This is a genomic window from Sphingomonas aerolata, assembly GCF_023935825.1.
Classification (GTDB): Bacteria; Pseudomonadota; Alphaproteobacteria; order Sphingomonadales; family Sphingomonadaceae; genus Sphingomonas; species Sphingomonas aerolata.
In genome coordinates, this window is the sequence record NZ_CP098762.1 from 3,281,472 (window position 1) to 3,338,258 (window position 56,787).

The 56,787-nt window shown below is 66.6% G+C and carries 52 protein-coding genes and 1 other RNA gene (2 of these 53 running past the window's edge); 31 read left to right on the forward strand and 22 right to left on the reverse strand.

Annotated features, from left to right (window positions below):
* From atpD to NEF64_RS15050, 4 genes are all read right to left on the reverse strand, one after another.
* Window positions 1-1,100 carry the 5' portion of a F0F1 ATP synthase subunit beta gene (gene atpD, locus NEF64_RS15035; protein WP_037530472.1) on the reverse strand. Its footprint begins 373 nt before the window's first position, so only the first 1,100 of its 1,473 coding nucleotides appear in the window; it begins with the start codon at window positions 1,098-1,100; its stop codon lies beyond the left edge, outside the window.
* Between the two features lie 17 nt (window positions 1,101-1,117).
* Window positions 1,118-2,011: a F0F1 ATP synthase subunit gamma gene (locus tag NEF64_RS15040; protein ID WP_056405313.1), complete on the reverse strand. Its 894-nt coding sequence runs from the start codon at window positions 2,009-2,011 to the stop codon at window positions 1,118-1,120.
* Window positions 2,012-2,081: 70 nt separating this feature from the next.
* The gene (atpA, locus tag NEF64_RS15045) at window positions 2,082-3,611 is read right to left on the reverse strand and encodes a F0F1 ATP synthase subunit alpha (protein ID WP_031394432.1); all 1,530 of its coding nucleotides are present in this window, start codon (window positions 3,609-3,611) and stop codon (window positions 2,082-2,084) included.
* Between the two features lie 2 nt (window positions 3,612-3,613).
* Window positions 3,614-4,183 (reverse strand): F0F1 ATP synthase subunit delta, encoded by a 570-nt coding sequence (locus NEF64_RS15050; RefSeq protein WP_056405311.1) that lies wholly within the window; start codon window positions 4,181-4,183, stop codon window positions 3,614-3,616.
* A gap of 327 nt (window positions 4,184-4,510) precedes the next feature.
* On the opposite strand from NEF64_RS15050, the gene NEF64_RS15055 reads away from it, so the two are divergent.
* Both NEF64_RS15055 and NEF64_RS15060 read left to right on the forward strand, forming a co-directional pair.
* Window positions 4,511-5,188 carry a dienelactone hydrolase family protein gene (locus NEF64_RS15055; RefSeq protein WP_056405309.1) on the forward strand — a complete coding sequence of 226 codons (678 nt, stop codon included), beginning with the start codon at window positions 4,511-4,513 and terminating at the stop codon, window positions 5,186-5,188.
* A 78-nt stretch (window positions 5,189-5,266) separates the two neighbouring features.
* A complete protein-coding gene (locus NEF64_RS15060; protein WP_051916678.1) occupies window positions 5,267-6,352 on the forward strand; it encodes a bifunctional transcriptional activator/DNA repair enzyme AdaA in 1,086 nt (361 codons plus the stop codon).
* 27 nt (window positions 6,353-6,379) lie between these two features.
* Here NEF64_RS15060 and NEF64_RS15065 read toward each other — a convergent pair whose 3' ends face one another.
* Entirely contained in the window at window positions 6,380-7,966 is a 1,587-nt protein-coding gene (locus NEF64_RS15065; protein WP_235516270.1) for a hypothetical protein, read from the reverse strand.
* Between the two features lie 79 nt (window positions 7,967-8,045).
* A complete protein-coding gene (locus tag NEF64_RS15070) occupies window positions 8,046-9,563 on the reverse strand; it encodes a S1C family serine protease (protein ID WP_056405306.1) in 1,518 nt (505 codons plus the stop codon).
* A gap of 131 nt (window positions 9,564-9,694) precedes the next feature.
* Between NEF64_RS15070 and NEF64_RS15075 the strand changes: the two genes are divergently transcribed.
* The 4 genes from NEF64_RS15075 to NEF64_RS15090 all read left to right on the forward strand — a co-directional run bounded on the left by NEF64_RS15075 (window position 9,695) and on the right by NEF64_RS15090 (window position 15,663).
* A complete protein-coding gene (locus NEF64_RS15075; protein WP_166746812.1) occupies window positions 9,695-11,221 on the forward strand; it encodes a TadA family conjugal transfer-associated ATPase in 1,527 nt (508 codons plus the stop codon).
* 686 nt (window positions 11,222-11,907) lie between these two features.
* Window positions 11,908-12,621, forward strand: coding sequence for a hypothetical protein (locus tag NEF64_RS15080; protein ID WP_252574100.1), 714 nt, complete (start codon window positions 11,908-11,910; stop codon window positions 12,619-12,621).
* A gap of 268 nt (window positions 12,622-12,889) precedes the next feature.
* Entirely contained in the window at window positions 12,890-14,137 is a 1,248-nt protein-coding gene (locus tag NEF64_RS15085) for a PDZ domain-containing protein (protein ID WP_235516269.1), read from the forward strand.
* A complete protein-coding gene (locus tag NEF64_RS15090; protein WP_056405304.1) occupies window positions 14,137-15,663 on the forward strand; it encodes a hypothetical protein in 1,527 nt (508 codons plus the stop codon). Before NEF64_RS15085 ends, NEF64_RS15090 begins: the two co-directional genes overlap by 1 nt.
* Here NEF64_RS15090 and NEF64_RS15095 read toward each other — a convergent pair.
* Window positions 15,615-17,198 (reverse strand): amidase, encoded by a 1,584-nt coding sequence (locus tag NEF64_RS15095; RefSeq protein ID WP_056405302.1) that lies wholly within the window; start codon window positions 17,196-17,198, stop codon window positions 15,615-15,617. The genes NEF64_RS15090 and NEF64_RS15095 overlap by 49 nt on opposite strands.
* 64 nt (window positions 17,199-17,262) lie before the next feature.
* Entirely contained in the window at window positions 17,263-18,090 is an 828-nt protein-coding gene (locus NEF64_RS15100) for a ferredoxin--NADP reductase (RefSeq protein ID WP_037530558.1), read from the reverse strand.
* A gap of 305 nt (window positions 18,091-18,395) precedes the next feature.
* On the opposite strand from NEF64_RS15100, the gene uvrB reads away from it, so the two are divergent.
* Entirely contained in the window at window positions 18,396-20,594 is a 2,199-nt protein-coding gene (gene uvrB / locus NEF64_RS15105; RefSeq protein WP_031395810.1) for an excinuclease ABC subunit UvrB, read from the forward strand.
* 123 nt (window positions 20,595-20,717) lie between these two features.
* On the opposite strand, the gene NEF64_RS15110 is transcribed toward uvrB, so the two are convergent.
* On the reverse strand, window positions 20,718-21,095 hold the full coding sequence (locus tag NEF64_RS15110) for a PRC-barrel domain-containing protein (protein WP_056405300.1): 378 nt from the start codon (window positions 21,093-21,095) through the stop codon (window positions 20,718-20,720).
* Window positions 21,096-21,212: 117 nt separating this feature from the next.
* Here NEF64_RS15110 and NEF64_RS15115 point away from each other — a divergent pair, with 117 nt between their 5' ends.
* Window positions 21,213-21,761, forward strand: coding sequence for a hypothetical protein (locus NEF64_RS15115; protein ID WP_056405299.1), 549 nt, complete (start codon window positions 21,213-21,215; stop codon window positions 21,759-21,761).
* A gap of 561 nt (window positions 21,762-22,322) precedes the next feature.
* Here the strand turns inward: NEF64_RS15115 and NEF64_RS19280 are convergent.
* The 3 genes from NEF64_RS19280 to NEF64_RS15135 all read right to left on the reverse strand — a co-directional run bounded on the left by NEF64_RS19280 (window position 22,323) and on the right by NEF64_RS15135 (window position 25,399).
* Window positions 22,323-22,853: a DUF2501 domain-containing protein gene (locus tag NEF64_RS19280; RefSeq protein ID WP_052149325.1), complete on the reverse strand. Its 531-nt coding sequence runs from the start codon at window positions 22,851-22,853 to the stop codon at window positions 22,323-22,325.
* 71 nt (window positions 22,854-22,924) lie between these two features.
* Window positions 22,925-24,442 (reverse strand): fumarate hydratase, encoded by a 1,518-nt coding sequence (locus NEF64_RS15130; RefSeq protein WP_037531977.1) that lies wholly within the window; start codon window positions 24,440-24,442, stop codon window positions 22,925-22,927.
* Between the two features lie 207 nt (window positions 24,443-24,649).
* Window positions 24,650-25,399, reverse strand: coding sequence for a hypothetical protein (locus tag NEF64_RS15135; protein ID WP_056405647.1), 750 nt, complete (start codon window positions 25,397-25,399; stop codon window positions 24,650-24,652).
* A gap of 204 nt (window positions 25,400-25,603) precedes the next feature.
* On the opposite strand from NEF64_RS15135, the gene NEF64_RS15140 reads away from it, so the two are divergent.
* Window positions 25,604-26,305, forward strand: a complete 702-nt coding sequence (locus NEF64_RS15140; RefSeq protein WP_056405297.1) for an NAD-dependent deacylase — start codon at window positions 25,604-25,606, stop codon at window positions 26,303-26,305.
* Here the strand turns inward: NEF64_RS15140 and lgt are convergent, their stop codons facing one another.
* The 4 genes from lgt to lepB all read right to left on the reverse strand — a co-directional run bounded on the left by lgt (window position 26,306) and on the right by lepB (window position 30,045).
* Window positions 26,306-27,148: a prolipoprotein diacylglyceryl transferase gene (lgt, locus tag NEF64_RS15145; RefSeq protein ID WP_056405295.1), complete on the reverse strand. Its 843-nt coding sequence runs from the start codon at window positions 27,146-27,148 to the stop codon at window positions 26,306-26,308.
* A 267-nt stretch (window positions 27,149-27,415) separates the two neighbouring features.
* Entirely contained in the window at window positions 27,416-28,333 is a 918-nt protein-coding gene (gene era, locus NEF64_RS15150) for a GTPase Era (protein WP_031395173.1), read from the reverse strand.
* A 243-nt stretch (window positions 28,334-28,576) separates the two neighbouring features.
* Window positions 28,577-29,239, reverse strand: a complete 663-nt coding sequence (gene rnc / locus NEF64_RS15155; protein ID WP_031440039.1) for a ribonuclease III — start codon at window positions 29,237-29,239, stop codon at window positions 28,577-28,579.
* Window positions 29,236-30,045 (reverse strand): signal peptidase I, encoded by an 810-nt coding sequence (gene lepB, locus NEF64_RS15160; RefSeq protein WP_031395171.1) that lies wholly within the window; start codon window positions 30,043-30,045, stop codon window positions 29,236-29,238. Before lepB ends, rnc begins: the two co-directional genes overlap by 4 nt.
* A gap of 167 nt (window positions 30,046-30,212) precedes the next feature.
* Between lepB and pgi the strand changes: the two genes are divergently transcribed.
* The 3 genes from pgi to gorA all read left to right on the forward strand — a co-directional run bounded on the left by pgi (window position 30,213) and on the right by gorA (window position 33,645).
* Window positions 30,213-31,703: a glucose-6-phosphate isomerase gene (gene pgi, locus NEF64_RS15165; protein ID WP_056405293.1), complete on the forward strand. Its 1,491-nt coding sequence runs from the start codon at window positions 30,213-30,215 to the stop codon at window positions 31,701-31,703.
* 109 nt (window positions 31,704-31,812) lie between these two features.
* Complete coding sequence (locus NEF64_RS15170; RefSeq protein ID WP_031395169.1) at window positions 31,813-32,190, forward strand: DUF4174 domain-containing protein; 378 nt, start codon at window positions 31,813-31,815, stop codon at window positions 32,188-32,190.
* A 99-nt stretch (window positions 32,191-32,289) separates the two neighbouring features.
* The gene (gene gorA, locus NEF64_RS15175) at window positions 32,290-33,645 is read left to right on the forward strand and encodes a glutathione-disulfide reductase (protein ID WP_107045966.1); all 1,356 of its coding nucleotides are present in this window, start codon (window positions 32,290-32,292) and stop codon (window positions 33,643-33,645) included.
* 3 nt (window positions 33,646-33,648) lie between these two features.
* Here the strand turns inward: gorA and NEF64_RS15180 are convergent, their stop codons facing one another.
* Entirely contained in the window at window positions 33,649-34,431 is a 783-nt protein-coding gene (locus NEF64_RS15180) for a crotonase/enoyl-CoA hydratase family protein (protein ID WP_056405289.1), read from the reverse strand.
* A 98-nt stretch (window positions 34,432-34,529) separates the two neighbouring features.
* Between NEF64_RS15180 and NEF64_RS15185 the strand changes: the two genes are divergently transcribed.
* Together NEF64_RS15185 and NEF64_RS15190 are read left to right on the forward strand one after the other, a co-directional pair.
* Window positions 34,530-34,952 (forward strand): PaaI family thioesterase, encoded by a 423-nt coding sequence (locus NEF64_RS15185; RefSeq protein WP_031440034.1) that lies wholly within the window; start codon window positions 34,530-34,532, stop codon window positions 34,950-34,952.
* Window positions 34,946-35,347, forward strand: coding sequence for a PaaI family thioesterase (locus tag NEF64_RS15190; protein WP_056405287.1), 402 nt, complete (start codon window positions 34,946-34,948; stop codon window positions 35,345-35,347). Before NEF64_RS15185 ends, NEF64_RS15190 begins: the two co-directional genes overlap by 7 nt.
* A 37-nt stretch (window positions 35,348-35,384) precedes the next feature.
* Here the strand turns inward: NEF64_RS15190 and NEF64_RS15195 are convergent, their stop codons facing one another.
* Complete coding sequence (locus NEF64_RS15195; RefSeq protein ID WP_031392995.1) at window positions 35,385-36,509, reverse strand: PQQ-dependent sugar dehydrogenase; 1,125 nt, start codon at window positions 36,507-36,509, stop codon at window positions 35,385-35,387.
* Between the two features lie 179 nt (window positions 36,510-36,688).
* Between NEF64_RS15195 and rimP the strand changes: the two genes are divergently transcribed.
* The 11 genes from rimP to NEF64_RS15250 all read left to right on the forward strand — a co-directional run bounded on the left by rimP (window position 36,689) and on the right by NEF64_RS15250 (window position 48,979).
* Entirely contained in the window at window positions 36,689-37,282 is a 594-nt protein-coding gene (gene rimP, locus NEF64_RS15200) for a ribosome maturation protein RimP (RefSeq protein ID WP_031392996.1), read from the forward strand.
* On the forward strand, window positions 37,282-39,021 hold the full coding sequence (nusA, locus tag NEF64_RS15205) for a transcription termination factor NusA (protein ID WP_081877399.1): 1,740 nt from the start codon (window positions 37,282-37,284) through the stop codon (window positions 39,019-39,021). Before rimP ends, nusA begins: the two co-directional genes overlap by 1 nt.
* Window positions 39,021-39,260: a tautomerase family protein gene (locus NEF64_RS15210; RefSeq protein ID WP_056405285.1), complete on the forward strand. Its 240-nt coding sequence runs from the start codon at window positions 39,021-39,023 to the stop codon at window positions 39,258-39,260. Before nusA ends, NEF64_RS15210 begins: the two co-directional genes overlap by 1 nt.
* A gap of 196 nt (window positions 39,261-39,456) precedes the next feature.
* Window positions 39,457-40,143, forward strand: a complete 687-nt coding sequence (locus tag NEF64_RS15215) for a DUF448 domain-containing protein (RefSeq protein ID WP_042466764.1) — start codon at window positions 39,457-39,459, stop codon at window positions 40,141-40,143.
* On the forward strand, window positions 40,140-42,989 hold the full coding sequence (infB, locus tag NEF64_RS15220) for a translation initiation factor IF-2 (RefSeq protein ID WP_056405283.1): 2,850 nt from the start codon (window positions 40,140-40,142) through the stop codon (window positions 42,987-42,989). Before NEF64_RS15215 ends, infB begins: the two co-directional genes overlap by 4 nt.
* 116 nt (window positions 42,990-43,105) lie before the next feature.
* A complete protein-coding gene (gene rbfA, locus NEF64_RS15225; protein WP_031396110.1) occupies window positions 43,106-43,495 on the forward strand; it encodes a 30S ribosome-binding factor RbfA in 390 nt (129 codons plus the stop codon).
* 33 nt (window positions 43,496-43,528) lie between these two features.
* A complete protein-coding gene (locus tag NEF64_RS15230; RefSeq protein ID WP_056405281.1) occupies window positions 43,529-44,104 on the forward strand; it encodes a thymidine kinase in 576 nt (191 codons plus the stop codon).
* A 130-nt stretch (window positions 44,105-44,234) separates the two neighbouring features.
* On the forward strand, window positions 44,235-45,143 hold the full coding sequence (gene truB, locus NEF64_RS15235; protein WP_056405278.1) for a tRNA pseudouridine(55) synthase TruB: 909 nt from the start codon (window positions 44,235-44,237) through the stop codon (window positions 45,141-45,143).
* 20 nt (window positions 45,144-45,163) lie between these two features.
* Complete coding sequence (rpsO, locus tag NEF64_RS15240) at window positions 45,164-45,433, forward strand: 30S ribosomal protein S15 (protein WP_031394369.1); 270 nt, start codon at window positions 45,164-45,166, stop codon at window positions 45,431-45,433.
* A gap of 194 nt (window positions 45,434-45,627) precedes the next feature.
* Complete coding sequence (gene pnp, locus NEF64_RS15245; protein WP_056405276.1) at window positions 45,628-48,048, forward strand: polyribonucleotide nucleotidyltransferase; 2,421 nt, start codon at window positions 45,628-45,630, stop codon at window positions 48,046-48,048.
* A 214-nt stretch (window positions 48,049-48,262) separates the two neighbouring features.
* Window positions 48,263-48,979 carry a hypothetical protein gene (locus NEF64_RS15250; RefSeq protein ID WP_056405275.1) on the forward strand — a complete coding sequence of 239 codons (717 nt, stop codon included), beginning with the start codon at window positions 48,263-48,265 and terminating at the stop codon, window positions 48,977-48,979.
* Window positions 48,980-49,046: 67 nt separating this feature from the next.
* On the opposite strand, the gene ssrA is transcribed toward NEF64_RS15250, so the two are convergent.
* Window positions 49,047-49,402: a transfer-messenger RNA gene (gene ssrA / locus NEF64_RS15255) on the reverse strand.
* Window positions 49,403-49,462: 60 nt separating this feature from the next.
* Here ssrA and NEF64_RS15260 point away from each other — a divergent pair.
* Window positions 49,463-49,894 (forward strand): RrF2 family transcriptional regulator, encoded by a 432-nt coding sequence (locus NEF64_RS15260; RefSeq protein WP_031394858.1) that lies wholly within the window; start codon window positions 49,463-49,465, stop codon window positions 49,892-49,894.
* A gap of 36 nt (window positions 49,895-49,930) precedes the next feature.
* On the opposite strand, the gene mscL is transcribed toward NEF64_RS15260, so the two are convergent.
* Complete coding sequence (gene mscL / locus NEF64_RS15265; RefSeq protein WP_031394859.1) at window positions 49,931-50,401, reverse strand: large conductance mechanosensitive channel protein MscL; 471 nt, start codon at window positions 50,399-50,401, stop codon at window positions 49,931-49,933.
* Window positions 50,402-50,505: 104 nt separating this feature from the next.
* Between mscL and NEF64_RS15270 the strand changes: the two genes are divergently transcribed.
* From NEF64_RS15270 to NEF64_RS15285, 4 genes are read left to right on the forward strand one after another with little or no spacing between them, the layout of a single operon-like run.
* Complete coding sequence (locus NEF64_RS15270) at window positions 50,506-51,105, forward strand: LemA family protein (protein ID WP_031394860.1); 600 nt, start codon at window positions 50,506-50,508, stop codon at window positions 51,103-51,105.
* A 16-nt stretch (window positions 51,106-51,121) separates the two neighbouring features.
* Window positions 51,122-51,973 (forward strand): TPM domain-containing protein, encoded by an 852-nt coding sequence (locus tag NEF64_RS15275; RefSeq protein ID WP_056405273.1) that lies wholly within the window; start codon window positions 51,122-51,124, stop codon window positions 51,971-51,973.
* Between the two features lies 1 nt (window position 51,974).
* On the forward strand, window positions 51,975-52,646 hold the full coding sequence (locus NEF64_RS15280; protein ID WP_031394831.1) for a TPM domain-containing protein: 672 nt from the start codon (window positions 51,975-51,977) through the stop codon (window positions 52,644-52,646).
* Window positions 52,643-53,146 (forward strand): NUDIX hydrolase, encoded by a 504-nt coding sequence (locus NEF64_RS15285; RefSeq protein WP_414711857.1) that lies wholly within the window; start codon window positions 52,643-52,645, stop codon window positions 53,144-53,146. Before NEF64_RS15280 ends, NEF64_RS15285 begins: the two co-directional genes overlap by 4 nt.
* Window positions 53,147-53,203: 57 nt before the next feature.
* On the opposite strand, the gene NEF64_RS15290 is transcribed toward NEF64_RS15285, so the two are convergent.
* The gene (locus NEF64_RS15290; protein ID WP_031440756.1) at window positions 53,204-53,485 is read right to left on the reverse strand and encodes an ETC complex I subunit; all 282 of its coding nucleotides are present in this window, start codon (window positions 53,483-53,485) and stop codon (window positions 53,204-53,206) included.
* Between the two features lie 9 nt (window positions 53,486-53,494).
* Window positions 53,495-55,951 (reverse strand): ATP-dependent helicase HrpB, encoded by a 2,457-nt coding sequence (hrpB, locus tag NEF64_RS15295; RefSeq protein WP_056405645.1) that lies wholly within the window; start codon window positions 55,949-55,951, stop codon window positions 53,495-53,497.
* Between the two features lie 140 nt (window positions 55,952-56,091).
* Here hrpB and NEF64_RS15300 point away from each other — a divergent pair, with 140 nt between their 5' ends.
* Window positions 56,092-56,787, forward strand: the start of a protein-coding gene (locus NEF64_RS15300) for a penicillin-binding protein 1A (RefSeq protein WP_056405271.1). Its footprint extends 1,824 nt past the window's final position; 696 of the gene's 2,520 nt are visible here — the first part of the coding sequence; its start codon is at window positions 56,092-56,094; its stop codon lies off the right edge, out of view.

A 56,787-nucleotide genomic window follows, 5' to 3' on the forward strand; every position in this document is an offset into this window, starting at 1 on the left:
GTCGAGTCGAGAGGATCGACTGCCGGATAAATGCCTAGCTCCGAGATCGCACGGTTGAGGTTGGTCGTCGCATCGAGATGCGCGAACGACGTTGCCGGTGCCGGATCGGTAAGATCGTCCGCGGGAACGTACACGGCCTGCACCGAGGTGATCGACCCCTTGTTGGTCGAGGTGATCCGCTCCTGCAGCGCGCCCATGTCGGTCGACAGCGTCGGCTGATAGCCCACGGCCGACGGAATGCGGCCGAGCAGTGCCGAAACCTCTGCGCCCGCCTGCGTGAAGCGGAAGATGTTGTCGACGAAGAACAGCACGTCCTGGCCTTCGACGTCGCGGAAATATTCGGCGATCGTCAGACCCGAGAGAGCGACGCGTGCGCGTGCGCCCGGCGGCTCGTTCATCTGGCCGAATACGAGCGCGACCTTCGAGCCTTCCGACTGCGGATTGCCGTCGGCATCCTTGGCAATGACGCCTGCGTCGAGGAACTCGTGGTACAGATCGTTACCCTCGCGGGTACGCTCGCCGACGCCCGCAAACACCGAGGTGCCGCCGTGGCCCTTGGCGATGTTGTTGATCAGTTCCTGGATCAGCACGGTCTTGCCGACGCCGGCGCCGCCGAACAGGCCGATCTTGCCGCCCTTTGCATAGGGTGCGAGCAGATCGATGACCTTGATGCCCGTGACCAGGATCGCACTCTCGGTCGACTGGTCGACGAACAGCGGTGCCGATGCGTGGATCGGGGCAGTCTGCTCTGCGCCGACGGGGCCACGCTCGTCGATCGGCTCGCCGATAACGTTGAGGATGCGGCCGAGCGTCTTCGGGCCGACGGGCACGCGGATCTGCGAGCCGGTGTCGGTGACGGTCTGGCCGCGGGTCAGACCCTCGGTCGCGTCCATCGCGATCGTGCGGACGGTGTTCTCGCCGAGATGCTGCGCGACTTCGAGGACGAGCCGGTTGCCGTTATTGTCGGTTTCGAGCGCCGACAGAATCGCGGGCAGGTTGTCGGGGAAATGCACGTCGACGACCGCGCCGATCACCTGCGAGATGCGACCCGTGTTGTTCGTTGCCGCCACTGGGGCGATGGTCTCTGGGGCGGTTGCCATTATCTGCTTCCTTGGGCTTACTTGAGCGCTTCGGCGCCCGAGATGATTTCGACCAGCTCGGTCGTGATCGCGGCTTGGCGTGTACGGTTATACTGGATCGAGAGGCGCGTGATCATGTCGCCCGCGTTGCGCGTGGCGTTGTCCATCGCGTTCATGCGGCTGCCCTGCTCCGACGCTGCGTTTTCAAGCAGCGCGCGGAAGATCTGGATCGCGACGTTGCGCGGCAGCAGATCGGCGAGGATCGCTTCCTCGTCGGGCTCATACTCGACCACGGCTTCCGCCGGTGCGTTGGGTTTTGCCTCTGCGCCGGGGATGGTCGAAAGCGGCACGGGAACGATCTGGATGCCGGTCGGCACCTGCACCAGCGCCGAGACGAACTTGGCGTAGAACAGATGCGCGACGTCGAACTGACCCTCGCCGAAGCGCTTGATCAGGTCTTCGGAGATCGCCTGCGCGTCGCTGAACGCGAGCTTCTTGATCCCGCCCATCTCGTGATCGGCGAGAATGTCGTTCGGGAAGAAACGCTTGATCACGCGCCCCTTCTTGCCGGCGACATAGAACTTCACGGTCTTGCCAGCTGCGATCAGCTCTTCGGCCTTGCGGCGTGCCGCACGGACGATGTTGGTGTTGAACGCACCCGCCAGACCACGCTCCGACGTCGCGATGACGATCAGATGGACCTGGTCCTTGCCGGTCCCGGCCAGCAGCGGCGATGCGCCCGGCGCGATGCCGACGCGCCCGGCAAGGCTCGCCATCACCGCTTCGAGCCGCTCGGCATAGGGCCGGCCGGCAACCGCCGCGTCCTGCGCACGGCGCAGTTTCGCAGCGGCGACCATCTTCATCGCCTTGGTGATCTTCTGCGTCGACTTCACCGAGCCGATACGGATCTTGAGTGCCTTGAGGCTCGCCATCTACGTCCCTTTGTTCCCCCGCGACGGCGGAGGCCCAGTCTGCCCCCGCATCAGCGGGGGCATGTTCTACTTATGCAAACGTCTTGGCGAATGCCTCGAGCGCTGCCTTCAGCTTGTCCTTCGCCTCGTTACCCAGATCGCGGGTATCGCGGATCAGCTTGAGCACATCGGCATGGTTCGCGCGCATGTCGGCCAGCAGTGCCTGCTCGTAACGGGTCACGTCGGCGACGGGCACCTTGTCGAGGAAACCGCTGGTGCCGGCGAAGATCGACACGGTCTGCTCCTCGAACGGCAGCGGCGAGAACTGCGCCTGCTTGAGCAGCTCGGTCAGACGCGCACCCCGGTTCAGCAGCTTCTGCGTCGACGCATCGAGATCCGACCCGAACTGCGCGAACGCCGCCATCTCGCGATACTGCGCCAGCTCGAGCTTGATCGAGCCCGACACCTTCTTCATCGCCTTGGTCTGCGCGGCCGAGCCGACGCGGCTGACCGAGAGACCGACGTTGATCGCCGGGCGCACGCCCGAGAAGAACAGGTCGGTTTCGAGGAAGATCTGGCCGTCGGTGATCGAGATCACGTTGGTCGGGATGTACGCCGAAACGTCGCCCGCCTGCGTCTCGATGATCGGCAGCGCGGTCAGCGAGCCGCCGCCATTCGCGTCCGACATCTTGGCCGCACGCTCGAGCAGACGGCTGTGGAGATAGAACACGTCGCCCGGATAGGCTTCACGGCCCGGCGGACGACGCAGCAGCAGCGACATCTGGCGGTAGGCGACGGCCTGCTTCGACAGATCGTCGTAGCAGATGAGTGCGTGCATGCCGCGATCGCGGAAATACTCGCCCATCGCGACGCCGGTATAGGGCGCGAGATACTGGAGCGGTGCGGGGTCCGACGCGGTGGCTGCGACGACGATGGAATATTCCATCGCGCCATTCTCTTCGAGCGTCTTGACGAGCTGCGCGACGGTCGAGCGCTTCTGGCCGATCGCGACATAGACGCAATACAGCTTCTTCGACTCGTCGTCGCCCGCGTTCGCGGTCTTCTGGTTGATGAACGCGTCGATCGCGACGGCCGACTTGCCGGTCTGGCGATCGCCGATGATCAGCTCGCGCTGGCCACGGCCGACGGGAACGAGTGCGTCGATCGCCTTGAGACCGGTCTGGACCGGCTCGCTAACCGACTGGCGCGGAATGATGCCCGGTGCCTTGACCTCGACGCGGCTGCGCTCGGTCGTGTGGATCGGGCCCTTGCCGTCGATCGGGTTGCCGAGGCCATCGACCACGCGGCCGAGCAGCTCCTTGCCGATCGGCACGTCGACGATCGTGCCGGTGCGCTTGACGATGTCGCCTTCCTTGATCTCCGAGTCAGACCCGAAGATCACGACGCCGACATTGTCGGCCTCGAGGTTAAGCGCCATGCCCTGCACGCCGTTCGAGAATTCGACCATCTCGCCGGCCTGGACGTTGTCGAGGCCGAAGATGCGCGCGATGCCGTCGCCGACGCTCAGCACCTGGCCGGTCTCGCTGACCTGGGCCTCGGTGCCGAAATTGGCGATCTGATCCTTGATGATCTTCGAGATTTCTGCGGCGCGGATATCCATGGTCAGCCTTTCATCGCCTGCGCGAGCGTGTTCAAACGGGTGCGGATCGACGAATCGATCATCTGGCTGCCGACGCGGACAACAAGTCCGCCCAGCAGCGATGGGTCGACGTTGAGGTCGACGGAAACTTCACGGCCGACCCGCTGGCGGAGCTGATGCTTCAGCTCGATCACCTGCTCTTCGGACAGCGGATGCGCGGAGGTCACTTCGGCTGCGATCTCGCCGCGATGCTGCGCAGCAAGCGTGCGATACGCCTTGATGATCTTGGCCAGCACGCCGAGCCGGTGGTTCTCGGCCAGCACGCCCAGGAAATTCTTCGTGGTCGCATCGACGCCGAGTTCGTCGGCGACGGCGGAGATCGCCTTCACCGCCGCGCCGCGCGATACCATCGGGCTCGTCGTGAGGTCGCGGAGCGTGTCGGACTGCGCCAGCGCGTCGCGCACGGTCGACAGACTCTGCTCGACCGCGTCGATCGTCTTGGCGTCACGCGCCAGTTCGAACAGGGCGAGCGCATAACGCCCACCTAAGCTCGCCTGGATAGCGCCGCCGCCGTTACCGGGAAGTGTCTCCACGGACCTGTCAATCCTCGTCTGAAACCGAATGTCGCCGTCCCACAAGGGAAGAGGGCGCGAAAGCACCTCTACCGGGACGCGGCGCGGGTAGCATCGGGTTCCACCATTGGCAAGCCGGGCGGGCGGCCGAGACGACTGGTTTGTGACTGTTTTGTCATCGGCAGATGGTTGGAAGGCCCCACCTCGCCCTCTTCATCATACCCGCGCAGGCGGGGATCCATATCCTCCGGACCCAGCGTATTCATCGCAGGGCCTGCCACTATGGGCTCCCGCCTCCGCGGGAATGACGATAATGGCCCGAACAGGATCACACGACAAGGAATCGGAATGACCGGCACGATGGAAACGATGACCATGTCCGACGGCGCGACGATCGCGGTCTATCATGCGCAGCCGACGGGAGACCGTCGCGGCGGTCTCGTCCTCGTGCAAGAGATCTTCGGCGTCACCGACCATATCCGCGATCTGTGCGACGACTATGCGGCCGATGGCTATGAAGTGCTGGCACCCGCCCTGTTCGACCGCGAGCATCCGGGCTTCGAGGCGGACTATTCGGGTGACGGCCTCGCCCGCGGGATCGAGCTTGCGCGGCAGCTCCATCCGTTCGAACTGTCGCTGACCGACGTTCAGACCTGCATCGACTCGCTCGCCCCCGCCGGGCCCGTGTTCGTCGTCGGCTATTGCTATGGGGGGTCGGTCGCGTGGTTCGCCGCTACCCGCCTCACCGGCGTGGCCGCCGCGAGCGGCTATTATGGCAGCATGATCCCGGCGGCGGCCGACGAAGAGCCCAAGGTCCCCGTCATCCTCCATTTCGGCCGCCGCGATCACGGCATTCCGATGGAGGGCGTCGAGCAGGTGATCGCCAAGGACTGGCCGAACGCGACGGTCCATGTCTACGAGGCGGGCCACGGCTTCAACTCGGATCGCCGCAAGGATTATCACGAGCCGAGCGCCGATCTTGCGAAGGCACGCACGCTTGCGCTGTTCCACGCGAACGGCGGCTGAGAAGCGCGGGCGTCTGCTCCCCGGTTTGACCGCAAGCCGCGGGATGCAGCGCCCTGACCGACGCGCTACACCCTGTCCATGACACACACCGCCCCAGATCCGGACACCGCCTGGACCGCCTTTGCCAACCGGGACCGGGCGTGGGACGGTCGGTTCATCGTCGCGGTGAAGACCACCGGTATCTATTGCAAGCCGAGCTGTCCGGCTCGCCATCCCAGACGCGAGAATGTCGTCTTCCATGATGACCCGGCCAGCGCCCGAGCGGCCGGGTTCCGGGCCTGCCTTCGCTGTACCCCGGACACGGTGGGGCGCGACCGGATCGCGGTCGCCGCCGCCGTCGCGTTGCTCGAAGCCACGGACGACCGCCTTTCGCTCGACCGACTCGCGGCGCAGGCGGGCTATGCGCCGCATCATTTCCACCGACTGTTCAAGCGCGCGACCGGGGTCACGCCAGCCGCCTACGCCCGCGGCCTGCGCAGCGCACGCGCCGCCGACGCGCTGACCCGGGAGGCCCACGTCGCAGCCGCGATCTACGATGCGGGCTATGCCGCTCCGAGTCGCTTCTATGCCGGCGCCGCGTCGCGCATGGGGATGCCGCCAAGTGTCTGGGCGCGCGGCGGCGACGGGGTCCGGATCCGCTGGACGGTCGTCGCGACCAGCCTCGGGCCGCTGCTGATCGCCGCGACCGATACGGGGCTGTGCCGCGTGGCGTTCGACGAGGACGCGGCCGCCCTCGTCGAACGCTTTCCCCGCGCGATCGTCACGCCCGGCGATACGGCACTCGCCGATCTCGCGGCGCGCGTCGTCGCCAGCGTCGAATCACCCGAGCGCCAGCACGACCTCCCGCTCGACGTCCGCGGTACCGCGTTCCAGGAGGCGGTCTGGCAGGCACTCGCCCGCATCCCCGCGGGTGAGACGCGCACCTATACGCAACTCGCCGCTGCCGCCGGCACCCCGGCCGCGGTCCGTGCGGTGGGCAGTGCGTGCGGTGCCAATCCGATCGCCATCCTCATCCCCTGCCACCGCGCGCTTCGCACCGACGGGACACTCGGCGGCTACGCCTATGGCCTCGACCGCAAACGCGCGCTGCTGGCGAAAGAGGCGCCGCGCGAACCCGCCCTGTCGCCAGCACATTCGGGCGATCCCCGACCGTCGACATCGTGACGACGGTCGTGGCCCGCGCCCTCGCCGCTAATTCGCCGGTGTCGGCCCAGACGGCGTCGCCGCCACCGTCTCCCCCCGTGCCTTCGCAAGCGCGAGCATCGCCGCGGGCCCCGTCACGCCGGTATCGAGGATCGTGATCAGCCGCGCCGCCGGGTTGTCTGCCGACTGGTGCGGGTCATAGGCGAGCGGGCGCAGTGCGCGTCGGGCAGCATCGGTCTGACCATCCAGGATCGCCTGCGCCGCGACCTTGAAGCGCAGCGCCGGGTCCTGCGGCACCAGCTCGAGCGCGCGACCGATCCCCAGGATCGCAGCCGCGCTGGGAGCCTCGCCCGCCGCGGCGAAGCTGTCATAATAGAGCGACAGCGCCTCGGCATCGTCGGGCGCCTGGCGATTGGCCGTGACGATCCAGCGCCGCGCCGCACCCCATGCTGAAGCGTCGCGCGGTGTCGCCGCATCGGCGCGCCGCATCATCACCTGCGCCTTGTACAGCATCGCCTGGCGCGACGTCGGATCGGCGGCGAGCGCACGATCGGCAGCAGCCAGTGCCGCATCGTCCTGCCCCGCATCATACGCCATCTCGGCAAGCCAGCCCTGCGCGAGCGCATCGTCGGGATAGGCCGCCGCGATCCGGGCGGCGCGCGCGAAGATCGGTGCAGCGGTGGCACGGTTGACGCCGCGCTCTGACTGCATCCGCAGCTCGACCATTGCAGCGGCGCCCGGCGACAACGGCGTCACGGCCACCGGCGCGACGGGCAGCTTATCATACGCGATCCGCAGCCCCGGGATGCGCGACTGGCGCAGATACGCATCGAGCGCCTTGTCGAGCGCGCGCAAGTCGCCGAACGCCGCAGTGGCCGCAGCAACGCTCGGCGTTCCCGCGTTCAGCGCGGTCAGATACTGCTGGAACTGCCGGCCGCGCGCCGCATCGAACATGAGATAGTGCGTCAGCAACCAGCCGCGCCCGTACATCACCCCGCGCTGCTCGTCGGTCAGCTTCTGCCCGGTCGCGAACAAGGTCGCCGCAGGCACCGGCTTCGCCGCGAGCAGGCTGTACGCCCGGTGCTGCGCCGCGCCGCCGAGCTGGACATACTCCTTCTCGAATGCGGCGGTCGAGACGAACTCTGCATAGCCCTCGGAAAACCACGCCGGATAGGCGGCGGCGTAATTGCCCAGCAGGAAGTGATGCGCATATTCGTGGAACAGGACGATCTGCGGAATCCCGCCGCCGCGCGTCGAACGGCTGCCGTCCCCGCCCTCGTCGATCCGCGGGGTGAAGGCGACCGACCCGCTCGCGCGCGGAAGGTAGAATCCGGCGATGCCGCGATCGCCGGACAATCGGCGGATCGCCGCGACGTCGTTCGCGACATAGACGGTGACGCGGTTCGCGCCCTTCGCGCCGGTGCCCTCCGGCGTACGATGGAGATGCCGGATCGCCCCGTCGAACTGCTCGAGCCGCGTCGCCATCGTCGTGAGCGCGGCGGGCGGCATGTCGGCATAGATCTCAAAATGATCGGAGGTCGCGCGCGCCCATTTCGCCGCTGCCGGCGTCCAGGCGCCGACCAGTCCCGCCATGATCGTGACGCTCCACGCCACCCCATGCCTAACTCTGTGCATTACCCGCATCGCCATCCCCCTCAACACCGCCATCCTGCCATGCGGATCGACGCGTGCCGAGGGAGTAAACGAGATTCAATCAGTCTGCCGACGTGCAGGAATAGACGAGCTTCTCATTGGGCAGCGGCGGCAGCGTGGCCCGGACCGCGGACTGCTGGCCGACCAGCCGCGTGATCGCCGCCGGATCGGTCGTGCACTGCCCCGGCGTCTCACCACGCGCCGCCCGCGCCGCGGTCATCCCCGCCGCCGACATCAGATAGCGCGTATTGGCATAGGTCCGCGTCGCCGGGTCGAACGACAGCAGCGACACCGTCTGTTCGGCCTCGGGCACCAGCACGCGCTCCCACCGGCCATTGCCCGCGACATATTGGGTCTTGCCGTTGACGCAGCCGCCCGCACCCCAGCGGAGCGGCACGTCTTCGCTCGACGAGATCGTGATCCGGCTCCGCTCGGGGATCAGCCGGCACATGAGCCGGCCGAGCGCCTTGTCCTCGACCACCGGCCCCGATCGCGCGACCGACGCCGTGGGAAGGTCGACCGCGCCCGACGGCCTGGCCACGAACACGACGACCGCCGCGACCACCGCGACGCCACCGCCCGCGACCGTCCAGATCGCCGCGCGCCGCCGGCCGCGCGATTCGAGCAGCCCCGCCGCACCGATCCCGAGCGCGCCTGCGACCAGCAGCAGCCCCGCGATCGCCATGACGTTCTCGCGCCGGCGCTCCGCCTCGATACGCGCCTGTTCCAGCGCGCGTTCACGCGACAGCGCCGCCTGCGTCGCCACATCACGCCGCGCCGCCGCCGCATCGGCCGCAGCGCGCACGTCTGCGTCGCTGTCCTGCCGCAACCGCTCCTCGATCGAGGTGCACGGCGTTCCGACCGCGGTATAGGGCTGCTTCGCCTCGCGCAGGAACGCGGCGAGTTCGGTATCCGCAATCGCGAAACCGAACGTCGAATCGCCCTCCTCGCCGCGGGTGATCGCGGAATTGACGCCGATCACCCGCCCGCACCGGTCGAGCAGCGGGCCACCCGAATTCCCGCGTGCGATATTGGCGGTGTGCAACAGCACCTCAACATCGCTCAGACTGCGCCGGCCCGAGAACACGCCCTCCGACCGCACCGGGCTGGTCGGGCGGATATAGTCCGCGGCCGAGCGCGCGGTGGCAAGGTCGACGTTGCCGGGAAAGCCCAGCGACACCACCGCCCCGCCCTCATCGATCGGTCCCGTATACAGCGCGGTCTGCGGAAGGCGCGCGCCGGTGAACTCGATCAGCGCCAGATCGCGCTGCACGTCATAGGCGATCACCTTGCCCTGATAGGATTTGTCGCCCTCGGTCGGCACGACGCCGACGACGACATTGTCGGGATAGCGTTCCGCCAGCTCGACGACATGCGCGTTGGTGACGATCCGGTTGGGCGCGACCGCGAAGCCGCTGCCATGACCGAAGCCGACGACCTGATCGTCGACCACTGCGATCGTGACGACTCGCACGACCCCGCGCCCGGTCGCGCTGATGTCATCGGCGCTGGCCGGGGTGGCGATGCCGACCAGCACGGCCAGCGGGAGAACGAACAGGGTGAGCAGGCGGATCAGCATTCGCCTCCCTTATCCGCCCGCGCGCCGCGGCAGAACCCGTTTCAGGACCGCGCCGGGTCGCCGATCGATTGGTTAGCGAATTGGCAAGGCTTCGCCGGTAACCCCGGCATTAACGATCGAGGGACTGGTGCATGAGCGCGTTCGGACGACGCAGTGGGATGAGTGGCGGGACGGCAGCGCGGCCCGCGTTCGGGGTCGCGCGACCGATGCAGGGCGGTGGCCCCGCCCCGCGACCCGATCCCGAGGGCGGCGCGCAATTCCCCGCGCTTGACACCCTACTGCCGATGCCCGGCGAGACCGAGGGCGGCGTGCCGATCGGTCAGGTCGACGCGATGCAGCGACTTGCGGATCGCCAGGCCGCGTCGGGCGATGCGGGCGCGAGCAAGGTCGAGGGCTTCGAACAGTCGATCCACAAGATCAAGGAACAGGTGCTCCCCCGCCTGCTCGAACGCGTCGATCCCGAGGCTGCGGCAACGCTCGGCAAGGACGAGCTGGCGGAGGAATTCCGCCCGATCATCGGCGAGGTGCTCGCCGAGCTGAAGCTGACGCTCAACCGCCGCGAACAGTTCGCGCTGGAAAAGGTGCTGGTCGACGAGCTGCTCGGGCTCGGGCCCTTGGAGGAACTGCTCGCGGATCCGAACATCACCGACATCATGGTGAACGGCCCTGAACAGACCTATGTCGAGCGCAAGGGCAAGCTCGAACTCGCCCCCATCCAGTTCCGCGACGAGGAGCATCTTTTCCAGATCGCGCAGCGGATCGTGAACTCGGTCGGCCGCCGCGTCGACCAGACCACGCCGCTCGCCGACGCCCGCCTCAAGGACGGCAGCCGCGTCAACGTGATCGTGCCGCCGCTCTCCTTGCGCGGCACCGCGATCTCGATTCGTAAGTTTTCGGCCAAGCCGATCACGCTCGACATGATGGCCGGGTTCGGCAGCATGAGCCCCAAGATGGCGACCGCGCTCAAGATCGCCGGCGCGTCGCGCTTCAACGTCGTCATCTCGGGCGGTACCGGCTCGGGCAAGACAACGATGCTCAACGCGCTGTCGAAGATGATCGACCCGGGCGAGCGCGTGCTGACGATCGAGGACGCGGCCGAGCTTCGCCTGCAGCAGCCGCACTGGCTGCCGCTCGAGACGCGCCCCGCCAATCTGGAGGGCCAGGGTGAGATCAGCATCCGCGATCTCGTCAAGAACGCGCTGCGTATGCGCCCCGACCGGATCATCCTGGGCGAAATTCGTGGGTCCGAGTGTTTCGACATGCTCGCGGCCATGAACACCGGTCACGACGGCTCGATGTGCACGCTCCACGCCAACTCCCCGCGCGAGGCGCTCGCGCGTATGGAGAACATGGTGATGATGTCGGACATCAAGGTGCCGAAGGAGGCGATCTCGCGTCAGATCGCCGATTCGGTCGAGCTGATCATCCAGGTGAAGCGCCTGCGCGACGGCTCGCGCCGCGTGACCAACATCACCGAGGTGATCGGCATGGAAGGCCCCGTGATCGTCACGCAGGAGCTGTTCAAGTTCGAATATCTCGACGAGAGCGCGGACGGCAAGATCCTCGGCGAATACCGCTCGATGGGCCTGCGCCCCTACACGCTCGACAAGGCCAAGCAGTTCGGCTTCGACCAGGCCTATCTGGAGGCCTGCCTCTGACCCCTGCCGGCTGCATCAAGGGCAGGTCGTCGAAACGGTGCTAAAACTTCCCATTCTGCTCACGCCTATTTGCGGACATTCGGATCAAATCTATCATCTCTGGTATGGTACGAACCAAAAGATGCGTTGCCGCGATCACCACGGCTTGGTTGTTCCTATCAAGCGTGCCCTCGGACGCCCGACTTCCAAATTTTGACCAAAGATCGGTGCCGCCTGCGCCCCCGGCTGAATACGACCCTATATCCGGTCCGTTTTTGGCTCGAATAGGCTGGAAAGGCGAGCTCGATGATCCGGGGGTGATTGCCAATGCTACAGCGTCTTGGGACGGACCGAATTTATCTGCCTTTGTATTATGCTTTCAACCGGGAGCCGATCGTGACGGCTGGCAGGTTGCGTTTGAGGCCCTTCACAACGTTTCGGTTGAGCTCAAAATGCAGGGCGCGGTGACAGTCGTTATCGACGGAAAGCGGATATGTGATGCGGCTCCTTCGCCCTCAATGGGAAGCAAGCCACACGTTGAAATCAAAGGCGTAATTCGCGGTTAGTGCCGTAGGCTTCATTTCCGCGTCCCTTTCCGTCCCGGACATTCCTGATGAAAAAATCAAAAGTTCTGCATTCAAACAGCAATGGTAAGTGAGCGAGTGACACCCTCTAGCGCACGAGCCTACGCGTGTTAGGCTACTGCGATGCTTGTTCGCGCTATACTGATAATCGTTGCCGGGCTGATCGGGGCCTCTGCGACCGCACAAACCTCCGATTCCACCACCGCGATCATGCCAAAGCCGGTGTGCTCGGGTCACCTTGGGGAATCTGTTGCGATCAACGCCGCTCCCCTAACAGTTGAGATGCTGGGGGGCAGCTATCGGGCACATCCCGGCTGGCCACATCCCGGTGAGGCACGCGTGGATCAGCTTCGCTATAGCTCGGCGGTGATGCTGCGCTCGGATGACCCACGCTTCACCGACTTTGACCTCTCTCCTGGCCCAGTGCACTCGCGAACATCGGGATGCTGGTTTTCATGGACCAGCATCCAAGGGAAGAGCGGTATTGCAGGCATTTCCAACGCTGGCATCGGAAGGAGCGGTTATGTGGATGGTTTTGTCCCGGCGCGGCCTGCCGTGACCCCCGATATCGTTGGATACAGTTTCGTCGCAGCCGATGACAACGTTCATAGGGACAGCTACACTTGGATTGGGGTATGGAACGCCAAAGGCTTGGCAGAGCGGTCGCGGGTCGTCGCCTTCGACGGCAAACGGTTCCTTATCCTTGCAACATTGCCCGTCCGGTTAGGAGCTATTTCAAAACTGTTCGACCTTCATTCTCAAGCCTATTTTCTAGCGCTGATCGGTGAAGGCAAGCTTGGTCAAAAAGTAGCTTGGATAAGACTAGTCTGGCCCTAACCCGTCGATATACGGGTGCCGCTAACGATCCTAAGCCTACCCCCCCACGTAAACGATCAAAGATTTCGCATCAGCCAAGGAATGGCAGGAAACGTAGGCGCTCACCGATGCAAAAAGTTGATGCATTGGCGGGCTCGTTCGGCGGTGGGTCTCCCACAACGCAGCCGCGAAAGCCGTGAGTCCGCTTTCCTTCCCTTTAAATCCATCTGCCCCACCGTCCGCGTGCCTAGCTTGTAAGGCCCCGCCAACGCGCTAGGGACGGTTGCACATGCGTATGCTTACCCTCGCCATCGTCCCGCTGTTGGCGGCCCTAAGCATCGCGACGCGGCAGCCGGCATCGCAGGCCGCGGCCGCGCCTATCCACGGGAGTTCTACCCCGAGCACCTCGCCCGCCGATCGCGACCAGGGCGTCGCTCGGCTCGCCGCCGATACCGAGACGCGCTGGGTGTCCTTCGACCTGACGCCGGGCAACCAAATCCGGTTCGCGATGCAGATCGACGGGCGCAGCATCACTGCGATCCTCGATACGGGGGTCAGTTATACGTTGCTCGCCGACACCTCCCCCGCGGTGGTCCGCCGCGCGCTGAAGCCCGGCGGGCGGGCGAGCGCGATCGGCGGGTCGGTTGCGCTGCGCTGGATGCCGACGCGGTCGATCACGCTCGGCGGTCTGACGCGCAGCGGCGGCGGCGTCAGTGTTGCCGCCCTCCCCGCGCTCGCGACCGGCAGCGCGACCGCGGTCGACCTGCTGGTCGGGCGCGACCTGCTCGCCGCGCACGCGCTCGACATCGATTATGCCGCGCGCCGCTTCCGGCTGATCCCGACCGGGCGGCTGCCCTTTGCGGGCGAGACCGCGCCGCTGACTATCTCGTCCGATCGGCGCGTCTATGAAAGCGCGATCCGCATAGGCACGCACGCGCTGGCGCCGATCGTCGTCGATACCGGCGACGGATCGGCGATCACCGTGACCGCGGCGGGCTGGCGCCGCGCCGCACCGCCGGGCCTGCCGACCACCACGGCGATCGCCTATGGGCTCGGCGGCTCGGTCGTCAGCGGCCTCGCGATCGCCCCCGAGATCCGCGTCGGTACGCTCGTCGCGCGCGACACCGAGGTGCGGATCGAACCCGAGGCGGGCTTTTCGCAGTCGATCGGCGCCGCCGGGCGGCTCGGCTCGGGGTTTCTCCAGCATTATCGCGTGCTGCTCGACCCGAGCGCGGCGCGGATGGTCCTGCACCGCGGTGACGTCGCCGATCCCCGCCCGATCCGGTCGACCAGCGGCCTGCTGATGGGGGTCGAAAGCAACCGGCTGAAGGTTCTGCACGTGATGCGCGGCGGCCCGGCCGAGGCGAGCGGGTGGCAGGTCGGCGACCTGATCTGTTCGATCGACGGCCAGCCCATCCCCCGCGACTATCCGACCAGCCCGCTGGCGGACTGGACCATCCGCCCGCCCGGCAGCGTCGTCCGACTCGGGCTGTGCGACGGGACGACGCGCACGCTAACGCTCAGGACTTTCTACTGATGACATCGTCCACGACTGCATCGTCCGGATCCCGCTGGACCCCCGCGCTGATCCTGCTGATGATCGCGCTGGCGATCCGCGTCTGGGATTTCGGCAATCCGGTGATCGCCGTCGACGAGCAATATTATCTGCTAGTCGGCGACCGTATGCTGCACGGCGCGATTCCCTTTGTCGACATCTGGGATCGCAAGCCGATCGGGCTGTTCCTGCTGTTCGCGGCGATCCGGCTACTCCCCGGCGACGGGATCCTCGCCTATCAGCTCGTCGCGACCGGCTGCGCCTGGCTGACTGCGGTCCTCGTTCATCACGGCGCGATGCGGATCGGCGCGACGCGGCGTGGTGCGCTGGCGGCGGGAGCGACCTATCTGGCCGGGCTGTCGCTGCTCAGCGGCGGCGGCGGGCAGGCGCCGGTCTTCTACAATCTGCCTATCGCCATCGCCGCGCTGCTGACCTTCCGCCTGCCCGCACTCGCGGCGGCGAACGACCGCCGCGCGATCGTGCGTGGCGGCGCGCTGGCCTGCCTGCTCGCAGGGATCGCGATCCAGATGAAATACACGCCCGCCTTCGAGGGCGCGTTCTTCGGGCTGGCGCATCTCTGGTTCCACCGCCGCACCGGCGCGCCGGTCTCAGCGACGCTGGGCGCGGCGCTGCTGTGGATCGCCGTCGGGCTCGCGCCGTCGTTCGCCGCGCTTGGCTGGTACACCGCGCACGACCTGTTCGCGACCTTCTGGTTCGCCAACGTCACCTCGATCTTCCTGCGCCCCGGCTATCCGCTCGCGCAGGTGGTGATGCGACTGCTCGGCATCCTCGTCCAGCTGCTGCCGCTGATCGCCGCCGCCGCGATCACCTGGCATCGCCGCGCGCATCTCGGGATCGACCGTGCGGTCGCGCGGCTCGGCTTTGGCTGGCTGATCGCGGCGTCGCTCGGCTTCCTCGCGATCGGTACCTTCTTCGATCATTACGGCCTGCCGCTGGTTGCTCCGCTGGCGATCGCCGCCGCGCCCGCGCTGTCACGCCATGCGAAGCTGCTAGCGATCGCGCTGATCGTCCCCTTTACGATCCTTGCGGTCGAACGCGTCGTCCGGCGCGACGACGCCGCCGGCGCCTATGCGCTGGCCCGCATCGTCCAGGCGAACAGCGGCGACGAATGCCCCTATGTGTTCCGCGGCGACACCGTCACCTATCTGCTCGCGCGGACCTGTGTGCCGACGCCCTACGCCTTTCCCAACCTGCTCAGCCTGTCGACCGAGCAAGGCGCGACCGGGATCGACGAGGCGGCCGAGGTCCGCCGCATCCTCGCCAACCGTCCGCCGGTGATCGTCACCTCGACGCGCCGCCTGTCGATCTGGAACGTCGGCAGCCTGCGCGCGCTGAAAGCGACGCTCGCGAGCGACTATCGCCTCGTCTTCACCACCCGCCGGCTGAAGGATCGCAGCGCCGTCTATCTGCGCAACGACCGCATGTTCGTCGCCCCCGGTCAGCGCGCCCCGTCGAGTCCGGTGCCCACCGCCGCCGACGGCAGGTAACGCGGCGCGGTCCGCGCGTTGGCCCGCTGTTCATAGGCATAGCCCGCGTTCAGCACGGTGCCGTCGCCGTAGCGCGTCGCGATGAACGACAGCCCGACCGGCAGCCCGCGGACAAGCCCCATCGGCACGGTCAGGTTGGGATAGCCGGCGACCGCGGGCAGTTCGCTCGCGCTCGGTCCGCCATATTGGTCGCCGTACACCGGCTCGCTGAGCCAGGCGGGACCATAGGTCGGCTCGACGAGCACCGTCGCCCGCGCGGTCGTCAGCATCGCGTCGATCCCCTCTGCGCCCGCCAGCCGCAGCGATTTCGCACGGGCCGCCTTGTACGCCGGGTCGTCGAGCCCCTTGGTCTTGGCCGCCGCCTCGAACGTCTCCTGCGCGAAGAACGGCATCTCCGCTGCTTCATTGGCGCGATTGAACGCGATCACCTGGTCGAGCGTCCGGGTCCGCACCGCCGCCGGGGTGGTCGCCAGATAGGTGTCGAGATCGGCCTTCAGCTCGGTCTGGAGTACCAGCAGCTCCGCCTCGCCGATCCCGTCGAGCTTGGGCTGCTTGACCTCGACGAGCACCGCGCCCGCGGCCTTTAGAATGCCCAGCGCGACTTCGTACCGCGCCGCGACGTCCGCGGTCATCTCGGGCCGGACGACCCCGATCCGCAACCCCGACAGCGCGCTCGTCGACAAGGCGGCGGCATAGTCGCGCTTGTACGCGCCTGCCCCCGCGGTCGCCGCATCCGCCGGGTCCGCCGCGATCATCGCCGAGAACATCGTCGCCACGTCGCGCACGCTGCGCGCCATCGGCCCTGGCGTGTCCTGGCTATGGCTGATCGGCACGACATGCGTGCGGCTGACCAGCCCGATCGTCGGCTTCAGCCCGACCAGCCCGTTGATCGATGACGGGCACACGACCGAGCCATCGGTTTCGGTGCCGATCGCGGCCGCAGCAAAGCTCGCCGCGATCGCCGCGCCCGACCCGCTCGACGATCCGCATGCGGTCCGATCGAGCGCATAGGGATTGCGGACCAGCCCACCGACCGCGCTCCACCCGCTCATCGACCGGGTCGAGCGGATGTTCGCCCATTCGCTGAGGTTGGTCTTGCCGAGGATCACCGCCCCCGCCGCGCGCAGCTGCGCGACCACGGGCGCGTCGCGGCGCGTCATATTGTCCTTGAGCGCCAGGCTGCCCGCGGTGGTCGGCATCGCGTCGGCGGTCTCGACATTGTCCTTGATCAGCACCGGCACGCCGTGCAGCGGCCCGCGCACCCGCCCTGCCCGACGCTCCGCGTCGAGCGCCTTGGCCTGGGCCAGCGCATCGGGATTGAGCGCGATCACGCTGCGCAGCGTCGGCCCCTTGCGGTCCATTGCCGCGATCCGCGCGAGATACGCCCGGACCAGATCGACGCTGCTCGCCGTCCCCGCCGTCATGCTCGCCTGAAGCTGATCGATCGAGCGTTCCTCGACCGCGACGGTCTTTGCCACCGCCGCCAATGGCATGGCGGCGGTGGCGAGCAGGATCCCCGTGATAATCTGGCGCATTTTCAGTCCCCCTTTGGCCTGGACGCTATCGGGGATCGGGCGGCGCGCCAAGCGCCCTGGCGGGTCAGCCGACGAAGGCGCGCTCGATCACGAACGTACCGGGCTTGGAATTCGCGCCCTCCTCGAAGCCCTGCGCCTCGAGCATCACCGCGAACTCCTTGATCATCTCGGTCGATCCACACAGCATTGCGCGATCGGTCTCGGGGTTCAGCTTCTGGTCGCCGCGCACCGGATGGCCGAACAGCGACGCGTCCTCGATCAGCGCACCGATCCGCCGCGTGGTGCGGAACGGCTCGCGCGTGACGGTCGGGATGTAGTGGAACTGCGTAGCCGCCTCCTCGGCGATTAGCGGATCCTCGGCGAGCAAGGCGACCATCTCGTCGTGATAGGCAAGGTCGCTGACGCGGCGCACGCTGTGCACGACGATCACCTGCTCATAGGCCGAATAGACATCGGGATCGCGCATCAGGCTGAGGAACGGGGCAAGGCCGGTGCCCGTCGAGAACATGAACAGCCGCTTGCCCGGGAGCAGCGCGTCGAGCACCAAAGTGCCCGTCGGCTTCTTGCCCAGATACACCTCGTCGCCCGGCTGGATCAGCTGGAGCTTCGAGGTCAGCGGACCGTCCTCGACCTTGATCGACAGGAATTCGAGCTCTTCCGAATAATGCGGGCTCGCGATCGAATAGGCGCGCATGATCGGCTTGCCGCCCTCTTGCGGAAGGCCGATCATCACGAATTCGCCCGAGCGGAAGCGGAAGGTCGACGGGCGCTCGATCGCGAAACTGAACAGATGCTCGTTCCAGTGGCGCACCCACAGAACCTTGGCGTTGAGGAACGCGGGGGTCTCCGGGATGAGCACGGGCGCGCGGGTTTCGAGGGTTTCGGCGGTCATGCGTCTATTCCTTGGCCGCGCGGAGTCGCGCCGGCGGGTCGATGGCTTGCGAAACGGTCGCATTATGGATGCGCGTGCAGTGGGTCAACATTAGCAAAGCTTGGGGCCGCACAATGGCCGCCGCATTAGAACGTCCGTCATTCCCGCGCAGGCGGGAGCCCATACCGGCAGCGCTCTCCCTTAAAATGCTGACGGCGTAGGCTATGGATCCCCGCCTTCGCGGGGATGACGGGTGTTTGCGGATTGACGAATGCCGGCAATGGCGGCGTTGTCGTCGTGCCACCTGTTCCCCATATTCCCCCTCGATGGCCATCCAGATCCGCACCAGCCTCGCCGAACCCGAAACCGGCGACACCTTCGTCCCGCACCGCCCGACCGCGCGCCCTGCAAAGGTCGAGGGTGGCAAGCGGTTCAAGCTCGTCAGCGACTATGCGCCTGCGGGCGACCAGCCGACCGCGATCGCCGAACTCGTCTCGGCGATCGGCGAGGGCGAGAAGGATCAGGTGCTGCTGGGCGTCACCGGATCGGGCAAGACCTTCACGATGGCGAGTGTGATCGAACGCGTGCAGCGGCCTGCGCTGATCCTCGCGCCGAACAAGATCCTCGCGGCGCAGCTCTACGGCGAGATGAAGTCGTTCTTTCCCGACAACGCGGTCGAATATTTCGTCAGCTATTACGATTATTACCAGCCCGAGGCATATGTCGCGCGGTCGGACACGTATATTGAGAAGGAGTCCTCGACCAACGAGTCGATCGACCGGATGCGGCATTCGGCGACGCGCGCGTTGCTCGAACGCGACGACGTGATCATCGTCGCGTCGGTCTCGTGCCTGTACGGCATCGGCTCGGTCGAAACCTATTCGGCGATGATCTTCGACCTGAAAAAGGGCACGACGGTCGACCAGCGCGAGATCGTGCGCAAGCTCGTCGCGCTCCAGTACAAGCGCAACGACGCGGCGTTCCAGCGCGGCAATTTCCGCGTGAAGGGCGACACGCTCGAGATCTTCCCGTCGCATTACGAGGACAGCGCGTGGCGCATCTCGTTCTTCGGCGACGATATCGAGGAGATTACCGAGTTCGACCCGCTGACCGGCAAGAAGGTCGCGTCGCTCAACTCGGTGCGCGTCTATGCGAACTCGCATTACGTGACGCCCGGCCCGACGCTGAAACAGGCGGGCGAGGCGATCAAGCACGAGCTGGCCGAACGGCTGAAGGAACTGGTGCTCGAGGGCAAGTTGCTCGAGGCGCAGCGGCTGGAGCAGCGCACAAACTTTGATCTGGAGATGATCGCGGCGACCGGGTCTTGCGCGGGGATCGAGAATTACTCACGCTTCCTCACTGGCCGCATGCCGGGCGAGCCGCCACCCACCTTGTTCGAATATCTGCCCGACAATGCGCTGCTGTTCGTCGACGAGAGCCATGTCACGATCGGCCAGATCAACGGCATGTCGCGCGGCGATCACCGTCGCAAGCTGACGCTTGCCGAATATGGCTTCCGCCTTCCCTCAGCGATCGACAACCGGCCGCTGCGCTTCAACGAGTGGGACGCGATGCGCCCGCCGACGACCTATGTCTCGGCGACTCCGGGCAGCTGGGAGATGGAGCAGACCGGCGGCGTGTTCGCCGAGCAGGTCATCCGCCCGACCGGGCTGATCGATCCGCCCGTCGAGATCAAGCCGGTCGAGGAGCAGGTGCAGGACCTGATCGTCGAGGTCGGGAAGACCACCGCGCTCGGCTATCGCACGCTCGTCACGACGCTGACCAAGCGGATGGCGGAGGATCTTACCGAATATATGCACGAGGCGGGGATCAAGGTCCGCTACATGCACAGCGACGTCGAGACGCTCGAGCGTATCGAGCTGATCCGGGACCTACGGCTCGGCGTGTACGACGTGCTGATCGGCATCAACCTGCTGCGCGAGGGGCTGGACATCCCCGAATGCGGGCTGGTCGCGATCCTTGATGCCGACAAGGAGGGGTTCCTGCGCTCCGAAACCTCGCTGATCCAGACGATTGGTCGTGCGGCGCGTAACGTCGACGGCCGCGTGATCCTGTACGCCGACCGCGTCACGGGCTCTATGGAGCGCGCGATGAACGAGACCGCGCGGCGTCGCGAGAAGCAGGTTGCGTACAACACCGAACATGGCATCACGCCGACGACGATCCGCCGCAACATCGGCGACATCATCGCGCATGTCGCCAGCCAGGATCAGGTCACCGTCCCTATAGACGAGGACCGCCCGCACATGGTCGGACATAACCTGCGTGCGTATATCGAGGATCTGGAAAAACAGATGCGCAAGGCCGCGTCGGATCTGGAGTTCGAGACCGCCGGGCGGCTGCGAGACGAGATCCGGCAGCTGGAGAACGAGGAGCTTGGCCTGCCGGTGGACCAGCAGAAGGCGCCGGTCATGGGCCGTTCGAACGAGGGCAAGCCAGGCACGCGGAAAACGCGCTACGGGAAAAGCCAGAAGATGCGGATGGGTGGCTCGCGCTCTCGCTGAGCCGCCCATTCCCCTCTTCGTCACCCTGACGAAAGTCAGGGCCCAGACGCCGCGGATACTGCGGTCAGTAACTCTGGGTCCTGACTTTCGTCAGGATGACGGAGGGGTCGAACCGTGCGCGGGTCAGCCGACGACCAGATCCTCGCTGCTCAATCCATAATAGCTCGCCACCCGGTCGGCATAGGCCTGGTCGAAGACCGGTGCGTTGTTCGACCAGCTCGGCCCGCCCTCCAGAACGCGCTTGTCGATCGTCACCACATACAGGTCACGCACCGCATCGAACTGGAGCAGCGCGAACGGCAGCGGATAGAAGCTCTTGCCCATGCCCAGAAACCCGCCGAGGCTCAGCACGGCATGCGTCGCGCGCCCGGTCCCTTTGTGCACCATGAAGGCATAGACCGTCCCGACCGCGTCGCCATCGCGGCTCTCGACCTTCATCGTCCCCGAGATATTGGCCTGCACCAGCAGCTGGGTTGGGGTCTGGGCAACGGTATCGGACATGGATCGTCTCCTGATTTGCAGTGTTCCGTCGCTGAACCGGTAGCAGCGTGCGCCGGTTCCCGCGCGATCGCCGTCGTCGCGCCTTGAGCGGTCGCCGGGCGTGCCGCATAGCGGGTTATGCGCGCCCACACCCCTATCGCCGCTGGCTGGCCCATCGCCGCCGGCCTCGCCACGCTGACGCTGATCGCCGGTTGCGTTGCGCCGCCGCACGCCGAACCGCCGCCACCACCACCGCGCGTCGAAGCGCCCGCCCCCGCACCACGCCCCGCCCCGCTCGCGGCGGATTGGCGCGACTGGCCCTATACGCCGGGAAGCTGGACCTATCGCCGCGATCCGCGCGGATCGGTGGCAAGCTTCGGAACGCAGGCGGCGCAGCCCGCGCTGACATTGCAGTGCGATACCGGCACGCGGCAAATCCATCTGTCGCGCGCCGCCGCGGCCGCCACGCCGATGACGATCCGCACGTCGAGCGTCACGCGCGCGCTGTCGGTCCAGCCCGGCAGCACGCCCGGCACCGTGACGGCGACGCTGCCGGCCCGCGATCCGCTGCTCGAGGCGATGGGGTTCAGCCGCGGTCGGTTCGTGATCGACCAGGAGGGTCAGCCCGCTCTCGTCATCCCCTCATGGGCGGAGATCGAACGCGTGACCGAGGATTGTCGCGGGTAAGGGCGGGCATATGCCCAGCGTGCCGCACAGCCTTTGAGGATTGCGCGAAATCTTCTGCAAAACAAGACTTGTATCAACAGGGCACCCGGCACACATTGCGGTTGCGGTCAGGCTTGGCCGCGTTGTTTCAACAAGCGAAAGGAGGTGATCCGATGTCTCATGGTTCAGCAGTGAGTTCGGTTCGGTTCGTTCGGGGGACGCGCTACTGATATCCGACGGCATGTGCGGGAGGTATCGCCCTCCAATCAACGCGCATGGCACAGGATGAGGTGGTACGCATGGTCCTCCGGGCTGGAGCTCTCCGGCCGCTGACCATGTCAGGAGGTTGTCGGGTCGTCGTGAGACGCCCCGGCAACCTCTTTTCATTTCTGGGTGGTTTTGTTTGGAGGATGCGGACGTTGCCCCGCATCCTTAAGAGAACGGTGCTCCCCCAACCCACACCGTCATCCTGACGAAAGTCAGGATCCAGAGCCACGCAGGTTGCCCCTAATTACCCTGGATCCTGACTTTCGTCAGGATGACGGGACGGGCGACGGCTAGCCGCCCTAGCGCATGCGCCGGTTACAGAAACGCCTTGGCCCGGTTGAGCACGAGGCTGCACATCTTCGTCTTCACCTGTCCGCCGAGATTGTCGAGCGACAGCCCCTGACCGTTCGGCGCCTGAAGCTCCCCCGCCTGTCCCGCTGCAAAGCCAGGCGACGTCCGCACGCCCTGCCGCCCGGTCAACCGCTGCAGGATCGACTGCGCGCCTGCCGCCTGGCCCGTCGCAGGGGACTGCGTCCGGGTCTGGGGCGCCGTTTGCCGCCCCGTTAACGCGCCTAGTGCGCCGCCCTGACCGAGCAGGTTGTTCTTGAGGCAATAGCCTAGCAGACCTGCTGCATTGCCAGCCCCGATCGAACCGATGCTCGACGCGCCACCGCCAAGCAGGCCACCCAGTCCGCCGCCGAGCCCGCCAAGACTGTCACCCAAGCTACCGAGGCCCCCGCTGGACGTACGCGGCGCGGGCGCGGGTGCCCCGCTCTGGGCAACGGCGCTCGTCGTCATCAATGTTGCGACCGCGATCGCGACGACGGGGTTGGCGGGCTTGAACATACGAAACTCCTCTGGTTCGCAAGCTCAACGGAAGGGCTGCCCTGCCCGTTCCACGTCATCAGGACGAACGGTCACGCCGGCGCGAGCAGCCCCTCCCGCGCGATCTTCTCGCGCCAGACGAGCGGCGCCAGCTGGTGGACGTTCTCGCCCGCCGAATCGACCGCGACCGTCACCGGGAAATCGGCGACCTCGAATTCGTAGATCGCTTCCATACCCAGATCCTCGAAGCCGACGACCTTCGATCCCTTGATCGCGCGCGCTACCAGATAGGCCGCACCGCCGACCGCCATCAGATAGGCCGACTTGGCCTCGGCGATTGCCTTGGTCGCATCGCCGCCGCGCTCGGCCTTGCCGACCATCGCGAGCAGGCCCTGGTCGAGCATCATGCGCGTGAACTTGTCCATCCGCGTCGCGGTAGTGGGGCCCGCGGGCCCGACCACCTCGTCGCCGACCGGATCGACCGGCCCGACATAATAGATCACGCGACCACGGAAATCGACGGGCAGCTCCTCGCCCCTGGCCAGCATGTCGGCGATCCGCTTGTGCGCGGCGTCGCGCCCGGTCAGCATCTTGCCGTTCAGCAGCAGCCGGTCGCCATGCTTCCACGTCTGCACGACCTCGGGAGTCAGCGTGTCGAGGTCGACCCGGATCGCGGCCTTGTCGGGCGTCCAGTTGACGTCAGGCCATTCCTCGAGCTTCGGTGCCTCCAGATACACCGGCCCCGACCCGTCGAGCACGAAATGCGCATGGCGCGTGGCGGCGCAGTTCGGGATCATCGCGACCGGCTTCGACGCGGCATGCGTCGGCCAGTCGAAGATCTTGACGTCGAGGATGGTGGAGAGCCCGCCCAGCCCTTGCGCGCCGATGCCGAGCGCGTTGACCTTGTCGTAGATCTCGATCCGCAGCGCCTCGATGTCGTTCTTCGGACCGCGTTCCTTCAGCTGCGCCATGTCGATCGCGCCCATCAGCGACTGCTTGGCGAGGATCATCGACTTTTCCGCGGTGCCGCCGATGCCGATGCCGAGCATCCCCGGCGGGCACCAGCCCGCACCCATCTGCGGGATCATCTCGAGCACCCAGTCGACGATCGAATCGCTCGGGTTCATCATCTTGAACTTCGACTTGTTCTCACTGCCGCCGCCCTTGGCAGCGACGTCGATCGAGACGGTGTTGCCGGGCACCATCTCGACATGCATCACGCTGGGCGTGTTGTCCTTGGTGTTGCGGCGCGTGAAGGCGGGATCGGCGAGGATCGAGGCGCGCAGCTTGTTCTCGGGGTTGAGATACGCCTTGCGGACGCCTTCATCGATCACCTCCTGCAAGGAGCGGGTCGAATCGAGACGGCAGTCCTGGCCCCATTTCACGAAGATCGTGACGATGCCGGTATCCTGGCAGATCGGGCGGTGGCCTTCTGCGCACATCCGGCTGTTCGTCAGGATCTGCGCGATCGCATCCTTGGCGGCGGGGCTCTGCTCGGCTTCGTACGCGACGCCCAGCGCACGGATGTAGTCCATCGGATGGTAGTAGCTGATGAACTGGAGCGCGTCGGCGACGCTTTCGATCAGGTCGGCTTCGGTGATGACGGTCATGCAGCGCCTTTACGGATACGGGTTTGCAGGCGTCTTAGCGGCGATCGGGTGATTTATGAAGATAGGGTTGGTCGGGGGATCGCCGCGCGACCCGCCACGACGTCCGCGCCTGCACGAGATCCGACGTGTAAGGTTCTCCAAACAAAAGGGGCTGGAGTGGACACATCACCACTCCAGCCCCTCAGGCTGTGATTACGTGCAGCAGTCTTACATCGGCGGCGTCAGGCCATCCTTGCCGACCGCGACGGACCTCGCCCCCGACGCGCCGGCCAAGGTGATCGCGAACAGCTTCTGGCCCTTTGCAAGGACCGATCGCTCGGCCGGCTCGAACCGGACGATCGGCGTGCCGACGGGCACGACGACCTGCGCCTTGCCGCCCTTGTACGAGATGCTGAGCTTGGTTTCGCCGGGCTTGCCCGCCCCGCCGGTCACCGTGCCGTTGGTCATCCCGCTCTGCTGATCGACCGTGCCATTGGTCATCGCGGTCTGCCCGTCGACGGTGCCGTTGGTCATCGCGCTCTGCCCATCGGCCGCGCCGCCGCCAGCGGCCGCGACCACGCCGGGAACGTCCCAGGGATAATGGCCCTCGCCGGTCCCGCGCATCGCCTCGGGGAAGATGACGAGCTCGACCGCGCGCAGTGCGTCATCGGGACCGGTCGTCGCGGTACCGATAAAGTCGCCGTCCTTCAGCGTCGACAGGTCCGACTTCACCACCCAGGCGACCTTGGTCTTGGCATCGAGCGGAACGCTGACCGACTTGCCGTCATAGGTCTGCACGGTCACCGCGTCGGCGCCGACCGCGGTGATCACGCCGCGAACGCGAGTGACGTCGGACGCTGCGCTTGCCGCCGCGCTGGTATTGACGGTGGCAGTGTTGGCGCCGGTCGATGTCGTGTCGCCACAGCCGCCAAGGACCGCGATCACGCCGCTCAACAGCATCAGTTTTTTCGTCACCATCGCATTGGATCCTTCGAATATCATGGCGCGCGGTGCCGTGACGGCATCGGCGAACGGTGTGCGGCCGGCCACAAAGACATGGTCGGTTCGGTTCAACGCCGTAAACGAGCAACCGGGCGCATCCCGCGACCCGATGCTCAGAGACGCGAGATATCAGCGCGACTGCGGCTATCCTGGCGACAGCGCCATACGTAGAGGGTGACGATGCAGGATCTACGAAACATCGTCATTCTGACGGGTGCAGGAATTTCTGCCGAAAGCGGCATCGCGACGTTCCGCGGCCCGGGCGGCCTATGGGCAGGTCACCGGGTCGAGGATGTCTGCACCCCCGAGGCACTCGCCGCGGATCCGGAGCTGGTGCACCGCTTCTACGATCTCCGTCGGGCGGCGCTGGCGACGGTCGAGCCCAATGCCGCGCACCGTGCGCTGGCGCGGCTGGACGAAGCGTGGGGCGGCGGATTGCTGATCGTCACGCAGAATGTCGACGATCTGCATGAGCGGGCGGGCGCGACGCGGATGCTGCACATGCATGGCGAACTGCTGTCCGCGCTATGTGCCGTCTGCGGCGCGCGCGAGCCCTGGGCCGGCAGCTTGCCGGAGGGGTCGATATGCGGCGCCTGCGGGTCGGCGGCGCTGCGGCCCGACATCGTGTTCTTTGGCGAGATGCCGTACCAGATGGAGCGGATCGAGGCGGCGCTGGCGCAGGCCGATCTGTTCGTGTCGATCGGGACGTCGGGGGCGGTCTATCCGGCGGCCGGCTTTGTGCAGACCGCGGCCTATCACGGCGCCGCTACCGTGGAGCTGAACCTCGACCCCTCGATGGGGAGCGTGTTTTTCGAGGAGACGCGGATCGGCGCGGCCGGAATGCTGGTACCGGCCTGGGTCGATGAGGTCCTGGGGCGATAGTCAAGGGGTAAGGACGGCCGCGACGCGCGCGCGCTTGAGCGACCGGACGTAAAACCAGATGCCCGCGCCGATCATCGGCACGCTCAGCGTCTGCCCCATCGTCAGCCCCCACCACAGATGGTCGAGCCCGGCATCGGGCTGGCGGACGAATTCGAGCAGGAACCGCGCGGTGCCGTACAGGATCAGCGCCGCGCCGAGCAGGTGTCCGGGACGAAGCCGCGCGTCGGTGCGCCAGAACAGATAGGCCAGCACGATCATGCTGAGTCCGCCCTCCAGCGCGGCTTCGTAGAGCTGGCTTGGGTGGCGTGGAATGCCGTCATGCGTGCCGGGAAAGATCACCGCCCAGGGAAGCGAGCTTGGCCGACCCCACAACTCCCCGTTCACGAAATTGGCGATCCGCACCAGCACCAGGCCGAACGGCGTCGCACACGCGACGTAATCGCACACCCGGAGCAGCGACAGCCGGTGGCGCCGCGTAAACAGGACCAGGCTGACGATCACCCCGAGGAACCCGCCATGCAGCGACATGCCGCCCTGCCAGAGCTTCAGCACGTCGAGCGGCGCGCGCCAGATATCGGGCCGGTAGAACACGCAATAGCCGAGCCGACCACCGAAGATGATGCCAAGCGTCAGGTAGACGACGAGATCGTCGACATGCCCCGCCGCCATCGGCGCACCGGACCGGCGGAGCATCCTCCGCAGATACCACCAGCCCAGCGCGATCATCGCGATATAGCTGAGCGCGTACCATCGGAGCTGGAACAGGCCGAAATCCAGAGCCACCGGCGACAGATGCAACTGGTCGTAGCGGATCGCGGACGTCGCATCGATCAGGGTCGGCATCGCGTGGTCCTCGTCCGGGTCAGCCGGTGAGGTCTACGGTAGCATCAATAGATTTCAGGAGGTCGCGGGTTTGGTACAATGGGCATGAGCGTGACGGAGTGCCGAGCCGAACTCTGTCATCCGCCCGAACGCTACCACCCCGGCGAAGGCCGGGGTCCAGTTGGGAAGGCCTGAATAACGGAGCGCTGTCCGTAGTGACGCCCGTCCCCCAACTGGGCCCCGGCCTCCGCCGGGGTGGAGTGTGGTGGTGGTGGTCGTGGTCGCGGGTCAGTCGACCCAGTCGAGGCCTATATCGCGGTACACTTCGCGGTCCTCGTCCCAGCCCGGCTTCACCTTGACGTGCAAATACAGATGTACCGGCTTGCCGGTGATCGAGGCGAGTTCGATCCGTGAGCGGGCGCCGATTTCCTTGATCCGCACGCCGCCCTTGCCGAGCACGATCGCGCGCTGCGTCGGGCGTTCGACGAGGATCTGCTGGTGGATCTCCAGCGACCCGTCCTGGCGCTCGATATACTGCTCGGTCTCGATCGTGCTCGCATAGGGGAGCTCGGCGTGGAGCTGGAGATAGAGCTGCTCGCGCGTCACTTCGGAGGCGAGCGCGCGCTCGGTCGAGTCGGAGACCTGGTCTTCGGGATAATGCCACGGACCTTCGGGCATCGCCTTGGCGAGCTGCGTCTTGAAGTGCGCAAGGCCGTCGCCGGTGCCCGCGCTGATGAAGAACGTCTCGGCGAAGGGAAGCAGCGCGTTCAGCTTTTCCGCGTGGATCAGCAGCTTGGTCTTGTCGGCGAGATCGACCTTGTTGAGGATCAGCCAGATCGGCTCAGGTCGGCCGACCAGCGACTCGACGATGGTCGTGACCTTGCCGCCGATCCCGCCCTTGGCGTCGACCACCAGCGCGATGATGTCCGAGCCCTCAGCGCCGCCCCAGGCGGCGGCGACCATCGCGCGGTCGAACCGGCGCTTGGGCTCGAAGATGCCGGGTGTGTCGACCAGCAGGATCTGCGTGTCGCCTTCGATCGCGACGCCCATCAGCTTGGCGCGCGTGGTCTGCGCCTTGGGGCTGACGATCGCGACCTTCTGGCCGACGAGCGCGTTGACGAGCGTCGACTTGCCTGCGTTCGGGGCGCCGACGATGGCGACTAGGCCGCAATGCTTCGGGTCGGGCTTGGTATTCGTTTCAGTCACATATGCTCTTTTCGAACTGGTGTTGCGGGCACCTGTACAGCGAAAACGGCTGTCCGTCATCGCGTCGCGACAAGGCAGTTTGGTTCACGCGGAGGCGCGGAGGCGCGGAGATGGTGTGGATGGGACTCGCGCCGTCTGCGATTATGCGCCGTCGATCAACTCGGAGTCGTTCGGGGCAGGACCGGAGTTCCAATCGCGGCCCCCCTCCGCGTCCTCCGCGTCTCCGCGCGAACAAAAGCCTTCTTAGCCCAGCTTCTCCAGCAACGCCTTGGCCGCCGCGGTTTCGGCCTCCTGCTTGCTCGAGCCGGTCGCCGTCGCTTCGGCGAGTTTGCCGATCGAGACCAGCATCGTGAATTTGGGCGCGTGGCCGGGGCCGGTACGCTCGACGATCGTATATTCTGGCGGCTTGCGGTTATGCGCGGCCGCCCATTCCTGAAGCGCGGACTTGGGGTGCTGCGGCGCCTTGGCACCGGCCTGGACGCGGTCCCCCCAGGCGCCGCGGACGAACGCACGTGCGGCGTCGAGCCCTGCCTCCTGGTACCAGGCGCCGATCAGTGCCTCCATCACGTCGCCCAGCACATTGTCGCTGTCGCTGGCGCCGTCGTCGCGCGCCTGCTTGCCGAGCTTCAGATGTGCGCGCACCCCGAGTTCGCGCGCCACTTCGGCACAGACCGGGCCCGTGACGAGCGCGTTCAGCCGTTTCGACAGCGACCCCTCGGGATCGGTCGCGAACAGTTCGTACAACCATTCGGCGACGATCAGCCCCAGGACGCGGTCGCCGAGAAATTCGAGCCGCTCGTAATTCGCCTTCGCCTGGCTGCCATGCGTCAATGCGCGCTCATAGGGTGCCAGATCGCGCGGCCGGCGACCGAATACGCCCGCCAGCCAGTCGCCGAGATCGCTCAAAAGCCTTCCCCGATCCGCTCCCAGCGTGCGGCACTGACCCAGGTCCAGGGTTTCAGCCATTCGGCATTGCCGTCGGTCGAGAAGAAGCTGACGACTGCCTTGCCCTCGACATTCTCGAGCGGGACATAGCCCATCCCGCTTGGTGCGGGGAACCGGCTGTCACCGCTGTCGTCGCGGTTGTCGCCCATCACGAAGATATGGCCTGCAGGCACCGTATAGACACCCGTGTCGTCGCGATCGGGCAGCTGCGCCTGGTCGAGCACGGAATAGCTGCGGCCGCCGGGCAGCGTCTCGCGGTAGCGCGGATAGCGACAGATCTGGACGCCGTCGGCGACGTCGACGAACGGCGCGCCGCATTTCTCCGCATCGAAATTGGCGGTCAGCGGGATCGTGAAGTCGGCGATCCGCGCCTTGGGGATCGCGGTGCCGTTCAGGTACAGCGTCCCCTGCCGCATCTGCACCGTCTCGCCGGGCAGGCCGATCACGCGCTTGATGACGTCGTGATCGAGCACTTCGGGCGCGCGGAAGACGACGACATCGCCGCGCGTCGGCGTGCTGCCGAAGATCCGCCCCGGGATCAACGGCACGCCACCCGGCAGCGACCAGCGCGAATAGCCGTAGCTCCACTTCGACACGAACAGATAATCGCCGATCAGCAGCCGGGGCAGCATCGATTCGGACGGAATGCTGAACGGCGCGAAGATGAAGCTGCGCAGGATCAATACGACCACCGCCAGCTTCAGCAGGAAGCGGAACGTCTCTGCGGTTTCGGATCGGGCCGGTTTGGTCTTCGCGTCTTTTGCCATGGCCGCGGGTTTGCTCAACCGGCGCGCGCCGTCAAGCATATGCAGCATCCGCCATGTCCGGATACGATCCGGACACCCCCGGAGACCCAATCGCCTCCCGGGACGTTATGGTGTTCTTGCCCGCGTCGCCGTATCGGTGCGCACGAATTCCAAATCGGAGACTTTGCATGACCGCCGACTGGTCCAAACTCGAAGCCCTGCCCGCCGCCAAACTCACCGACCTGTTCGCCGCCGACTCTGAGCGGTTGTCCAAGCTGAGCCTCGACGTCGCAGGCATCCACTTCGACTGGTCGAAGACCCACCTGACCGCGGACATGATCAGCGCGTTCGAGGAGATGGCCAAGGCGCAGGACCTGTTGGGCAAGCGCCAGGCGATGTTCGCGGGCGAGATCGTCAACGTCACCGAGGGCCGCGCGGTCGAGCACACCGCCGAGCGCGGTGAGGGCAAGCCCGAGAGCGTCGCGATTGCACAGGCGAGCCATTCGCGGATGCGCACGCTGATCGACGCGATCGAGGCGGATGCGCTCGGCCCCGTGCGGCATATCCTGCACGTCGGCATCGGCGGGTCCGCGCTGGGGCCGCAATTGCTGGTCGACTCGCTCGGGCGCGACGACAAGCGTTATGATGTCGGGATCGTCGCCAATGTCGACGGCGTCGCACTGGAGGACGTGTTCGAACGCTTCGATCCGGCCGCGACGTTGCTGGTGGTCGCGTCGAAGACGTTTACCACGACTGAAACGCTGATGAACGCCGAAGCGGTGCTTCAGTGGATGAACGAGCATAATGTCGAGGATCCGTACGGCCGCGTGATCGCGCTGACCGCGGCGCCCGAAAAGGCGATGGAATGGGGCGTCGACGAGACGCGGATCCTGCCGTTCGCCGAGAGCGTCGGCGGGCGCTACTCGCTCTGGTCGACGATCGGTTTTCCCGCCGCAATCGCGCTCGGCTGGGACCGGTTCGAGGAGCTGCTCGAGGGGGCGGCTGAGATGGACCGCCATTTCCGCCTCGCCGCGCTGCACGAGAATGCGCCGGCGCTCGCCGCGTTCGCCGACCTTTATTACACGCAGATCCGCCATGCCGAGACGCGTGCGACCTTCGCCTATGACGAGCGGTTGCGGCTGCTGCCGAGCTATCTCCAGCAGCTGGAGATGGAGTCGAACGGCAAGTCGGTGACCGCGGACGGCCAGCCGCTCGGGCGGCCTTCGGCGGCGATCACCTGGGGCGGGGTCGGCACCGAGGCGCAGCATGCGGTGTTCCAGCTGCTCCACCAGGGCACGCACTTGGTGCCGGTCGAGTTCGTCGCGTCGATCGAGGCCGGCGACACGCTGCCCGAGGAGCATCACAAGGCGCTGTTGCTCAACGCCTTTGCGCAGGGTGCGGCGTTGATGGCGGGCAAGCAGGTCGAGGATCCGGCGCGCAGCTATTCGGGCGACCGGCCGTCGTCGACGTTGCTGCTCGACGATCTCGACGCGCGCACGCTCGGCGCGCTGATCGCGTTCTACGAGCACCGCGTGTTCGTGAACGGCGTGCTGCTGGGGATCAACTCGTTCGACCAGTTCGGGGTGGAGCTGGGCAAGGAAATGGCGAAGGCCGCGGAGAAGGGCGGGCAGACGTTCGATCCTTCGACCGACGATTTGATCAAGCGCGCCTTCGGGTGATTTTTGGGGTGGGCGTGCGCCGAGTGCGCCCCACCCCACTCCGCCTCCCCGGCCTTCGCCGGGGTGGTATTTGGGAGGACCGTGCGCGCGCCTCGAGCGTTACCGCGCTATGCCCATCCTCCTCGCCGTAGCGCTCGCCGCCTCTCCCACCCTCGCGCAGATGCGCTGGGATCGCCGCGTGTTGATCGTTGCGGCCCCCGCCCCGCAGGACCCGGAACTCGCCGAGCAGCGCCGCATCCTCGACAATTGGACTGCGAAACGCGACGAGCGCGACCTCGCTGTCGTCGAAATCGTCGGCGATCAGGTTCGCGGCGCCGGCGACACCGCCCCCGCGCTGCGCCGCAAGTTCCGCCTTCCCGGGACCTTCACCGCGATCCTCATCGGCAAAGATGGCGGTGAGAAACTGCGCAGCGCACACCCCTTCCCCGCCGCCCTGCTGGAGCGGACGATCGACGCGATGCCGATGCGCAGGGCGGGTCGGCGATAGAGCCAGCCGATCACCCTGATCGCCGCACCGGTCTTGTCCGCGCATCCCCCCTGCCCCAGATGGCATCCAAAGCCGCAGCGCGACGTACAAGGATAGCCCGTGACCGATACCCAATTCGACTATGACCTCTTCGTCATCGGCGCCGGCTCGGGCGGCACGCGTGCATCGCGCGTTGCCGCCGCGCATGGCGCGCGCGTCGCGGTTGCCGAGGAATATCGCGTCGGCGGCACCTGCGTCATCCGCGGCTGCGTGCCCAAGAAGCTGCTGATCTACGGCGCGCATTTCGCCGAGGACCTGAAGGACGCCAAGCGCTTCGGCTGGCAGGTGCCCGACGATTGCGCGTTCAGCTGGCCGACGCTGCGCGACAACGTGATGGAGGAGGTCGACCGGATCAACGGCGCCTACACCCAGACGCTCGAGAACAACCATGTCGACATCATCCACCAACGCGCGGTCGTCTCGGGCCCCAACGAAGTCACACTTGCCGACGGCAGCAAGAAGACCGCGGCGAAAATCCTGATCGCGGTCGGCGCGCACCCGCTGGTGCCGGACTGCCCCGGTGCCGAGCACGGCATCACCTCGAACGAGGTGTTCCATCTCGACGACGTGCCGAAGCGCGTGCTGATCGCGGGCGCTGGCTATATCGCCAATGAATTCGCCGGCATCTTCCATCAGTTCGGATCGCACGTCACGCTGATCAACCGGACCGACGTGATCCTGCGCGGCTATGACGAATCGATCCGCGACCGGCTGCTCCAGATCTCGATGAGCAAGGGCATCGACTTCCGCTTCAACGCGGCGTTCCAGGGGATCGACAAGGGCGAGGACGGTTGCCTGACCGTGCATACCAGCGGACACGAGCCGATCGTCGTCGATCTCGTCCTGTTCGCGACCGGGCGCCTGCCGAACACCAAGGGCCTCGGGCTCGAGACGGCCGGGGTCGAACTCGACGCGGCGGGCGCGGTGGTGGTCGATGACGACAACAAGTCGAGCTGCGACAGCATCTTCGCGGTCGGTGACGTCACCAACCGTATCCAGCTGACCCCGGTCGCGATCCGCGAGGGGCAGGCGTTCGCCGACACCTTCTTCGGCAACAAGCCGACCCGCGTCGACTACGCCAACGTCCCCGCCGCGGTGTTCAGCCACCCGCCAATGGCCGGCGTCGGCATGACCGAATCGCAGGCCAAGCAGGCACTGGGCTCGGTGAAGGTCTACACTTCGGACTTCCGGCCGATGAAGAACGTACTGGCGGGGCGCAACGAGCGCTCGCTCTACAAGATGATCTGCGACGGCGAGACCGACCGCGTCGTCGGCATTCACATGATCGGCCCCGACTGCCCCGAGATCCTCCAGTCCGCCGCGGTGGCGGTGAAGGCGGGGCTCAGCAAGGCCGATTTCGACGCGACTGTCGCGCTGCACCCGACGATGGCGGAAGAGCTCGTCCTGATGAAGTAGCGCCTAGTCGACGAACACCGCCGCGCGTTTTTCGAGATTGGCTTGGACCTGTTCGATCTGATTGGGCTTGCGCATTACCTGCCCCTGCGCGTCGCTTTCGGCGCGCAGGATCGCCGCGGCGTCGGCATCCGCGGCTATGCCATAGAGTGCCTTCGAGCCCCGGATCGCCTGCGGATTCTTCGCGGCGATCTCGCGGGCCATCGTCATCGCGGCGGCGCGGGGATCCTCGTCCAGCCGCGTGACGAAGCCGTGGTGCAGCGCCTCCGCCCCGTCGAACTCCCGCGCGGTATAGGTCAGCTCACGCAGCACGTCGTCGCGCGCCAGCGTCCGCCAGAGCGCTATCCCCGCCATGTCGGGTACCAGCCCCCAATGCGTCTCGCGGATCGCGAACCGCGCCTGCGGATGGGCGATGCGGATGTCGGCGCCCGACATGATCTGGAACCCGCCACCGAACGCGACGCCGTGGACCGCAGCGATCACCGGCATCGGCAACGTCCGCCAGCCCCAGGCGACCTGCTGCACCAGATTCGCATCGCCATACGTCCGATCGTCGAGCGACAGGCCCGACCCGCCGCCCGCCATCGACGCCATGTCGAGCCCGGCGCAGAACGCACGACCCTCGCCCGACAGCACGACGACGCGCACCTCGGCCATCCCCGCCAGCCGGTCGATCGCTGCGGCGATCCCCTCGAACATCGCGGGGTCGATCGCGTTCATCTTGTCCGCGCGGTTGAGGCGGACATCGGCGATCCCGTCCGCGACGGCGATGGTGACCCGGTCGTTCATGGCGATCCTCTCTCCTGATCTCGTTGCGCCCGATGCTAGCCCCGCCCCGCATGTGCGGCAATGTTGCGTGGCGGTCGCTGGCGTGTAGAGGTCGGGGCATGGATGGCTTCGACGCAGAGCGGTTTACACGACACGGGTTCGGCGGGCACGGCGCCGCGCTCGGGATGCGCTATCATGCGCATGGCGCGGACTGGGCGGAGCTCGCGCTGCCCTATGACGAAAAGCTGATCGGCGATCCGGCCAGCGGCGTGATCGCGTCGGGGCCGATCATCACGATGATGGACATGGCCGCCAGCATCGCGATCTGGATCCGCCGCGCGGCGTTCGTGCCGCATGCGACACTCGACCTGCGCGTCGATTATCTGCGCCCGGCGACGCCCGGCAAGACGGTAATCGGGCGCGGCGAATGCTACCGGATCACCCGGTCGATCGCGTTCGTCCGCGGCCAGGCGCATGACGGCGATCCCGCCGATCCGCTTGCGCATGTCGCGGGCACGTTCATGGTGCTCGGGTCATGGTGAGCACGCTGCCACCCTATGCCGCAACGCTGGGCGTCGAGATCGAACGCGACGCGGAGGGTCGGCCGGTGCTGCTGATGCCGTTCGGCGACGACGTGATCGGCCGCCCCGGGTTCCTCCACGGCGGCGCGATATCGGGGCTGCTCGAGGTCGCGGCGATCGCGGCGCTCTACCATGCGATCGAGACCGAGGGGCCTGACGACGCCAGCGTGCGGATCAAGCCGGTGACCGTCACCGTCGATTTCATGCGGGGCGGCCGCGACAAGCCGACGCGCGCGGCGGGCGTGGTCACCCGGCTCGGCACGCGCGTTGCCAATGTCGAGGCGACCGCGTGGCAGGACGACCGCGACAAGCCGATCGCGGCCGCGAGGATGAATTACCTGATCGTCCGCGACTGACCCCGCCCCCCGCCCGCGGGCGGGGGGCGGCACAGCCTTACCGCGCCGTCAGCTTGATCAGCCGTCCCTGCGATTCGCCACCGTCCTCCAGCACCCAGATGGCGCCGTCGGGGCCCTGTTCCACCTCGCGGATACGCGCGCCCATGTCCCACTGGTCGCCCTTGGCGGCATTGGTGCCGTTCAGGTCGACGCGGACGAGTGATTTCGACGACAGCCCGCCGATGAACGCATCACCCTTCCACTGCGGGAACATGCTGCCCGAATAGATCATCAGCCCGCCCGGCGAGATCACCGGATTCCACGACACCTTGGGCGCCGCATAGCCGTCGCCGGGCTTGTGGTCGGGAATGTCGCGCCCGTCATAATGGCTGCCGTTCGACGCGTTGGGCCAGCCGTAATTCTGCCCGGGCGTGATCAGATTGACCTCGTCGCCGCCCTTCGGCCCCATCTCCTGTTCCCAGAGATTGCCCTGCGCGTCGAATGCGATACCAAGCAGGTTGCGGTGGCCATAGCTCCAGATCTCGGGTGCAAAGCCCTTGGCCGCGAGCGGATTGCCGGGCGCGGGCTTGCCGTCGAGCGTCAGGCGAAGGACCTTGCCAAGCGTGACCTTGGGATCCTGCGCCGGGGTAAATTTCTGGCGGTCGCCATTGGTGAAGAATAGATATTTGCCGTCGGGCGAAAACGCGATGCGGCCTGAATAGTGACCATTGCCCTCGACGAACGGCCGCGCGTTGAAGATCACTTCGATCTCGCCGAGCCGCTCGCCCCCACCACCGTCGGGCCGCAACCGACCCCGCGCGAGAACCACGCCCTTGCCGCCAGCACCCGCCGACGAATAGCTGAAATACACGCGGTTGCTCGTCGCGAAGTCGGGCGCGAGGACGACGTCCATCAACCCGCCCTGCCCTGCCGAATCGACGGTGATCGTCGCGACCGTCTGGCGCTGTTTTCCATCGGCCGAGACGAGCAGCATGCCGCCGGCCTTCTCCGTCACCAGCATCCGCCCGTCGGGCAGTACCGTCATCGCCCAGGGCGACTCGAAATCGGCGACGACCGTTTCGCTGAACGGCTTTTCCCCCGCCGCGGGCTGTGCGGAACAGGCAGCGGCGGCGAGCAAAGTGGCGGATATCAGGCCGGTGGCGGCCAATGTGCGACGGATCATGATCTTCTCCCGGAAATCCCTGCGCCAACGCGGCGTGACGAACGAAGGTTGCTCCCGCTTGCGAAGCGTTGCCATCGCGGGTATGGAGATCCTACTTTCTCTACATCGCCAGATGAAGAGGCTGCGGGGTTCGCTCCGCGGCGCTGATCACCTGTGCTTTGGCCCTGTTTGGAATTGCGATGGCGAATATCGCCCTGTTGACCGAATTGATCGAACCCGAAGCCAAGGCGCTCGGGCTCAGCCTCGTGCGCGTGCGCATGCAGGGCGGCAAGTCCGATCCGACGCTGCAGGTGATGGCCGAGCGGCCCGACACCCGCCAGCTGGTGATCGAGGATTGCGCGGAACTGTCGCGCCGCATCTCGGACAAGTTCGACGCGCTCGAGGCCGAGGGCAAGGACCCGGTCGGCGAGGAGGCTTATCGTCTCGAGGTATCGAGCCCCGGTATCGATCGCCCGCTGACCCGGCTCCAGGACTTTGCCGACTGGGAAGGCCAGGAGGCGCGTATCCGCCTCGTCGAGCCGTTCGAGGATCGCAAGCAGATCTCGGGCAACCTGATGGGCGTCGAGGGGACCAAGATCACCGTCGACGTGAACAAGCACAAGATCATGACGATCGACTTCGCCCAGGTCGCCGACGCCAAGCTCGTCATGACCGACCGACTCATCGCCGCGACCGCGCCGCTTTCGACCGAAGGCGCGGACGAGGTTTTCTATCAAGATACGTCCGATGAGCCTGATGCTCGCGGCGTCGAGACCGAAGAAGGACAGCATTGATGGCCACGGCAGTCACCGCAAACCGCGCGGAACTGATCGCGATCGCGAATTCGGTCGCGTCGGAGAAGATGATCGACAAGGCGATCGTGATCGAGGCGATGGAGGACGCGATCCAGCGCGCCGCCCGTTCGCGCTACGGCGCCGAGAACGACATCCGCGCCAAGCTCGACCCGAACACCGGCGATCTGCGCTTGTGGCGCGTCGTCGAAGTGGTCGAAGCGGTCGATGACTATTTCAAGCAGGTCGACGTCAAGGGCGCGCAGAAGCTCCAGAAGGACGCGGCGCTCGGTGACTTCATCGTCGATCCGCTGCCCCCGATCGAGTTCGGCCGCATCGCCGCCCAGGCCGCCAAGCAGGTCATCTTCCAGAAGGTCCGCGACGCCGAGCGCGAGCGCCAGTTCGAAGAGTATAAGGACCGCGCAGGCGAGATCATCACCGGCGTCGTCAAACGCGTCGAGTTCGGCCATGTCGTCGTCGACCTGGGCCGTGCGGAAGGCGTCATCCGCCGCGACGCGCAGATCCCGCGCGAAGTGGTGCGCGTCAACGACCGCATCCGCTCGCTGATCCTGAACGTCCGCCGCGAGAACCGCGGGCCCCAGATCTTCCTCAGCCGCGCGCACCCCGACTTCATGAAGAAGCTGTTCGCGCAGGAAGTCCCCGAAATCTACGACGGCATCATCGAGATCAAGGCTGCGGCCCGCGATCCCGGTTCGCGTGCGAAGATCGGCGTCATCAGCCATGATTCGTCGATCGATCCGGTCGGCGCGTGCGTCGGCATGAAGGGCAGCCGCGTGCAGGCCGTCGTGCAGGAAATGCAGGGCGAGAAGATCGACATCATCCCCTGGTCGCCCGATATCGCGACCTTCGTCGTCAACGCACTGCAGCCGGCCTCGGTCAGCCGCGTCGTGATCGACGAAGAGGAAGAGCGCATCGAGGTCGTCGTTCCCGATGACCAGCTGTCGCTGGCGATCGGCCGTCGTGGCCAGAACGTCCGCCTCGCGTCGCAGCTGACCGGCAAGGCGATCGACATCCTCACCGAGGCCGATGCGTCCGAGAAGCGCCAGAAGGACTTTGTCGAGCGTTCGGCAATGTTCGAGAAGGAGCTCGACGTCGACGAGACGCTTGCACAGCTGCTGGTCGCCGAAGGGTTCACCAGCCTCGAGGAGGTCGCCTATGTCGAGGTCGAGGAGATCGCCGGCATCGAGGGCTTCGACGAGGACCTGGCGGGCGAGTTGCAGAACCGCGCGACCGAGGCGCTCGAGCGTCGCGACGCGGCCAGCCGCGAAGAGCGTACCGCGCTCGGCGTGGAGGACGCGCTTATCGACATGCCGTATCTGAACGAGGCGATGCTCGTCACGCTCGGCAAGGCGGGCATCAAGACGCTGGACGATCTCGCGGATCTTGCGACCGACGAGCTCGTCGAGAAGAAGCGCGCCGAACCGCGCCGCCGCAACGACGACGCGCCCAAGCGTCCCGAGCCCAAGGGCGGGATTCTCGCGGAATATGGTCTGAGCGACGAGCAGGGGAACGAGATCATCATGGCCGCGCGCGCGCACTGGTTCGAGGACGAGGCCCCCGAGGCTGACGCCGTCGAGGCGGACGAGGCTCCGGTGGAAGAGGCCTCGGCCGAGGACACTGCGGCTGAGGACACTGCGGCTGAGGACACTGCGGCGGATGACGTCTCGGCGGATGACGCCGCGGACACGACCGACGCGAAGAGCGAGGACGACAAGGCCTGATGCCGTTCGTCAGCATCCGCATTTCGGGGTCCGCCACCAAGGACCAGAAGGCCGGCATCGTCGCAGACGTCACCCAGTCGCTTGTCGAGCGGCTGGGAAAGAACCCGGCTGCGGTACAGATCGTGATCGAAGAGGTTTCGACCGAGAATTACGGCGCGGGCGGCCAGCTGCTGGTCGACCGCGACGCTCCCAGGACGACTCCGGCGCAGGAGGACGCACATGCGGAACCCTCCCGATGAGACGCTAGGCGCTACCAACGGCCTTCCTTCCTCCCCTCCCGCAAGCGGGAGAGGACCGAAGGGTGGGCGCCCGGCCTCGGCTAAGAACAAGGGTGCAGGTGGGCGCGAGCCTAACCCATCCCGCGTGCGCGAGGGGGATGAAGACGCCCCCATTCGCAAGTGCATCCTGTCGGGCGAGCGCGATGTTCGGCCACATATGGTGCGACTCGCGCTGGCCCCCGATGGCCAGATTCATCCCGACGTGCGTGCTAAGGCTCCTGGCCGTGGCGCGTGGATCGGGGTGACACGAATCGAACTCGAAGCGGCGATCAAGAAGGGCAAGCTGAAGGGCGCGCTCGCGCGTGCGTTCAAGACCGGCGAGTTCGCGATTCCCCCCGAACTGCCTGCGCAGATCGAAGCCGCGCTTGAGCGCAACGCACTTGACCGGCTCGGGCTCGAATCGCGCTCGGGCACCGTGCTGATCGGCTCCGACCGGATCGAGCAGAATGCGCGCCAGGGCAAGCTGAAGGCGCTGTATCATGCGTCCGACGCGGCCGAGGACGGCAACCGCAAGCTCGACCAGGCGTGGCGCATCGGCAACGATGTCGAAGGCTCGGGTCTGCGGGGGTTGGCACTGCCCGCGTCACGTACCATATTGGCGTTGGCGCTGGGGCGGGAGAATGTGGTACACATTGGCCTGACTGACCGCGCTGCAGCAAAGCGGGTGAGCGAAGCGCTCGACCGTTGGCTGCATTTTATCGGCCCCGAACCTTCTCCCGTGTCTTGCGAAACGGCCTCGCAGGGCGCATCGGCGTCTCAACAAAACGGGACGTCACCCATAACAGGGGCGTCCGGATCGACCGGACACAGCCCGGCCGTGGACATGACTGAGGAATTTGAGTGAGCGACACGGACAACGAGAAGCCGAAACTTGGCATGCGCGCACCTTTGGGTGTGAAGCGCACGGTCGAGACCGGCCAGGTGAAGCAGAGCTTCAGCCACGGCCGATCGAATACGGTGATCGTGGAAACCAAGCGTGCGCGCGTCCTGCGCCGTCCGGGCGAGCCCGACGGTCCGGTCGCCGATGCGCCGGTTGCCGCGCCCGCGCCGGTTGCGGCCCCCGCACCGGCTCCGCAGGCGCGTGCGCCGCAGCCCGCCCCCGCACCGGTACGCCAGCAGGCACCGAGCAACCTGTCGCCGCAGGAGCGGCAGGCCAAGCTTCTCCGCGAGGCGGAAGAGCAGCGGATGAACACGCTCGAAGAGGGGCGTCGCCGTCAGGAAGCCGAGCGCGCCAAGGCCGCCGAGGACGAGCGCAACCGCATCGCCGAACGCGCGCGTGCCGAGGCGGAAGCCAAGGCTGCACCGGCGCCGAAGCCCGTCGAGGCGCCTGCGCCCGCACCTGCACCGGCACCCGTCGTCGAAGCAGCGCCGGTCGTAGCGCCGACGCCTGCTGCCGCGCCGGTTGAAGCCCCCGTTGCAGCGGCCCCTGCCCCCGCTGCGGCCCCGGCACCCGCGCCGACCCCGGCGCCAGCTCCGGTGGCGGCACCAGCACCGGCCCCCAAGCCGGCGCCTGCGCCTGTCGCACCGCCCGCGCCGCCGCCGATTCTCGAATTGTCGCGCGATCCGTCGATGCCGGCACCACGCCGGTTCTCGCCAGTCGCCCGTCCCGAGCGTCCTCCGCCGCCGCCAAAGCCCGTTCCGGCACCTGCGCCTGCAGCGCCGGCGACGACCGCCAATGCCGGCACGACCGCAGCGCGCCCTGGTGCAACCGGTGCCAACGCGCCGGCCGGCGGCGTCCGTCGCGACGCACCTCCGGCCCGCCCGCAGCAGCGTGACCGCAAGGGCGACGATCGTCGCACCTCGGGCAAGCTGACCGTCAACCGTGCGCTCGGCGATGGCGATGGCGCCCGCGCCCGTTCGCTCGCCGCGCTCAAGCGTGCGCGTGAGAAGGAGCGTCGTGGCACCGGTGGCCCGCGCGAGCCGCAGGCCAAGCAGGTCCGCGACGTGGTCGTCCCCGAGGCGATCACCGTGCAGGAACTGGCCATCCGTATGGCCGAGAAGGGTGCAGACCTCGTCAAGGCGCTGTTCAAGATGGGCATGCCCGTCACGATGACGCAGACAATCGACCAGGATACGGCCGAACTGCTCGTCACCGAATTCGGTCACAACCTGACGCGCGTCAGCGATGTCGACCAGGATCTGGCGAACGACACGATCGACGATGCCGAGGAGACTCTGCGTCCGCGTGCCCCGGTCGTCACGATCATGGGTCACGTCGATCACGGCAAGACGTCGCTGCTCGATGCCCTGCGCGGCACCGATGTGGTGCGCGGCGAAGCGGGTGGCATCACCCAGCATATCGGCGCGTATCAGGTCACGCTGAAGGACAAGTCGAAGATCACCTTCCTCGACACGCCGGGCCATGAGGCGTTCACGCAGATGCGTGCGCGCGGTGCGGATGTCACCGACATCGTCATCCTGGTGGTGGCGGCGGACGACGGCCTCATGCCGCAGACGGTGGAGGCGATCGCCCACACCAAGGCGGCTGGCGTGCCGATGATCGTCGCGATCAACAAGATCGACAAGGAGGGCGCCAATGCCCAGAAGGTGCGCGAGCGCCTGCTGAGCGAGGAGATCGTGGTCGAGGACATGGGCGGCGACGTCCAGGACGTCGAAGTCTCCGCGACCAAGAAGATCGGTCTCGACACGTTGATCGAGAAGATCCAGCTCCAGGCCGAACTGCTCGAACTGCGCGCCAATCCGGATCGCGCGGCCGAGGGTACGGTGATCGAGGCCAAGCTCGACAAGGGTCGTGGCCCGGTCGCGACGATCCTCGTCAATCGTGGTACGCTCAAGGTCGGCGACATCTTCGTGGTCGGCGGCGAGAGCGGCAAGGTCCGTGCGCTGGTCGACGACAAGGGCAAGCAGATCAAGGAAGCGGGTCCGGCAATGCCGGTCGAGGTCCTCGGTCTGTCGGGCGTCCCGTCGGCGGGCGATCCGTTCCAGGTGGTCGAGAACGAGGCACGGGCCCGCGAAGTCGCGGAATATCGTCGCAGCGTGAAGACCGACAAGCGGACGGCATCGGTTCCGGCCAGCCTCGAGAGCATGTTCTCGGCGCTGAAGGAAAAGCAGGCGATCGAATATCCGCTGGTCGTGAAGGCCGATACGCAGGGTACCGTCGAGGCGATCGTCGGGGCGATCAACAAGATCTCCACCGACCTGATCAAGGCGCGCGTGCTGAGCTCGGGCGTCGGTGGTATCACCGAGTCGGACGTCACGTTGGCGGCGGCATCGGGTGCACCGATCATCGGCTTCAACGTTCGTCCGAATGCCAAGGCACGCGAGATCGCGGAGCGCCAGAAGGTCGCGTTCAAATATTATGACGTGATCTACGACCTGATCGATGAGATCCGGGCGGGCATGGCCGGCGAGCTTGGGCCGGAAGCGTTCGAGACGGTCGTCGGTCGTGCCGATATCCGCGAGGTCTTCTCTGCGGGCAAGCATGGCAAGGCGGCGGGTCTGCTCGTTACCGAGGGCAATATCCGCAAGGCGCTCAAGGCACGTATCACGCGCAACGACGTCATCATCTACCAGGGCGAAATCGCATCGCTGCGTCGCTTCAAGGATGATGTCGCCGAAGTCCGCGCCGGGCTGGAGTGTGGCGTGACGTTCACGTCGAACTTCGTCGACATCAAGGCCGGCGACGTCCTCGAGACGTTCGAAGTCGAGATGCGCGACCGCACGCTGTAATACTGAAGCCCTCTCCCCCTCGGGGAGAGGGTTGGGTGAGGGGCAGTACCGGGCGGTAACGCTTGCGGCCGCCCCTCACCCCCACCTCTCCCCGGAGGGGCGAGGGAGTTAGAAGAATGAAGACCGATACCCCAGAGATCAAAACCGTCCGCGCGCTGCGCGTGGGCGAACAGGCGCGTCACGCGCTCAGCGACATCCTCGCACGCGGCGACGTGCATGATCCGGTGCTCGAAAAGCACCTCGTCACGATCACCGAGGTCCGCATGTCCCCCGACCTGCGCCACGCCACCGTCTTCGTGAAGCCGCTGCTCGGCAAGGACGAGGAAAAGGTGCTGAAGGCGCTGCGGACGAACACCGCCTATCTCCAGCGCGAAGTCGCGACTCGCGTGCAGACGCGCTATGCCGCCAAGCTGAAGTTCGTCGCCGACGAGAGCTTCGACGAGGGCACGCATATCGACACGCTGTTGCGCGATCCGCATATCGCGCGCGACCTGTCCGAGGATTGACGCCGCCGCGCGACGCGTCTTTGGGTTGAGCCGATGGCCAAGCTGTATTTCTATTATGCGTCGATGAACGCGGGCAAGTCGACCAACCTGCTCCAGGCGGACTTTAACTACCGCGAGCGCGGGATGCGGACGATGCTGTTCACCGCCGCAATCGACGACCGCTTTGCGGCGGGCACGATCACGTCGCGGATCGGACTCGAGGCACCGGCGATCGCGTTCGATGCGGATACGGATATCGGCGGCTGCATCACCCGGCAGCACGCCGAGGATGCGATCTCCTGCGTGCTCGTGGACGAGGCACAGTTCCTGACTGCGCCTCAGGTCGACCAGCTGGCGCAGATCTGCGACGTGGTCGGCATCCCGGTGCTCGCCTACGGCTTGCGCACCGATTTCCAGGGTGCGCTGTTCCCCGGCTCGGCGCGGCTGCTGGCGCTGGCCGACTCGCTGGTCGAGATCAAGTCGGTGTGCATGTGCGGGCGCAAGGCGACGATGAACCTGCGCGTCGACGCGAACGGCCGCGCGATCGCCGAGGGGCAGCAGACCGAGATCGGCGGCAACGACCGCTATGTTGCGTTGTGCCGACGGCATTTCACCGAGGCTTTGGGCTGAACCCCGGCCTTCCCATTACCCCCTACCCGTTCGTGCTGAGCGAAGTCGAAGCACTTCTGCCTCACCTTCGACTTCGCTCAGGACGAACGGAAGGGACGGACCAGCCCCCAGTCTTCAAGGATCCTACGACATGCATGGCTGGATCATTCTCGACAAGCCGCTGGGCTTGGGCTCGACGCAGGGCGTGTCCGCGGTGAAGCGCGCGCTGCGCAACGGCGGCTATGGCAAGTTCAAGGTTGGCCACGGCGGCACGCTTGATCCGCTCGCGACCGGCGTGCTGCCGATCGCGGTCGGCGAGGCGACCAAGCTTGCCGGGCGGATGCTCGACAGCGACAAGATCTATGATTTCACCATCATGTTCGGGGTCCAGACCGACACGCTCGACGCCGAGGGCGTAAGCATCGCCACCTCCGACGTGCGCCCGACGAAGGAGGCGGTCGAGGCGGTGCTGGCGCAGTTCACCGGCCCGATCGCGCAGGTGCCCCCCGCCTATTCCGCGCTGAAGGTCGATGGCGAGCGCGCCTACGACCTCGCCCGCGCCGGGCAGGACGTGGTGCTCGCCAGCCGGAACGTGACGATCCACACGCTCACCCCCCACCTCACCCGTCTTTTGGATGACGAGGTCGGGGAGGAACTGAAGGCGGTCACCCTCACTGCGCATGTCTCCAAGGGCACCTATATCCGCTCCCTCGCACGCGACATCGCGCTGGCGCTCGGAACCGTCGGCCACGTCACCATGCTACGGCGCGTAAAGGCCGGTCCGTTCGACCTCTCGTCAGCGATATCGCTGGACAAACTGGACGAACTCGCTAAGGCCACCGCGCTTGAAGATGTACTACTGCCCTTGAGGGTGGCGCTGGACGACATCCCGGCTCTCTCCCTCACCCCCGACCAGGCAGGGGCGCTCCGACAGGGGCGTATCTTGGCCGGGATCGCCGCAGACGATGGCCAATACTTCGCCGAGCTGGACACCGTCCCGGTCGCGCTGGTCGAGGTCGAGGACGGAGACGTCCGGGTCGTTCGCGGTTTCAATCTGTGATGTCGAAGGACTGAGAATTCATGACGATTACCGCTGAACGCAAGACCGAGCTGGTCAAGATCCACGCACGCCAGGACGGCGACACGGGTTCGCCCGAAGTCCAGGTCGCGATCCTGACCGAGCGGATCAAGAACCTGACCGAGCACTTCAAGGGCCACAAGAAGGACAACCACTCGCGTCGTGGTCTCCTGATGATGGTCAACAAGCGCCGGTCGCTGCTGGACTATCTCCGTCACAAGGACGGCCAGCGCTATCTGGATCTGATCGCGAAGCTCGGTCTCCGCAAGTAAAACGAACGGCTCCCTTCGGGGGGCCGTTTTTGTATATACGACTTTGATTCCGCGCCATCGCGCGCGGAGGCAAACGCCAGGACGCAATTCGGTGGGCTGGCAAGGAGCGACAACTCGCTCCACACCGCCGCGAGCCGGCTTAGCTCGCACATAGGCCCCGGTCGGCATCTGGCCGCCGGAGTGAAGGAAACGAAATGTTCGATACCAAGACCGTAAGCGCCCAGTGGGGCGGCAAGACGCTGACGCTCGAGACCGGCCGCGTGGCCCGTCAGGCAAACGGCGCCGTGCTCGCCACCCTCGGCGAGACCGTCGTTCTGTGCGCCGTCACGGCTGCACGGACCGTCAAGGAAGGGCAGGATTTCTTCCCGCTCACCGTCCATTACCAGGAGAAGTTCTCCGCAAGCGGCCGCATCCCCGGTGGCTTCTTCAAGCGTGAGCGCGGCGCGACCGAAAAGGAGACGCTGACCAGCCGTCTCATCGATCGCCCGATCCGTCCCCTCTTCCCAGAGGGTTTCTACAACGAGATCAACGTGATCTGCCAGGTTCTGTCGTATGACGGCGAGAACGAGCCGGACATCCTCGCGATGGTCGCGGCGTCGGCTGCGCTGACGATCTCGGGCGTGCCGTTCATGGGCCCGATCGGCGCAGCACGCGTCGGCTATGTCGATGGCGCCTACATCCTCAACCCGACGCTCGACGAAGCCAAGGCGGGTGACCTCGACCTCGTCGTCGCCGCCACCGGCCAGGCCGTGATGATGGTCGAATCGGAAGCCAAGGAGCTCTCGGAAGAGATCATGCTCGGCGCGGTCCAGTTCGCGCACAAGGCTTGCCGCGAAGCCGCCAACCTGATCATCGATCTGGCCGAGCAGGCTGCCAAGGATCCTTGGGAAATGGCCGAGCAGGCCGACCTGTCGACCGCCAAGGACAAGCTGAAGAAGCTGATCGGCAAGGACATTGCGGCTGCCTACAAGGTGACCGACAAGTCCAAGCGTTCGGACCTGCTGAACGCCGCACGCGCCAAGGGCAAGACCGCCTTTGCCGATGCGACCCCGCAGGACCAGATGGCGGCCGGCAAGCTGATGAAGAAGCTGGAGGCGGAGATCGTCCGCGGCGCCATCCTCAAGGACGGCACCCGGATCGACGGCCGCACCACCACGCAGATCCGTCCGATCGAAGCGATGGTCCACTTCCTTCCGCGGACGCACGGCTCGGCGCTGTTCACGCGCGGCGAGACGCAGTCGATCTGCACCACCACGCTCGGCACGCGCGACGCAGAGCAGATGATCGACGGCCTCAACGGCCTGTCGTACGAAAACTTCATGCTCCACTACAACTTCCCGCCCTACTCGGTCGGTGAAGTCGGTCGCTTCGGTGCGCCGGGTCGTCGCGAAGTCGGCCACGGCAAGCTCGCTTGGCGCGCGCTGCACCCGGTGCTGCCGTCGAAGGAAGAGTTCCCGTACACGATCCGCGTTCTGTCGGACATCACGGAGAGCAACGGCTCGTCGTCGATGGCGACGGTCTGCGGCGGTTCGCTGTCGATGATGGATGCGGGCGTTCCGCTTAAGCGTCCGGTGTCGGGCATCGCGATGGGCCTGATCCTCGAGGGCAAGAACTTCGCGGTTCTGTCGGACATCCTTGGCGACGAGGATCACCTCGGCGACATGGACTTCAAGGTCGCCGGCACGTCCGAGGGCATCACCACGATGCAGATGGACATCAAGATCGCCGGCATCACCGAAGAGATCATGGGCAAGGCGCTGGCACAGGCCAAGGAAGGCCGTGCGCATATCCTGGGCGAAATGGCCAAGGCGCTCGACCACACGCGTGAGGAGCTGTCGGCCCATGCACCGCGGATCGAGACCTTCACGATCGAGAAGTCGAAGATCCGTGAAGTCATCGGCACCGGCGGCAAGGTGATCCGCGAGATCGTCGCGCAGACCGGCGCCAAGGTCGACATCGACGACGAGGGCGTGATCAAGGTGTCGTCGTCCGACCCCGCGCAGATCGAAGCCGCGATCAAGTGGATCAAGGGCCTCGTCGAGGAAGCCGAAGTCGGCAAGGTCTATGACGGCAAGGTCGTCAACCTGGTGGACTTCGGTGCGTTCGTGAACTTCATGGGTGGCAAGGACGGTCTCGTCCACGTGTCCGAAATCAAGAACGAGCGCGTCGAGAAGGTCTCGGACGCGCTGAGCGAAGGCCAGGAAGTCAAGGTCAAGGTCCTCGAGATCGATCCGCGTGGCAAGGTTCGCCTGTCGATGCGCGTCGTCGACCAGACGACCGGCGAAGAGCTGGAGGACACGCGTCCTGCCCGTGAGCCGCGCGAAGGCGGTGACCGTGGTCCGCGCGGTCCGCGTCGCGATGGCGATGGTGGTCGTGACGCCGGTAACGGCGGTGGCGGTCGTGGCCCGCGCGGCGAAGGCGGCGGCGGTGATCGTGGTCCCCGTGGCCCGCGTCGTGATGGTGATGGCGGTCGTGATGGCGGCAACGGCGGTGGCCGTGGCCCGCGTCGCGACGGCGGTGGCCAGGGCGGCGAGCGCGCTCCCCGCGCCGAGCGTTCGGACGGCGACAAGGCCCCCGAGTTCGCTCCGGCGTTCCTGACGGGCGATCGCGACTAAGCGATCTTGCCGACTGGCAACTAGCGAAAGGGGATCCGGGCAACCGGGTCCCCTTTTTCGTGGTAATCACGATTGCGGAAGCCAGCGGCGCGATGCCGCGGGATCCGCGCTCGGCAATTTGTACGAGAATGACGCCCGGACGCGCTGCTATCGGCTTGCGGGGGCCAGCGTGCATGCGCATTCTCGGCCAAGGCAGCAGAGATGCGGGGGCATCATGGCAACCTTGGCGACCAGCGTGTCGGCGATCACCGCCGAGCGGCGTTTCTATCTCATGCTGGCTGCGATCATCGCGGTCACCGTCTTCGCGGGGTTCGGGCTGGACCTGCAGCGGACTGACTGGAACATCGCCGGGCTTCCCGCCCAGGTCCATCTGCACGCTGCCGTTTTCTTCGGCTGGATCACCCTCTACGTCGCGCAGAACTGGCTGGTCGACCGGGGGTCGATCGCGATGCACCGGCGACTGGGCGTCGCGACCGCATGCCTGATCCCAATCATGGTCGTGGTGGGCGTCGCGACGACGGTCATGGCCGTCCGGCTCAACCGCGTCCCGCCCTTCTTCACGCCGGGCCTTTTCCTCGCGCTCGACCTTCAGATCATCGGCTTTGCGATCCTGGCGGGCTGGGCGATCCAGCTCCGACACCGGTCCGACTGGCACAAGCGCCTGATGCTGTGCGCGACGATCCTGATCATGTCGCCGGCGCTGGGGCGCATCCTGCCGATGCCGCTCATGGGTCCGTCCGGGACCTGGGCGATATTCATCGCGACCATGGCCTATCTGGGGGCTGCGATGCTGTTCGATGCGCAACTGCGCGGGCGGGTGCACCTGGCCTATTGGTGGGGCGCGGGAATGCTGACCCTCGTCCAGCTGCTGATCGGCATCGTCGGGTTCAGCCCGCGGCTCGACAACCTGATCGCCCAACTCGCCGCCTGACGACGGGGATGCGCTCGAGTATGATTTGAGTGGGGAGCTTCTGTTGCTCGGTGCCCCCCGTACCGCCGGTTTCCACTTCTGTTGCCCGGTGTGGCCCGAACCGCGCTTTCGTCCGTATAACTTAGGTCGTTAGACCGTCAGTTATGCGGCAATTGCGAGTGCTTCGTTATCGTTGGCACTTGTGTATGGGCCGTTGCGGTGGTCCCATTCCGAGCGAAACATAGCGTCGTTGAACACACGTCGATCCTAGTTCGACCCCGTCATCGTCCCCCTCTTGCGAAGAGGGCGGTGGTGGAGTCGCCGGGTACTGCCCCCGGGTCCGCTGTGTCTATGACACGCCACGGTTTATCGCCATAGTCACCAGGAGAGAATTCCCCCGATGACGCTTGTGATATAGAGCGGCGATCGGCCGATTAAAAGCCCGTGATTTTGCCCTTTGCGGCCTTTCGCTCGCCACAAACCGCGTGCATAGAAATCTGTATTATGTTGACGCAGCGCTCTCGCTACGCGCTTCGCGCGATGATCTTCCTTGGCGGCGCCCCGGTCGGTGGTCCACCGATCCCGATGACCCGCATCGCGGCCGAGGCCAATGTCCCGCGCAAGTTTCTCGAGCTGATCCTTGCGGACCTGCGCGAGTCCGGCTTGCTGCACAGCCATCGCGGCAAGATGGGCGGCTATCGCCTGTCGCGCCCCAGCCACCTGATCTCGCTCGGCGAGATCATCCGGATCATCGAGGGCCCGCTCGCGCTGGTGCCCTGCGTCAGCCGGACGGCCTATCGGCCCTGCCTCGACTGCAAGAGCGAGGCAGACTGCGCGATCCGCTTTGCGATGATGCGCGTCCGCGACGAGACTGCGCGGATCCTCGACGGCACGAGCCTGGCGGATGCCAACGCCGAGGATCTGGCCGCAGCCTGATCTCCCCCTCCCCCCGGGGGAAGAGGGGCAGGACGTTCAGCCGCGTGCCTTGAGCTCGTCGCGAATCTCCCGCAACAGCGCGATCTCAACCGGCTCGGGCGCTGGCGCGACTGGAGTCGCTTCTTCCTCACGCTTGAGCCGCGCGGTTTCACGCTCGATCAGCGCCGCCGCGCGGTTCACGACGCGCAGGATCATGAAGATGATGAAGGCGACGATCACGAAGTTGACGAGCTGCGTCGCGAACGCGCCATAGCCGAGCAACGGCACCCCCGCCTTCTTCAACGCCGCATAGTCGCTGAGCGAACCGGCATAGTTTGCAGGGACAGGCCCCATCCGCCAGAAATAGCTCGAAAAGTCGAGCCCGCCGAAAATCTTGCCGATCACCGGCATCAGCACGTCGTCGGTCAGCGACGTGACGATCTTGCTGAACGCCGCCCCGATGATCACCGCAATAGCCAGATCAAGCACGTTGCCGCGCATGATGAACGCCTTGAATTCCTTGAGCATTCTCGCCCCCTTTTCCAGTCCACCGCACGCTAGCCATCGATTTCGGTTTCGCCAAGCCGGTCCGCTGTCCTATGGGGGTGATACAGACCAGCAGGAGAGCCCCGATGTCGTCCTATGCCCAGATTCTTCGCGGATCCGCCGTCGTTGCGCTCGCGGCGACGCTTGGCGGCTGCGGGATCAACAGCATCCCGACCGCCGAGGAAAATGTGAAGGCGCGGTGGGCCGATGTCCAGAACGACTATCAGCGCCGCGCCGACCTGATCCCCAACCTCGTCGCGACGGTCAAGGCGGCCGGCGCGCAGGAAAAGAGCATTTTGGTCGAGGTGACCCAGGCGCGCGCCGCCGCGAGCACGGTGCAGGTCTCGGGCGACGACCTGACCGACCCTGCGAAGATCGAGCAGTTCTCGCGCGTGCAGGGTGCCGTCGGGCTGTCGCTGCAGCGACTGCAGGAGGCTTATCCCGAGCTCAAGAGCCAGGCCAATTACACCACGCTGATGAGCCAGCTCGAAGGCACCGAGAACCGCATCACGATCGCACGGCGCGACTATAACGGCGCGGTCCAGGCCTATAACACCAAGATCCGCACCTTCCCCGACGCGGTCGGCGCGAAGATCTTCTATGGTGCAAAGCCGATGGTGCCATTTGCCGCGACCACGCCGGGGGCCGAGACGGCACCGACGGTGAACTTCGGCAACGCGAGCTGATCGCGGGGCCGGCGGCATGATCCGTGTCCTCGCGGCGCTCCTCTTCGCGGTGCTGCTCGGCAGCGGCACCGCAGGCGCCCAGACCTTCCCGAAATTTACCGGCTTCGTCGTCGACGCGGCGAACGTGATCCCGCCCGAGCAGGAGGCGGCGCTCATAAAACGGCTCGACGATCTCCAACAAGCGACCGGCAACCAGCTGGTCGTCGCGACCATCGCCGATCTGCAGGGCTATCCGATCGAGGATTATGGCTATCGCCTGCTGCGGAACTGGGGGGTCGGGCTGAAGGACGCCAATAACGGCGCGATCCTGCTCGTCGCGCCGAACGACCGCAAGTTACGGATCGAGGTCGGCTATGGGCTGGAACCGGTCCTGACCGACGCGTTTTCGAGCGTCGTGATCAACCAGCAGATCCTGTCGCGCTTCAAGGCCGGGGACATGACCGGCGGTATCGTCGCGGGCACGAATGCGGTCGCGGACCAGCTCGCTTTGCCCGACGCCGAGGCCCGCGCGAAAGTCGGCGCGGCGGCGGCGGAATATGACAAGACGCATCGCCGCGCGCCGTCCGGCAACGGTGGCGGCGTGCCGATCGGGTTGATCATCTTCGGGATCGTTGCCGCCGCGATCGTCATTCCGATGATCTCGCGGCGTGCCGGTGGCACCCGCTATTCAAGCGGTGGCGGCGGCAACGGGACACTGCCGATCGTGCTGTGGAGCATCGCCAACGAGATGTCACGGCGCGGCGGCGGCGGCGGTAGCAGCTGGGGCGGCGGTGGCGGCGACAGCGGCGGCGGCGGCTGGATGGGCGGCGGTTTTGGCGGCGGCGGCGGCGGCTCTGCCGGCGGTGGCGGCGCATCGGGGAGTTGGTGACATGCGGTTGAGCGAAGCCGATCACGGCCGCGTCACCGCCGCTGTGACGCAGGCCGAAACCACGACGACGGGCGAGATCGTCACGATCGTCGCGCGCCAGTCCGACGCCTATCACGACGTCTCGCTGCAATGGTCCGTGCTTGCCATGCTGCTGAGCCTTGCGGTGCTCGCGCTGCACCCGGTGGCGGCCGACCAGATCTATGCGCGGCTCGTCGATCCGTGGGCGCAGTCGGCACCACAGGGCGCGTTGTTCGCGATCGCGCTCGTCCTGATGACGCTGGTGTTCCTGGGCATGCGCCTGCTGCTCACTATCCCCGCGTTGCGACTCGCGCTGACGCCGGGCGCGACGAAATCGCGGCGGGTGCGCAGGCGTGCGGTGATGCTGTTCCGGGCGGGCGCGGAAAAGCGCACGCGGGGCGCGACGGGCGTGTTGCTGTACCTGTCGCTTGCCGAGCACCGCGCGGAGATCGTCGCGGACTCGGGCATCCATTCGCGCGTGCCGAACGAGATCTGGGGTGCGGCAATGGCGGCCGTGCTCACCGCGGTGCGCGACGACCGGCCGGCGGACGGCATGGCCGATGCCGTCGCGCAGATCGGCACGGTGCTCGCCGAGCATTTCCCGCGAACCGGTGCGGCGAACAACGAACTTCCCGACAGGCTGATCGAATTATGAGCACGACCGTATGGGCGGGCAAGTTCCTGACCGTGCAGACCGAAGGCACCTGGGAATATGTGGAACGTCGCGGGCAGATCGCGGCAGCCGTGATCGTTGCGATCGACGCGGGCGACGTCATCCTGGTCGAACAGTTTCGCGTACCGCTGGGCCGCGCCTGCCTCGAACTGCCTGCCGGGCTGGTGGGTGACGAGACCGCAGGCGAGAGCGTCGCGGTCGCCGCCGGGCGCGAGCTCGAGGAGGAAACCGGCTACCGCGCGGCCGCGATCGAGGATCTGGGGCTCTTCTATTCGTCGCCGGGGATGACGTCGGAATGCTTCACCCTGGTTCGTGCGACCGGGCTGACCAGGGTCGGCGACGGCGGCGGCGATGGTGACGAGAACATCACCGTCCACCGCGTACCGCTCGCCGACATTCCTGCCTTCGTCGCGGCGAAGCGCGAGGCGGGCGTCGCGATCGACGCGAAGATGCTGTTGATCCTCGCGGGATCGATCTTCTAGCGACGCTCGCGCTGAGCCGATTTCAACGCCGTTGCCGGAACGGCGTCGGGTAGTCGCTTATTTGAAGTTGTCCGCGTAGCTCTGCAGCTTCAGCGTCTTCTGCGGCGCCGGTACGACGGTGTAGCCGAACCCTTCACGCTCGCAATGCGCGATCGCGGCCTCGGCGGTCGGGAAGAACAGGCGGAGCTGGTCGCGCGTGTCGCCGCTGCCGGCCCAGCCGGTCAGCGGGTCGGGGCGCTTGGGCTCCGAGGGTTCGAATTCGAGCTGCCAGCTGTCGGTCCGGTGCTTGCCGGACTGCATGGCGTTCTTGGGGCGCTGGAAGATACGGGCGGTTGGCATGGGCTCCCCTTATCGCGAAGTTGCGCCCCTTGCATCCGCCTTTTTCGTGCGCAGCGTCGCCGATGCCGCGGCGGGATCGTCGGGCCAGGGATGCTTGGGGTAGCGACCGCGCATTTCCTTGGCGACCGCGACCCAGCTTCCCGCCCAGAAACCGGGCAGATCGCGCGTCGTCTGGATCGGGCGTCCGGCCGGCGACGTGAGGCTCAGCACCAGTGGAACGCGCGCTTCGCCGATGGTCGGATGCACGCCGAGCCCGAACAGCGCCTGGACGCGCAGTTCGACACGGGGCCCTCCCTCGGCGGCATAGTCGATCGCGTGCGTGCTCCCCGCCGGACTCGTAAAATCGGGCGGCGCGAGGCGGTTGATCGTCTGCATCGCATCCCAGCCGAGCAGGTTGCGCAACGCCTCGACGAGTGCCCCCGGGGCGATCGCATCGAGTCGGCGCTTTCCGACGAGCAGCGGCGCGAGCCATTCGTCCAGACGGTCGAGCAACGCCGCATCGTCGAGCGGCACGCCTGCATAGGCGGCGCGGTCGCGCAACGCCTGCCCGCCGTCGCTCCACGGCAGCAGCGAAAGACCGTGCTCGCGAACCGCCTCCAACAGCGCGGCGAGGATCGCGTCGGGATCCGCGCCGCTGTCCGGACCACTCGACAGCCGGATCGCGCCGAGCCGCCGGTCGCGCAGCGCTTGGATGCCGCCGGTCGCCGGGTCGAAGCTGACCATGCGGCGCGATTCGATCCGATCGGCGAACAGCGCCTCGACCGTCGGCTGGTCGATCACCGCCGCGGACAGGATCCGCGCGCCCGCCGCGGACCCCTGCGTATCGGCGACCGCAAGCCACTCCGCACGCGCCAGCGGCGACGTCGGATCGAGCCGGAACCCGCGTCCGCCGACCGATGCCCAGGTTTCGCCGGACGGATCACGCCGCCGGGCGACGCGGTCGGGATAGCCAAGCGCGATGCACGTGGCGACGCCCCCGTCTGCCGGCGAGAGAGACCCGCGCGACGGTGCGAGGCGGGCCCACCGCTCGGCCATCCCGCGCGCGGCCTGCGCCTTCGCGCCGCGTTCGGTCTTCCAGCGGCGCAAGCGGGTTTCGACATCTACGTCCTGCCCACCGATGCCACGCTCGCCGAGCAGCACCGCGACCTGCGCGGCGACCTCGGCCAGCCCCCGCTCTCCGGCGCGTAACAGCATATGGGCAAGGCGCGGCGGCATCGGCAGCTTTGCGATCGCACGGCCATGCGCCGTCGGACGACCGTCCTCGTCGATCGCCTCGAGCGTCGCCAGCCGGCGCAGCGCCTCGTCGATTGCCGCAGCGGGCGGCGCATCGATCCAGCGCAGGTCGCGGGGGTCGGCGACACCCCACAAGGCACAGGCGAGCACCAGCGCGGACAGATCGGCCTCGAGGATTTCGGGCGGATCGTAACGCGGCAGCCCCGCGGTCGCGGCCTCTTCCCACAACCGGTAGGCGGTGCCGGGGCCCAGACGCGCGGCACGCCCGGCGCGCTGCGTGACCGCGGCCTGGCTCGCGCGTTCGGTGACGAGGCGGGTCATGCCCGCCGCGCGGTCGTACCGCGGGCGCCGCGCGAGACCCGAATCGACGACGATCCGGATCCCGTCGAGCGTCAGGCTGGTCTCGGCGATGCTGGTCGCCAGCACGACCTTGCGACGGCCATCGGGTTCGGGAAGGATCGCCGCACGCTGCGCCGCCGGATCGAGGCTGCCATGAAGTTCGTGCACCACGATGTCGTCGGGCAGGTTCGCAAGCCGGTCCGCGGTCCGTTCGATCTCCGCGACGCCGGGCAGGAAGGCGAGCACGCCCCCCTGCTCCTCGCCGAGTGCGCGGCGGATCGCTGCCGCCATGCCATCCTCGATCCGCGCCTCTGCCGAGCGACCGATATGCCGCAGCGTCAGCGGATAGCTCCGCCCCTCGCTCTCGATCACCGGTGCGTCGTCCATCACCGCTGCGAACCGCGCGCCGTCGAGCGTGGCCGACATCGCGACCAGTCGCAGGTCGGGACGGAAGCCCGCCTGCACATCGAGTGCGAGCGCGAGCCCGAAATCGCCGTCGAGGCTGCGTTCGTGCACCTCGTCGAACAGCACCGCGGACACCCCCGCCAGTTCCGGGTCGGACTGGATCCGCGCGACGAAGATGCCCTCGGTGACGACCGTGACGCGCGTCGCCGCGGATAGCTTGCTGTCCATCCGCGTCGCATAGCCATAGGTCCGCCCGACCGGCTCGCCCGCCGTCGCTGCCATGCGCTCCGCCGCGGCGCGCGCGGCGAGGCGCCGGGGTGAGAGCAGCAGGATCTCGCCGGTGCACCAGGCTTGCTCGAGCAGCGCAGGCGCGACCGCGGTCGTCTTGCCCGCGCCCGGCGGCGCGACGAGCACGGCGGAGGACCGCGCACGCAGCGCGGTAAGCAGTTCGGGCAGGACGGCAAGGATCGGTAGCGGCGGCGGGGTCATCGCCGCCTGCTGCCACAGATCGATCGTGGCGCAACCGCTTTTCAGGGGTCCGCGCACCACCGCGACCGTCGTGCCCAGCCCCCACCCCGCCGAACGCGGCTGGCAAGGACGCGCGAACCTGCTAGACGCGGGGCACGAATATGGCGTCCGATCCTTCCCCAAACTCCTCGACGGCGACCCGCCGGACCACCGACAGGCTGCGCGGCAGTGTCGCGCGCGTCTGGGCGAGCCGCTGGACCAAGGCGGCGCTCGCGTTGTTCGGCCTCGGGCTGATCGCACTGTTCGGCTTCTGGCTGATCGTCGTCCGCGACCTTCCCTCGGTCGATACGCTGCGCACCTACGAACCGCCCTTGCCGACCAATGTGCGCGGCATCGATGGCGCGCCGATCCACAGCTATGCGCGCGAACGTCGCGTCGAGCTCAGCTTCGCCGAATATCCGCCGATGCTGATCAATGCGTTCCTGGCGGCGGAGGACAAGTCGTTCTTCGAGCATCACGGCGTCGACTTTCCGGGGCTTGCCGGCGCGGTCTTCGACTATGTCTCGAAGATCGGCAGCGGCCGACGCGCCCGCGGCGGATCGACGATCACGCAGCAGGTCGCCAAGAACCTTCTGATCGGCAACGAATATTCGCCAACGCGCAAGCTGCGCGAAGCGGTGCTGGCGTATAAGATCGAGGATACGCTGACCAAGCCTCAGATCCTCGAACTCTATCTGAACCAGATTGCGCTTGGCCGGAACGCGTTCGGCGTCGAGGCCGCCAGCCACGCCTATTTCGACAAGGACCTCGACCAGCTCGATCTCGCACAGATCGCCTATCTCGCGATCCTGCCCAAG

Bases quoted from the DNA above. Each gene is read 5' to 3' on its own strand.
- NEF64_RS15065 (WP_235516270.1), bottom strand. From the start codon at position 7,966: ATGCACAGAGTTAGGCATGGGGTGGCGTGGAGCGTCACGATCATGGCG.
- hrpB (WP_056405645.1), bottom strand. From the start codon at position 55,951: ATGACCCCGCCGCCGCTACCGATCCTTGCCGTCCTGCCCGAACTGCTT.
- NEF64_RS15040 (WP_056405313.1), bottom strand. From the start codon at position 2,011: ATGGCGAGCCTCAAGGCACTCAAGATCCGTATCGGCTCGGTGAAGTCG.
- NEF64_RS15110 (WP_056405300.1), bottom strand. From the start codon at position 21,095: ATGTCCGATACCGTTGCCCAGACCCCAACCCAGCTGCTGGTGCAGGCC.
- lgt (WP_056405295.1), bottom strand. From the start codon at position 27,148: ATGCCGACCCTGATCGATGCGACGTCCGCGATCCGCTACGACCAGTTG.
- NEF64_RS19280 (WP_052149325.1), bottom strand. From the start codon at position 22,853: ATGTTCAAGCCCGCCAACCCCGTCGTCGCGATCGCGGTCGCAACATTG.
- NEF64_RS15055 (WP_056405309.1), top strand. From the start codon at position 4,511: ATGACCGGCACGATGGAAACGATGACCATGTCCGACGGCGCGACGATC.
- NEF64_RS15195 (WP_031392995.1), bottom strand. From the start codon at position 36,509: ATGATCCGTCGCACATTGGCCGCCACCGGCCTGATATCCGCCACTTTG.
- nusA (WP_081877399.1), top strand. From the start codon at position 37,282: ATGGCCACGGCAGTCACCGCAAACCGCGCGGAACTGATCGCGATCGCG.
- NEF64_RS15260 (WP_031394858.1), top strand. From the start codon at position 49,463: ATGTTGACGCAGCGCTCTCGCTACGCGCTTCGCGCGATGATCTTCCTT.
- pgi (WP_056405293.1), top strand. From the start codon at position 30,213: ATGACCGCCGACTGGTCCAAACTCGAAGCCCTGCCCGCCGCCAAACTC.
- NEF64_RS15215 (WP_042466764.1), top strand. From the start codon at position 39,457: ATGGTGCGACTCGCGCTGGCCCCCGATGGCCAGATTCATCCCGACGTG.
- NEF64_RS15090 (WP_056405304.1), top strand. From the start codon at position 14,137: ATGACATCGTCCACGACTGCATCGTCCGGATCCCGCTGGACCCCCGCG.
- NEF64_RS15070 (WP_056405306.1), bottom strand. From the start codon at position 9,563: ATGCTGATCCGCCTGCTCACCCTGTTCGTTCTCCCGCTGGCCGTGCTG.
- lepB (WP_031395171.1), bottom strand. From the start codon at position 30,045: ATGGCAAAAGACGCGAAGACCAAACCGGCCCGATCCGAAACCGCAGAG.
- NEF64_RS15270 (WP_031394860.1), top strand. From the start codon at position 50,506: ATGTCGTCCTATGCCCAGATTCTTCGCGGATCCGCCGTCGTTGCGCTC.
- NEF64_RS15135 (WP_056405647.1), bottom strand. From the start codon at position 25,399: ATGGTGACGAAAAAACTGATGCTGTTGAGCGGCGTGATCGCGGTCCTT.
- rimP (WP_031392996.1), top strand. From the start codon at position 36,689: ATGGCGAATATCGCCCTGTTGACCGAATTGATCGAACCCGAAGCCAAG.
- NEF64_RS15170 (WP_031395169.1), top strand. From the start codon at position 31,813: ATGCCCATCCTCCTCGCCGTAGCGCTCGCCGCCTCTCCCACCCTCGCG.
- NEF64_RS15180 (WP_056405289.1), bottom strand. From the start codon at position 34,431: ATGAACGACCGGGTCACCATCGCCGTCGCGGACGGGATCGCCGATGTC.
- NEF64_RS15100 (WP_037530558.1), bottom strand. From the start codon at position 18,090: ATGACCGCCGAAACCCTCGAAACCCGCGCGCCCGTGCTCATCCCGGAG.
- uvrB (WP_031395810.1), top strand. From the start codon at position 18,396: ATGGCCATCCAGATCCGCACCAGCCTCGCCGAACCCGAAACCGGCGAC.
- NEF64_RS15185 (WP_031440034.1), top strand. From the start codon at position 34,530: ATGGATGGCTTCGACGCAGAGCGGTTTACACGACACGGGTTCGGCGGG.
- mscL (WP_031394859.1), bottom strand. From the start codon at position 50,401: ATGCTCAAGGAATTCAAGGCGTTCATCATGCGCGGCAACGTGCTTGAT.
- NEF64_RS15280 (WP_031394831.1), top strand. From the start codon at position 51,975: ATGCGGTTGAGCGAAGCCGATCACGGCCGCGTCACCGCCGCTGTGACG.
- NEF64_RS15075 (WP_166746812.1), top strand. From the start codon at position 9,695: ATGAGCGCGTTCGGACGACGCAGTGGGATGAGTGGCGGGACGGCAGCG.
- NEF64_RS15130 (WP_037531977.1), bottom strand. From the start codon at position 24,442: ATGACCGTCATCACCGAAGCCGACCTGATCGAAAGCGTCGCCGACGCG.
- NEF64_RS15210 (WP_056405285.1), top strand. From the start codon at position 39,021: ATGCCGTTCGTCAGCATCCGCATTTCGGGGTCCGCCACCAAGGACCAG.
- NEF64_RS15285 (WP_414711857.1), top strand. From the start codon at position 52,643: ATGAGCACGACCGTATGGGCGGGCAAGTTCCTGACCGTGCAGACCGAA.
- truB (WP_056405278.1), top strand. From the start codon at position 44,235: ATGCATGGCTGGATCATTCTCGACAAGCCGCTGGGCTTGGGCTCGACG.
- NEF64_RS15085 (WP_235516269.1), top strand. From the start codon at position 12,890: ATGCGTATGCTTACCCTCGCCATCGTCCCGCTGTTGGCGGCCCTAAGC.
- NEF64_RS15275 (WP_056405273.1), top strand. From the start codon at position 51,122: ATGATCCGTGTCCTCGCGGCGCTCCTCTTCGCGGTGCTGCTCGGCAGC.
- atpA (WP_031394432.1), bottom strand. From the start codon at position 3,611: ATGGATATCCGCGCCGCAGAAATCTCGAAGATCATCAAGGATCAGATC.
- rpsO (WP_031394369.1), top strand. From the start codon at position 45,164: ATGACGATTACCGCTGAACGCAAGACCGAGCTGGTCAAGATCCACGCA.
- NEF64_RS15190 (WP_056405287.1), top strand. From the start codon at position 34,946: ATGGTGAGCACGCTGCCACCCTATGCCGCAACGCTGGGCGTCGAGATC.
- pnp (WP_056405276.1), top strand. From the start codon at position 45,628: ATGTTCGATACCAAGACCGTAAGCGCCCAGTGGGGCGGCAAGACGCTG.
- rbfA (WP_031396110.1), top strand. From the start codon at position 43,106: ATGAAGACCGATACCCCAGAGATCAAAACCGTCCGCGCGCTGCGCGTG.
- NEF64_RS15250 (WP_056405275.1), top strand. From the start codon at position 48,263: ATGGCAACCTTGGCGACCAGCGTGTCGGCGATCACCGCCGAGCGGCGT.
- NEF64_RS15095 (WP_056405302.1), bottom strand. From the start codon at position 17,198: ATGCGCCAGATTATCACGGGGATCCTGCTCGCCACCGCCGCCATGCCA.
- NEF64_RS15080 (WP_252574100.1), top strand. From the start codon at position 11,908: ATGCTTGTTCGCGCTATACTGATAATCGTTGCCGGGCTGATCGGGGCC.
- NEF64_RS15230 (WP_056405281.1), top strand. From the start codon at position 43,529: ATGGCCAAGCTGTATTTCTATTATGCGTCGATGAACGCGGGCAAGTCG.
- NEF64_RS15140 (WP_056405297.1), top strand. From the start codon at position 25,604: ATGCAGGATCTACGAAACATCGTCATTCTGACGGGTGCAGGAATTTCT.
- NEF64_RS15115 (WP_056405299.1), top strand. From the start codon at position 21,213: ATGCGCGCCCACACCCCTATCGCCGCTGGCTGGCCCATCGCCGCCGGC.
- NEF64_RS15060 (WP_051916678.1), top strand. From the start codon at position 5,267: ATGACACACACCGCCCCAGATCCGGACACCGCCTGGACCGCCTTTGCC.
- NEF64_RS15290 (WP_031440756.1), bottom strand. From the start codon at position 53,485: ATGCCAACCGCCCGTATCTTCCAGCGCCCCAAGAACGCCATGCAGTCC.